The organism is Rhizobium beringeri (assembly GCF_004306515.1).
In the GTDB taxonomy this organism is placed as follows: Bacteria; Pseudomonadota; Alphaproteobacteria; order Rhizobiales; family Rhizobiaceae; genus Rhizobium; species Rhizobium beringeri.
On sequence record NZ_SILG01000001.1, the window covers coordinates 1,321,726 to 1,378,838 of the forward strand.

Here is a 57,113-nt window from a genome sequence, read left to right on the forward strand (position 1 = left end):
GTGGGGCGCCTCGTCGCTGATCACCAAGAGCCTGACTGGCATTGAACGACCGGAGACGATCACCGTCTGGCTGCTCGTTCTGCTGACGCCGATAAACGGCGGGCTGGCGCTTATGGCAGGTTTTGCAGTACCGACGGGTGCAACACTTGCCCTGTTCCTGCTGGCGGGGCTGCTGACCGCAGCAGCGCAGTATTTCCTGACGCTTGCCTATGCCGCAGCGGATGCCGCCTACGTCCAGCCGTTCGACGATCTGAAGCTGCCGTTGAACGTTCTGGCCGGTTGGCTGTTCTTTGGCTACGCGCCGGCGGGTTACCTCTGGCTGGGAGCGGCTCTCATCCTGTCTGCTTCGCTCTTCATCATGCGAAACGAGATGCGCAGAGAGCGCAAACCAGCCTGACGCGCTCAGGTACAAAATGTCGCATCTGTCATGCCTCTGTCATGCCGCTCCCGCAGAAAACTCCTGTTTCGAATGTTCGACACATTGGGGGATTTCATGACAATTTCATCGCGCAAGGCAGCGCTCGCTGCCGCGCTTCTCGCATCCGTCGCCTTTCCGGCCACGGCCGAACCGGTTTTCAACCGCGTCGCTTCCTTTCCGGTTGCGCAGAACCTGCCGGCTGACAAGGACAAGCTTTCGGTGAGCTCCGCCGAAATCATCTCAGCGACCGACGACGGCAACACGCTGATCTATAGCGACAGCCCGCTCGGCGCGATCGGCTTCATCGACATTACCGATGCCAAGGCTCCGAAGGCCGGCGGTGCGGTGATGATGGACGGCGAGCCGACATCGGTCACCTCCAGCGCCGGCAAGGCGCTCGTTGCCATCAACACCTCCGAAAGCAAGGCGAAGCCCTCGGGCCGTCTCGCGATCGTCGACGTAGCGACCAAGAAGATCGAAAACAGCTGCGATCTCGGCGGCCAGCCGGATTCGATCGCCCTCAACAAGGACAAGACGCTCGGCACCATCGCGATCGAAAACGAGCGCGACGAAAAGGTCAATGACGGCAAGATCCCGCAAATGCCGGCTGGCGACCTCGTCGTCTTCCAGGTCAAGAACGGCACCGTCGATTGCGGCACCATCAAGCACGTCGCGCTGGCCGGGCTTGCCGGCGTCGCTCCTGAGGATCCGGAACCGGAATTCGTCGCCTTCAACGGCCTGAACGAGATTGCCCTGACATTGCAGGAGAACAACGAAATCGTCATCATCGACGCCAACACGGCTGAAGTGAAGACGCATTTCTCCGCCGGCAGCGTCGATCTCACGGGCATCGACACCAAGCGTGACGGCGCCCTGAAATTCTCAGGCGAAGCCAAGGGTGTGCTACGCGAGCCCGACGCCGTGAAGTGGCTGGACGACAACCGCCTCGTCGTCGCCAATGAAGGCGACTACCAGGGCGGCTCGCGCGGCTTCACCATCTTCGACAAGACGGGCAAGCTTCTCTACGAATCGGGCGCATCCTTCGAACGCGCCGTCGCCCATATCGGCCACTATCCGGAAAGCCGGTCGGGATCGAAGGGCGTCGAGCCCGAAGGCCTTGAAGCCGCCAAGTTCGGCGACGATCAGTATTTCTTCCTGCTCGCCGAGCGCGCTTCGGTCGTCGGCGTCTATAAGGATACCGGAGCTGATCCCGAGCTTGTCCAGCTGTTGCCATCCGGCATTTCGCCGGAAGGCGCGATCGCCATCCCTAAGCGCAATCTTTTTGCGACCGCCAACGAGCTTGACCTCGGCAAGGATGGCGGCGCGCGCTCGCATGTGATGATCTACGAGCGCTCGGAAGGCGAAAAGGCCTATCCGCAGATCGTCTCCGCCGAGAAGGATGGCAATCCGATCGGCTTTGCAGCCCTTTCGGGTCTCGCCGCCGTTCCGGGCAAGCCGGGCATGCTCTACGCCGTCAGCGACAGCGTTCTGGGCTCGCAGCCGACGATCTACACGATCGATGCCAGCAAGAAGCCGGCCGTCATCACCGACGCTCTCGTCGTCAAGCGTGATGGCGCCCCGGCCCAGAAGCTCGACATCGAAGGTATTGCGGCTGCTGCCGACGGCTCCTTCTGGCTCGCCTCGGAAGGTTACAGCGAGCGGCTCGTCCCGCACGCCCTCTACAACGTCAATGCCAAGGGTGACATCAAGGCCGAGATCGCCCTGCCGAAGGAGCTCGTCGCCAACGAAATCCGCTACGGCTTCGAAGGCGTGACCATTGTCGGCACCGGCGACGATACGACGCTCTGGATGGCGGTCCAGCGTGAGTGGAGCGATGACGAGAAGGGCTTCGTCAAGCTCGTCTCCTACAATCCGAAGAAGAAGGAATGGGGTGCTGTGCGCTATCCGCTCGACAAGACGGAAAGCGGCTGGGTCGGCCTGTCGGAAATTTCCGCCCAGGGCGACAGCGTCTACATCATCGAGCGCGACAATCTCGTCGGCGATGCCGCCAGGCTGAAGAAGCTCTACAAGGTCGCGATATCGGAGCTGAAGCCTGCCAAGCTCGGCGGCGAGTTGCCGGTCGTCAAGAAGACCGAAGCCCATGACTTCCTCGGCGAACTGAAGACCGCGACCAATGGCTATGTGCTGGACAAGCTTGAAGGCTTCACCTTCGACGCATCGGGCAAGGCCTACGCGGTCACCGACAATGACGGCGTCAGCGACTCCTCCGGCGAGACCCTGTTCTTTCCGGTCGATCTCGTCGGCACGAACTGAGCCCACCAACTGACCTTGACGGATCGATGACATGAAAATGGCCGGGTTTTCGCCCGGCCATTTTTGGTTTCGAAATGTCCGACGGCCTACCAGCGCTGATGCACATGCGGCGCGATCAGCCGCTCGTAGATCTCGCGCGTTGCTGCCATGACATCGGCCGAAAGCGGCGCAAGGTCGGCGGCGGCCGCGTTGGCCCTGGCCTGCTCGGCGTTACGCGCTCCGGGGATGACGACGGTAACGGCATCGCTCATCAGGATCCAGCGGAGCGCGAAGGCGGCCATGGTGGCGCCCTGCGGCACCAGCTTGCGCACCTCTTCCACCGCCTGCAGGCCGATCTCGAACGGCACCCCGGCAAAGGTCTCGCCGACATCGAAGGCTTCGCCGTTGCGGTTGAAATTGCGGTGGTCGTCGCTGGCGAAGTGCGTGTCCTGGGTGATCTTGCCGGAGAGAAGACCGCTGGCGAGCGGCACGCGGGCGATAATCGCCAAGTTCTTGCGGCGCGCTTCCTGGAAGAACAGATGGTCGGGGCGCTGGCGGAAAATGTTGTAGATGATCTGGATGCTGACGACGCCGGGATATTCGATCGCCTTCAGGCCGTCCTCGACCTTTTCGACGCTGACGCCGTAACCCTTGATCTTGCCGGCCTTCTGCAGCTCGTTCAGGCCATCGAAGACCTCCGGCTGGTAAAGCACCTCGCGCGGCGGGCAGTGGAGCTGCACGAGGTCGAGACTGCCGACGGCTAGATTCGTGAGGCTGCGGTCGATGAAGCCTTCAAGGTTAGCCTTGGTGTAGCCTTCCGCGACATGCGGGTTGAGGCGGCGGCCCGCCTTGGTGGCGACCATCGGGCGCTTGGCCCCACGCGCCTTCAGGACGTCGGCAATGATCTTTTCCGAGCGGCCGTCGCCATAGACATCTGCCGTATCGATGAATGTCATGCCGGCATCGAGCGCGGCATTCAGCGCCGCGCGTCCGTCGGCCTCGCTGATATCGCCCCAGGAGCCGCCGATCTGCCAGGCGCCGAAGCCGACATTGGTGACGGTGAAGGGCATGCGGCCGAATGCATGGTGTTTCATGAAAAATCCTCCCTACTGCATGTCGCCCGGAAGTGTGTGGGGATAACGACATGCATAAAAACAAAGAGCCAAAGCGCATCGCATGAATCAAAGACGATGCGACGCGCCTTGGTGATGAAAGCCACTGGAACTATCAGGCGGGTGACTCCGCGGCAATTGCCGATCCGGCTTTGATTGGTCGCCTCGATGAAATATCGTCTCGATATAAGGCTTCAACCGCAATGGATGGAAAAGGACAGATCATGGAGATCAAAACCGCCGGCTCTCGCCCCTCGACGAAGCCACCGGCTGACTATTTCACCGGCGCCGTTCGCCAGGATCCGCTGATGGAAACGCCGGCGCCGGCACGGGCGAGGGCGGTCTCCGTCACCTTCGAACCCGGCGCCCGCACGGCTTGGCATACGCATCCGCTCGGCCAGACGCTGATCGTGACATCAGGCAAGGGCCTCGCCCAGAGCTGGGGCGGGGACATCCGCGAGATCCGCGCTGGCGATACCGTCTGGTTCTCGCCGGGCGAAAAACACTGGCATGGTGCTGCCCCGGATACGGCGATGACGCATATCGCCATCCATGAGGCGCTGGACGGCAGCCACGTCGACTGGATGGAAAAGGTCAGCGACGAGCAATATTTCGGTAAAGTGTGAGCTGATCAGAGCCGCTTCAGGCAATAGGAAAAATGCGCGTGCGATTCGACCGTCAGGAACTCGAATTGCCAGCCGTAATCCTTGCAGAACTTGGTGACCGCCTCGACGACGCCGTAGACGATCGGCTTCACCGTATTGCCGGTGCAGAAATCATGCCCGGCAATACGCCCCGTCCGCTTCACCTTCTTGTCGCAGAGCAGGAGTTCCTGCCAGGTGAGCTCGAAGGAATGGTCGGTATCGATATAGACCCAGTCGAGAAAATCGTCCTCGAATTCGGCAAGCTTGTCGAGCGATGTGCCTTGCATCAGATGCAGCCGGCCGGCCGCGATCTCGGCCGCGAAATTCGAGTGGATCGCGTCTAGCCCGGAGCTGTAGCGATCCATCGACCAGGGATCGATGAGGTAGAGCTGCGCCGGGCGATTCTTCTCCAGGATCTCCGCCGTATATTCGCCGAAGGCTGCCCCGACCTCGACGCCGATGCCGCCGTTCGGGATCCGATAAAGCAATTCGCCGCGATCCGGCAGTAGCCGGGCGTTTTCCATATGATGGGCGCTGAGCGGAGTGCGCGGCATGCTCGCCCGGAGCGCCTGCCTTTCTTCACGTGTCTTCATCTCTGATCTCGGGATTGCGGGCGACTGGCGGCCCTGATGCGGTTTGACGGGAAGGTAGGAGCAGCCGGCACCGATGACAACCGCATGACAGGAATTTGCTTCTTTCGAACAAACCGCTAAGTTCCATCTGTGAACTGACGAAAAAGCCTCGGGAGGAGCGATTTCATGAGACGCATGTGGCCTGAAGAATTCAACGCCATCATCAGCGGAGCTGAGGAGGTGATGTTGGAAACACCAGCCGAGGCCGGCGAAGCGCCGCTGCAGCGCAAGGCGTTGAAGGCGCGAATCACCATGCAGGATTACGAGCGGATCTGGCCGCTCGCCGAGATGCGCTTCCGGCTTGGCGAAAGAGATGGCAAGGCCATCACGCTGATCACCACCAATCCCCATTACCACGCCTGGCACCCGAAGGACGGCGGCAGCGTCGATTCCGTGTCGGACAGCGGCCGCCATTACAAGACGGATTATCTCGTCGTGCACTTCCTGCTCGACGACGTGAAGGAAACGTCTCCCGCCTGAGGTGCTAAGGCCCGGTGCGGCCGGAAGCCGCACCGGCGTCCTGTGGAAGCCAAGTTGATCCCGACGCTGATGACAACGGCGGCGATATCGCTAAGCTTGGGCGAAACATATTCCTACGAAATTGGAGGTTCCCGTGACGGGCAATGTGCTGGATATCCCGGTCAAGACTGTGGATGGTCGCGAGACCACGCTCAACGAATACAAGGGCCGGGTGCTTCTGGTCGTCAATGTCGCCTCGAAATGCGGCCTTACGCCGCAATATGAGGGACTGGAAAAGCTCTACGGCGAAAAGCGCGAGCGCGGCTTCGTTATCGCCGCCTTTCCCGCCAACGACTTCAAGGGCCAGGAGCCTGGCACCGATGCCGAGATCCTCGATTTCTGCACCAGCACCTATGACGTCACCTTCCCGATTTTCTCGAAGATCTCGGTCAAGGGCGAAGCCCAGCACCCGCTTTACCGGCAGCTGACCAAGTCGGGTGTCGCGACGACGGGCGACGGGCCGATGCGCGAACGCCTGAAATCCCACGGCATGACAGGCGGAGATGAGGACGACGTCCTCTGGAACTTCGAAAAATTCCTGATCGGCCGCGACGGCAAAGTCGCCGCCCGCTTCGCGCCTGACGTGACGGCAGATGATTCGCGGCTGGTTTCCGCTGTGGATAAAGAACTGGCGAAGGGATGAATGGTGGGCGATGAGCACCCACCGGACAGCGGGATGCTCATTACCCCGATCACGCTCTCACATCTCAGTCGGAGAAAATGAGAAAGCGCATCCGGCGCCGTTCCAAGATCCTCAGATCCCAAGCACGGTCACAAGCGGGGGCGTAAAGTCCTTGAAGCCCACTCTCGGCCAGTCGCACCTCTTGTCGAATTTCGTCTTCGGTTGGTGGCGCTGGCAATTTGGATTCGTCTTGAATGCATATCCGGGCAGGGCGACGTATGTGGCACTTGGCGTGCCAAGGGCAATCGCGATGCACAGCGTCAATGCGGAGCGCAGGGTCCTCATGGCACACCTCCAGGCGTGATGAACCTTCAAGCGCGGAGACTTTCCGGGCGACGAATACTGCCACTTTTGCCGCCCCCTATCCATTCGCCCAATAGGAGGAGGCGCGGCGGCTGGCAGTAGTCCGTTTTGTGGAGCGCTGCCGGGATGGGGCGCTTCTGAAGCTGACGGGCGTGACGCCTAGCTGCGCCGGAACGTCTTGCCGGATGCCGCTTCGAGAACGCAGTCCTGCCAACAACTCCGACCGTGGCGTGCCGCCGCACGGGGCATTGGCCAGCCGGTTCGCCGGATAGGGAGGGTCGTGACGAACCGATAGGCAGCGGGTGGGTTTTCGGCGTGGATGTAATCGCCATGAAATGGCAGACGATGGGCGTCCTCCAAACGGCGAGGGATGCCCATCACCCAATCACATAGTCACATCTGAGTGAGAGAAAATGAGAAGGCGCATCGGGCGCCGCTCATAAATGAAACGCGGTTTTGGAAAAACGAAAACGTATATTTATCGCCACTTTGACCGCTGTCTCTGAAAGACGCGGGGAATCGGCTGATTGTACTTAAGACGCCGCGCTGGCTGGCTTTGCTGATTTCCAAGCTGCAGGCAGAATTGTCGGCATCGACCGAAAAATTAATCGGCAGATCGGACTGCATTCTCAGGAGATATGTTCTGGCTTCACGCGCCGGGGTTTCTCCCGAGGTTGTAATCGCCTGATCCCCGGCAGACAGGAACACCTCTTGCGCCGGCTCTCTGGCAATGCACGGCGGCGCAGCCACGCTGGCGAGAAGCAGCGTAGAGATGATCGCAACGGTTTTCATGAGGTGTCTCCTGACAAAACACCTTGCGCAGATCCTGATCGGATTAGCGAGCTAATTCGGGAGTCTAAGTCTGATGAACAAGCAGCAGGGAAGTTTGGAAATGGTGGGCGATGAGAGACTCGAACTCCCGACATCCTCGGTGTAAACGAGGCGCTCTACCAACTGAGCTAATCGCCCATCGCAAACGAAGCCGGATCGGCCTGCCGCGTTGGTGGCCGTGATCTATGCGGATCGCGGCAAAACCGCAAGAGTGTTTGTGAAGATTTTTTGATTTTTTTGGTGGTGGTCCCGAGTCTTGCAATGCCGCTTAGGTTCGGCTCGGCTGTGGAAAAGTGAGGGGAGGGCGGCGAGCATCTCCGTTTCGAAGGCGCTGCGTCTGCGCCTGGGCACCGCTGCGGAAGACGGAAGTGCCGACTTTTGTTCGTCAGGCACCCAACCCGCCGAAACATTTCACGGACTGTCATGGTTTTGTCTCCAAACCTGCTTGACACTAAAAGGCGAACCCCGTAGTTAGCCGCTCATCGAAACGGGCAGCCGTTTTGGAGAGGGTGCGAAGGCATCCGGACTGCTTGAAATGAATTGCGGGTGTAGCTCAGTTGGTTAGAGTGCCGGCCTGTCACGCCGGAGGTCGCGGGTTCGAGCCCCGTCACTCGCGCCATTTCAAGTCTTGTAAAACGCAAATGCGATTTGTCGTTTGTCCGGTTCACTTCTTCCTCGCGGCCGCAAAATGGCCGGTCAATGCGCGGGTGTAGCTCAGTCGGTTAGAGTGCCGGCCTGTCACGCCGGAGGTCGCGGGTTCGAGCCCCGTCACTCGCGCCATTTCTCTTGAAAGCTATGCAGTTTCCAGTGGTCAGGCATGCGCGCCGAAGCGGCTTGCGCGGATTTGTCGCGACATCGTTGCATGTGCTTGATAGTGTCCCTCGGATACTCGTCGAATTGCTTCTGTAAAAGTCTTGCGCCGGGGCTTCGGCTGCGCTAACCACGGCTTGTTGCAACGCACGTTCGCTTGCCGGGCATTTGCCCAAATGCGCCGCCTGGCGTCTCCGGCAAGCAGGGATGAACATGATGACTGAACTACTCAGTTCTTATATTCCAATCGCTATCTTCATTGCTATTGCGCTTGTCATCGGCCTGGCGCTACTCATCGCGCCGTTTGCCGTGGCTTTCAAAGCGCCCGATTCGGAAAAGCTCTCGGCTTACGAATGCGGCTTCAACGCTTTCGACGACGCGCGTATGAAGTTCGACATCCGTTTCTACCTCGTGTCGATCCTCTTCATCATCTTCGACCTCGAAGTCGCCTTCCTCTTCCCCTGGGCCGTCTCCTTCGGCGCCATCGGCTGGTTCGGCTTCTGGTCCATGATGGTCTTCCTTCTCGTGCTGACCATCGGCTTTATCTATGAATGGAAGAAGGGAGCCCTGGAATGGGAGTAGCCCCTGTGAGCAATCAGCCGCTCGTTGCAGAGCAGCCAAAGGGGATCATCGATCCCTCGACCGGCAAGCCGATCGGCAGCAACGACCCATTTTTCGGTGAGATCAACAACGAGCTCGCCGACAAGGGTTTTCTCGTTACCTCGACCGACGAGCTGATCAACTGGGCCCGCACCGGCTCGCTGATGTGGATGACCTTCGGCCTTGCCTGCTGCGCCGTCGAAATGATGCAGCTGTCGATGCCGCGTTACGACGTCGAGCGCTTCGGTTTTGCGCCGCGCGCTTCGCCGCGCCAGTCCGACGTGATGATCGTCGCCGGCACGCTGACCAACAAGATGGCGCCGGCGCTGCGTAAGGTCTACGACCAGATGCCCGAGCCGCGTTATGTCATCTCGATGGGCTCCTGCGCCAATGGCGGCGGCTATTATCACTATTCCTACTCGGTGGTACGCGGTTGCGACCGCATCGTGCCGATCGACATCTACGTGCCGGGCTGTCCCCCCACGGCAGAGGCGCTGCTTTATGGCGTGCTTCTGCTGCAGAAGAAGATCCGGCGTACCGGCACGATCGAACGCTAAGGGTTAAGGACAAGGCATATGAGTGAAGCCCTGACTGAGCTTGCGTCCTACCTTGGCGAAGCGCGCGGCAATCTGATCGCCGCATCGCAGATGAAGTATGGCGAGCTGACGCTGACGACGACGGGTGAAAACCTGCTCGCGCTTCTGACCTTCCTGCGCGACGACGCCAAATGCGGTTTCGTCAACCTGATCGATATTTGCGGCGTCGACTGGCCGCAGCGCGAGCTGCGATTCGACGTCGTCTACCACCTGCTGTCGCCGAAGAAGAACCTGCGCATCCGCGTCAAGGTCGCAACGGATGAAGATACGCCGGTTCCGTCGGCCTGCCCCGTCTATCCGGGTGCCGACTGGTTCGAGCGCGAGACCTGGGACATGTATGGCGTGCTCTTCACCGGCCATCCGGACCTGCGCCGCATCCTGACGGATTACGGCTTCGAAGGCCATCCGTTGCGCAAGGACTTCCCGACCACCGGTTTTGTCGAAGTGCGTTACGACGACGCGGCAAAGCGCGTCGTTTACGAGCCGGTTGAGCTGAAGCAGGAATTCCGCAACTTCGACTTTATGTCGCCCTGGGAAGGCACGGAGTATGTGCTGCCCGGCGACGAAAAAGCGAAGCAATAAATTCAAGGCGGCTGGTGGGCTTAGCCCGCCATTCACTGGTTATCTGAGAACGCGAGCCCATCGCCATGACAGAACATAACGTCCGCAACTTCAACATCAACTTCGGACCGCAGCATCCGGCGGCGCACGGCGTTCTTCGTCTTGTCCTGGAGCTTGACGGCGAAATTGTGGAGCGTGTCGATCCGCATATCGGCCTTTTGCATCGCGGCACCGAGAAGCTGATCGAGACAAAGACCTATCTTCAGGCCGTGCCCTATTTCGATCGTCTCGACTACGTCGCGCCGATGAACCAGGAACATGCCTTTGCGATGGCCGTCGAAAAGCTGCTCGGCATCGAGATCCCGATTCGCGGCCAGCTGATCCGCGTTCTCTATTCGGAAATCGGCCGCATCCTCTCGCACCTTCTGAACGTCACGACGCAGGCCATGGACGTCGGCGCGCTGACGCCGCCGCTCTGGGGCTTCGAAGAGCGTGAAAAGCTGATGGTGTTCTACGAGCGCGCCAGCGGCTCACGCATGCACGCCGCCTATTTCCGTCCGGGTGGCGTCCACCAGGACCTGCCCGAACAGCTCGTGCAGGATATCGGTAACTGGTGCGACCCGTTCCTGAAGGCGCTGGACGACATCGACAACCTGTTGACCGGCAACCGTATCTTCAAGCAGCGCAACGTCGATATCGGCGTCGTCTCGCTGGAGGAATGCTGGGCCTGGGGCTTCTCCGGCGTCATGGTGCGCGGTTCGGGTGCAGCCTGGGATCTGCGTCGCGCCCAGCCCTATGAATGTTATTCCGATCTCGAATTCGACATCCCGATCGGCAAGAATGGCGACAACTACGACCGCTATCTGATCCGTATGATCGAGATGCGCGAGTCGGTCCGCATCATGAAGCAATGCGTCAACCGCCTGCTCTCGGATGCGAAGACCGGTCCCTTCTCGTCGATCGACGGCAAGGTCGTGCCGCCGAAGCGCGGCGAGATGAAGCGCTCGATGGAAGCGCTGATCCACCACTTCAAACTCTATACCGAAGGCTACCACGTGCCGGCCGGCGAGGTTTACGCCGCCGTCGAGGCGCCGAAGGGTGAGTTCGGCGTCTATCTCGTCTCAGATGGCACCAACAAGCCCTATCGCTGCAAGATCCGCGCTCCGGGCTACGCCCATCTGCAGGCGATGGACTTCATGTGCCGCGGCCATCAGCTTGCCGACGTCGCGGCCGTGCTCGGCTCGCTCGACATCGTCTTCGGTGAGGTGGACCGCTGATGCAGCTTCTGCCGCTGGCCGTCGCAATTCTTCTTTCGGCATCCGGGGTTTCGGCTCAGGAGTCCGATAGCCTCGGCACGCCGCTGGGCCATAAGGAAGAGACGCCGCCGGCGCAGCAATCGTCCATGGGCGAGCTTTTGTCCAAGGGCTATCAGATCAAGGCTGCCATTCCGAACGGCAGCAAATTCGTAGTGTTTATGCAAAAAGACCAGTCGGCCTATGCCTGCGAAATGCAGTCTTTGACCGCTTCGCGGTGTGGAACCCTAAACTGACAAGGCGTGAGGAAGAATGTCCGTTCGTCGATTAGCCGAAGATCAATTCCAGCCTGCCGCATTCGCCTTCAGCGATGAGAATGCGGTCTGGGCGGACAAGACGATCCAGAAATACCCCGCCGGCCGCCAGCAATCGGCGGTCATTCCGCTGTTGATGCGGGCGCAGGAGCAGGACGGCTGGGTCACGCGCGCGGCGATCGAAAAGATCGCCGACATGCTCGACATGGCCTATATCCGCGTGCTCGAGGTCGCGACCTTCTATACGCAGTTCCAGCTGCATCCTGTGGGAACGCGCGCCCATGTCCAGGTCTGCGGCACGACGCCCTGCATGCTGCGCGGCTCGGAAGCGCTGATGTCGGTCTGCAAGAGCAAGATCCATGCCCATGCCTTCGAGCGCAATGCGGAAGGCACGCTGTCCTGGGAAGAGGTCGAATGTCTCGGGGCCTGCGTCAACGCCCCGATGGTGATGATCGGCAAGGACACCTATGAGGACCTGACGCCCGAGCGTCTCGAAGAGATCATCGACGTCTTTGCCGCCGGCAATGGCGCCAGCATCAAGCCCGGCACGCAGATCGACCGGGTGTTTTCGGCGCCTGAAGGCGGCCCGACCTCGCTGACGACCGAAGAGCCGAAGGCAAGGGCGCGCGCCAAGAAGGCCGATGCCGAAACCGTGTCGGCTCCGGTCGACCGCGCTCCGGTTCCGCCCTCCGAGGCCGCCCGCCCGAAGAGCACCGATGCCGAGACCAATGCTGCCCTGAAGACGCCGGCAACGGCGCCGAAGGCGGCTGCGAAAAACGCAAAGGCTGCCGAGCAGCAGCCGATATCAGGCACTGCGGCCGCCGAACCGGCGCCGAAGGCTGTCGTCAAGGCCGAGGCTGCTCCGGCGGCAAAGCCTGCCCTGACCGACAAGAACCGTCCGGCCGGAATCGAAAAGCCCGCCGCACCGGATGATCTGAAGATGATCTCGGGTGTCGGCCCGAAAATCGAGGCGACGTTGAACGAAATCGGCATCTTCACCTTCGCGCAAGTCGCAGGCTGGAAGAAGGCCGAACGCGAATGGGTCGACGGGTACCTGAACTTCCGCGGCCGCATCGAGCGCGATGACTGGGTCAAGCAGGCCAAGGCGCTCGCCAAGGGCGGGGAAGCGGAATATATCAAGGTCTTCGGCAAGAAGCCGCGGTAAGAGGTGAAGCATGTTACAAGATAAAGACCGCATCTTTACCAACATCTACGGCCTCAAGGACAAATCCCTGAAGGGCGCGATGAGCCGCGGCCATTGGGACGGCACCAAGCAGATCCTCGAAAGGGGCCGCGACTGGATCATCAACGAGATGAAGGCGTCTGGTCTTCGCGGTCGTGGCGGCGCCGGTTTCCCCACAGGTCTCAAATGGTCCTTCATGCCGAAGGAAAGCGACGGCCGTCCGCACTATCTCGTCGTCAATGCCGACGAATCGGAGCCCGGCACCTGCAAGGACCGCGACATCATGCGCCACGATCCGCATACGCTGATCGAAGGCTGTGTCATCGCGAGCTTCGCCATGGGTGCCAATGCGGCCTACATCTATGTGCGCGGCGAATATATCCGCGAACGTGAGGCGCTGCAGGCGGCGATCGACGAATGCTATGATTATGGCCTGCTCGGTAAGAATAACAAGCTTGGCTGGGACATGGACATCTTCGTCCACCACGGCGCCGGCGCCTATATCTGCGGCGAGGAAACCGCGCTGCTCGAAAGCCTCGAAGGCAAGAAGGGCCAGCCGCGCCTGAAGCCGCCGTTCCCGGCCAATATGGGCCTCTACGGCTGCCCGACGACGGTCAACAATGTCGAATCGATCGCTGTTGCGCCGACGATCCTGCGCCGCGGCGCCGGCTGGTTCTCGGCCATCGGCCGTCCGAACAATGTCGGCACCAAGCTGTTCATGCTCTCCGGCCACGTCAACAAGCCGTGCACCGTCGAAGAGGAAATGGGCATCACCTTCCGCGAACTGGTCGACCGCCATGCCGGCGGCATCCGCGGCGGCTGGGATAACCTGCTTGCCGTCATTCCGGGCGGGGCATCCTGCCCGATCGTTCCGGCAAAGGACATCATCGACTGCCCGATGGATTTCGACGGCCTGCGCGGCGTCGGATCTTCCTTCGGCACGGCCGCCGCGATCGTCATGGACAAGTCCACCGACGTCATCAAGGCGATAGCTCGCATCTCCGCCTTCTTCAAGCATGAGAGCTGCGGCCAGTGCACGCCCTGCCGCGAAGGCACCGGCTGGATGTGGCGCGTGATGGAGCGCATGGCCAAGGGCAATGCCCAGAAACGCGAAATCGACATGCTGTTCCAGGTGACGAAGCAGATCGAAGGCCATACCATCTGTGCGCTCGGCGACGCCGCTGCATGGCCGGTGCAGGGTCTGATCCGTAATTTCCGTCCGGAGATCGAAAAGCGCATCGACCAGTATACGGCGAGCGCCCTCGATCACGGCGCGGTTCTGGAGGCGGCTGAATAATCATGGCGGACAATGCATCCAAGGCTGGGAAAAAGGAAGAAGTCGCCGATTTCGCGGCCGGTTTCGGCCGTCTTGCCGCCGAGATGCTGGAAAATGCACGGGCGATGCCGGTGCATCCGCTGATGGCGCATCCCGCTGCAGCCTTTGCCGCCGCAACGGCGATCGGCTTCGGTTTCTCGACCCAGATGGCGGGCGCCTTCTTCGGTGCCTTCCAGAGCGCCCTGGAAACGACCGGCAAGGTCGCGGCCGCCCTCGATGACACGCCGCCGGACGAACTGAAGCCCGATGTCGATATCCGGCCGGAAAATATTCGCCCGGATGTCAGGGCTTTCACCAAGCCGCCGGCCGAGAAGAAGGCAAGGCCGACACTGACTGTTGTCAAGCCGGTCAGCGAGCCGATCCCAGCCAGCCAAACGAAGCCAGCAAACCAATCGAAGGCCAGCCAGCCGAAGCCGGCTGTGAAGGCAAAACCGGTTGCGCGTAGGAAGGCCGACGATTTGAAGCTGATCGCCGGCATCGGCCCGAAGCTGGAGCAGGTGCTGAATGCCAAGGGCATTCGCAACTTCGCTGAGATCGCCGCCTGGACCGACGAGGAAATCGCCCGGCTCGACGCCGAACTCGGCTTTAACGGCCGCATCGGCCGTGACGACTGGACCGGTCAGGCGAAAATTCTGGCAGGACGGGGCCGTAGGAAGAAATGAACTGTCCGGCCGTGCAATCGGCCGGAAGGATGGGCAGATCGGCGGACGGGCGGGGACCTCGAGCTGCAGATGCCGGTGCGGGTTCCGGGTCTGGAACGCGCGACAGAGAATTTGGGCGACATCAGATGTCGGCAGGACGAAAGATCCGGCTTGGCAATGAGAGTGTTGCAAAAATAGGTTTGTTTGCCGTCATCAGGCAAACGGGAAACAGGACTGAGCGACGATGGCAAAACTGAAGATTGACGGCAACGAGATCGAAGTTCCGGATCATTTCACGCTATTGCAGGCGTGTGAGGATGCCGGCGCCGAGGTTCCGCGCTTCTGCTTCCACGAGCGCCTGTCGGTTGCCGGCAATTGCCGCATGTGCCTCGTCGAGGTAAAGGGTGGCCCGCCGAAGCCGCAGGCTTCCTGCGCCATGAGCGTGCGCGACATCCGCGGCGGCCCGAACGGCGAACTGCCAGAGGTCTTCACCAACACGCCGATGGTCAAGAAGGCCCGCGAAGGCGTGATGGAATTCCTGCTGATCAACCATCCGCTCGATTGCCCGATCTGCGACCAGGGCGGCGAATGCGACCTGCAGGACCAGGCGATGGCCTTTGGCATCGACACCTCGCGCTATCAGGAAGACAAGCGCGCCGTCGAGGACAAGTATATCGGCCCGCTCGTCAAGACGGTGATGAACCGCTGCATCCACTGCACGCGCTGCGTCCGCTTCACCACCGAAGTTGCCGGCATTTCCGAACTCGGCCTGATCGGCCGCGGCGAGGATGCCGAGATCACCACCTATCTCGAACAGGCGATGACCTCCGAGCTGCAGGGCAATGTCGTCGACCTTTGCCCGGTCGGCGCGCTCACCTCGAAGCCCTTCGCCTTCACCGCGCGCCCGTGGGAATTGAACAAGACTGAATCGATCGACGTCATGGATGCCGTCGGTTCGGCGATCCGCGTCGATACCCGCGGCCGCGAAGTCATGCGCATTCTGCCGCGTGTCAATGAGACGATCAATGAAGAGTGGATTTCCGACAAAAGCCGCTTCATCTGGGACGGCCTGAAGACCCAGCGCCTCGACCGGCCTTATGTTCGCCGCGACGGCCGCCTGCAGCCCGCTACCTGGGCCGAAGCCTTTGGCGCCATCAAGGCCGCCGTCGGCGCCACCTCGGGCGAAAAGATCGGCGCGATATCAGGCGACCTCGCTTCCGTCGAGGAAATGTATGCGCTCTCCGAACTGGTGAAATCGCTGGGATCGGTCAATCTCGACTGTCGCCAGGATGGGGCGGCACTCGATCCGTCGCTCGGCCGCGCAAGCTATCTCTTCAACCCGACCATATCGGGCATTGACCAGGCCGACGCGCTGCTGATCATCGGCGCCAATCCACGCTTCGAGGCCGCCATCCTCAACGCCCGCATCCGCAAGCGCTGGCGCCGCGGCAAGTTCCCGATCGGCGTGATCGGCGAGCCGGGCGAACTGCGATACAGCTATGATTACCTCGGCGGCGGTCCCGACACGCTGAAGGATCTGGTCGACGGCACTCACGCCTTCGCCGACGTGCTGAAGAATGCCGCCAAGCCGATGATCATCATCGGCCAGGGCGCGCTGTCGCGCACCGATGGCGCCGGCGTTCTCGCCAGTGCTGCCAAGCTCGCCGGTTCGGTCGGCGCGGTCGTCGAAGGCTGGAACGGCTTTGCCGTCCTCCATACCGCTGCCTCGCGCGTCGGCGGTCTTGACCTCGGCTTCGTGCCGGGCGCCAAGGGCGTCAATGCCGCCGAGATGCTGACGGCAATGGACGTGCTCTTCCTGCTCGGTGCAGACGAACTCGACTTCACCGCCAAGAAGGCCAAGCTCACCGTCTATATCGGCTCGCATGGCGATAACGGCGCGCACCATGCCGACGTCATCCTGCCGGCGGCAGCCTATACCGAAAAGTCCGGCACCTGGGTCAACACCGAAGGCCGCGTCCAGATGGGCAACCGCGCAGGTTTTGCGCCGGGTGACGCCCGCGAGGACTGGGCGATCATCCGCGCCCTTTCCGACGTGCTCGGCAAGAAGCTTCCCTTCGATTCGCTCAGCGAATTGCGTGTCCGGCTCTATGCCGCTTTCCCGCATTTCGCCGCCATCGACGAGATCGCCGAAACCGATAGCGCCCAAATTGCCGCAGTTGCGAAAAAAGCCGGCAAGATGAACAAATCCGGGTTTGCGTCGCCGGTGAAAGACTTCTATTTGACGAACCCGATAGCGCGTGCCTCGGCTGTCATGGCGGAGTGCTCGGCATTGGCCCGCAACAACTTCAAAGTCGCGGCAGAGTAAGGGCAGGGGACTATGGATTCTTTCTTTTCGACCTATGTCTGGCCGGCGATCATCATGATCGGTCAGTCGCTGCTGCTTCTCGTCTGCCTGCTCGTCTTCATCGCCTATGTGCTGCTCGCCGACCGCAAGATCTGGGCGGCCGTGCAGCTGCGCCGCGGCCCGAACGTCGTCGGTCCCTTCGGCCTGTTCCAGTCCTTCGCCGATCTTTTGAAGTTCGTCTTCAAGGAGCCGATCATTCCGGCCGGCGCCAACAAGGCGGTGTTCCTGCTTGCCCCGCTGGTGACGGTGCTTCTGGCGCTTTCCACCTGGGCGGTGGTGCCGTTGGCCGACGGATGGGTGATCGCCAACATCAATGTCGGCATCCTCTATATTTTCGCGATTTCCTCGCTCGAGGTTTACGGCATCATCATGGGCGGCTGGGCTTCGAACTCGAAGTATCCGTTCCTCGGCGCGCTGCGCTCGGCGGCACAGATGGTGTCCTATGAAGTCTCGATCGGCTTCGTCATCGTCACTGTGCTTCTCTGCGTCGGCTCGCTGAACCTGACCGATATCGTCAATGCGCAGCACACCGGCCTCGGCACCATGCTCGGCCTGCCGGCGTCGTTCCTCGACTGGCACTGGCTGTCGCTGTTCCCGATGTTCATTATCTTCTTCATTTCGGCACTCGCCGAGACGAACCGTCCGCCCTTCGACCTTCCGGAAGCTGAATCGGAACTCGTTGCCGGCTTCATGGTTGAATACGGCTCCTCGCCATACATGATGTTCATGCTCGGCGAATATGCGGCCGTCTGCCTGATGTGCGCGCTGACGACGATCCTCTTCCTCGGCGGCTGGCTGCCCCCGGTCGATATCTGGATCCTCAACTGGGTCCCGGGCATCATCTGGTTCACGCTGAAGGCCTGCTTCGTGTTCTTCATGTTCGCGATGGTCAAGGCCTTCGTTCCGCGCTACCGCTACGACCAGCTCATGCGCCTCGGCTGGAAGGTCTTCCTGCCGCTGTCGCTCGCCATGGTCGTCATCGTTGCATTCGTGCTGAAACTGATGGGTTGGGCATGATGGTGTCCGCTCTCGTTTTCGGCAAAATTGGAGGTTGAAGATGGCAAGCTTATCCGGCTCCATCAGCTCGCTGTTTCTCAAGGAATTCGTCGGCGCGTTCTTTCTGTCGATGCGCTATTTCTTCCGCCAGAAGGCGACGATCAACTATCCCTTCGAAAAGGGTCCGGTCTCCCCGCGTTTCCGCGGCGAGCATGCGCTGCGCCGTTATCCGAACGGCGAGGAACGCTGCATCGCCTGCAAGCTCTGCGAGGCGATCTGTCCTGCCCAGGCGATCACCATCGAGGCGGGTCCCCGCCGCAATGACGGCACGCGCCGCACGGTGCGCTACGACATCGACATGGTGAAGTGCATCTATTGCGGCTTCTGCCAGGAAGCCTGCCCGGTCGACGCGATCGTCGAAGGCCCGAATTTCGAATTTGCGACGGAAACCCGCGAAGAGCTCTATTTCGACAAGGCGCGGCTTCTGGATAACGGAGACCGGTGGGAGCGCGAAATCGCTCGCAACATCGCGATCGACTCGCCGTATCGTTGATTGAGATTTTGAAATGCCGCGATGGAGCGCAGGTGCTCCTGTCGCGGTCAATATGCACAGGAGCTTTGCCGGTTAGCGCCAGGGAAAGCTCCATCGCGCAGGGAAACTCCCGGCTGCCCGGGGGAAGATGAAAAAGGCACCAACATGGGTCTGCAGGCTCTATTTTTCTATCTTTTCGCCTTTGTCGCGGTGGCGTCGGCGTTCATGGTCATCTGGGCGAAGAACCCGGTTCACTCGGTTCTCTTCCTGATCCTGGTGTTCTTCAATGCGGCTGGCCTCTTCCTGCTGCTCGGTGCCGAATTCCTGGCGATGATCCTGCTTGTCGTCTATGTCGGCGCCGTCGCCGTCCTCTTCCTCTTCGTGGTGATGATGCTCGATATCGACTTCACCGAACTGAGGGCCGGCGTTCTCGAATATGCGCCGATCGGCGGGCTGATCGGGGTGATCCTCGCGGCCGAACTGATCGTCGTCATCGGCGGCAGCGTCATCTCGCCTGAGATCGCCAAATCAGTCGCCATGCCGATCCCGGCACTGAGCGAGCGCACCAATACCGCCGCTCTCGGCGACGTGCTCTACACCAACTACGTCTATTTCTTCCAGATCGCCGGTCTGGTGCTCCTGGTCGCCATGATCGGCGCGATCGTGCTGACGCTGCGGCATCGCACCAACATCAAGCGGCAGAATATTCCCAGGCAGGTTGCCCGCACGCCCGCCACCGCCGTCGAGGTGGTTTCGGTCAAGCCCGGGCAGGGCGTCTAAAGGCAGGTCAAGGAACAAAGAACATGGTCATCGGACTTTCCCACTACCTGACGGTCAGCGCCATCCTCTTCACGCTCGGCGTCTTCGGCATCTTCCTGAACCGGAAGAACGTCATCGTCATCCTGATGTCGATCGAACTGATCCTGCTCGCCGTCAACATCAACATGGTCGCCTTCTCCTCCTTCCTGAACGACATCGTCGGCCAGGTCTTCGCGCTGTTCATCCTGACGGTCGCGGCTGCCGAAGCGGCGATCGGTCTTGCAATTCTCGTTGTCTTCTACCGCAACCGCGGCTCGATCGCGGTCGAAGACGTCAATATGATGAAGGGCTGAGTGGCTCATGTTCCTCTATAAGGCTATCGTCTTTCTTCCCTTGATCGGTGCGATCGTCGCCGGCCTGTTCGGCCGCGCCATCGGCGCCAAGGCTTCGGAATATGTCACCAGCGGCCTGATGATCATCGCCGCCATCCTGTCCTGGGTCGTCTTCTTCACCGTCGGCATGGGCCATGCCGAAGGTGGCCCGATCAAGGTCGAGGTGCTGCGCTGGATCCAGTCCGGCGGCATCGACGTCTCCTGGTCGCTGCGCGTGGATACGCTGACGTCCGTGATGCTGATCGTCGTCAACACGGTCTCGACGCTGGTGCATGTCTATTCGATCGGCTACATGCACACCGATCCGCATCGCCCGCGCTTCTTCGCCTATCTCTCGCTCTTCACCTTCGCCATGCTGATGCTGGTGACCGCTGACAACCTTGCCCAGATGTTCTTCGGCTGGGAAGGCGTCGGTCTCGCCTCCTATCTGCTGATCGGTTTCTGGTTCAAGAAGCCGTCGGCGACGGCCGCGGCGATGAAGGCCTTCATCGTCAACCGCGTCGGCGACTTCGGCTTCGTGCTCGGCATTGCTGGCGTCTTCGTGCTGTTCGGCTCGATCAACCTCGACACGATCTTCGCCAATGCCTCGAACTTCGCCCCGCATGAAGGCGGCGGCGAAGCGGGCGAGGTGATCCTCAATCTCTTCGGCATGCAGCTCGACAAGGCGCATGCGCTGACCGGCGTCTGCCTGCTGCTCTTCATGGGCGCGATGGGCAAGTCGGCGCAGTTCCTGCTGCACACCTGGCTGCCTGACGCCATGGAAGGCCCGACCCCGGTCTCGGCCCTCATCCATGCCGCCACCATGGTCACCGCCGGCGTCTTCCTCGTCGCCCGCATGTCGCCGCTCTTCGAACTGTCGCCGGATGCGCTGGTTGTCGTCACCGTGATCGGCGCCATCACCGCCTTCTTCGCGGCAACCGTCGCCCTCGTGCAGAACGACATCAAGCGTGTCATCGCCTATTCCACTTGCTCGCAGCTCGGCTACATGTTCGTGGCGCTCGGAGCCGGGGCCTACGGCGCAGCCATCTTCCATCTCTTCACGCACGCCTTCTTCAAGGCGCTGCTCTTCCTCTGCGCCGGCTCGGTCATCCATGCCGTCGATGGCGAGCAGGACATGCGCTACATGGGCGGCCTGTGGCCGCATATTAAAGTGACTGCCGTGCTGATGATCATAGGCACGCTGGCGATCACCGGTTTTGGCATTCCCTTCACGCCGATCGGTTTTGCCGGCTTCTTCTCCAAGGACGTGATCATCGAGGCGACCTATGCATCGCATTCGCCGGTCTCGGGCTTCGCCTTCTCGCTGCTGGTCATTGCGGCTCTCTTTACGAGCTTCTATTCCTGGCGCCTGATCTTCATGACCTTCTTCGGCAAGCCGCGCGCCTCGCACGAGGTGATGCATCATGTCCACGAGTCGCCGCAGGTCATGCTGGTGCCGCTCTATCTCCTGGCGATCGGCGCAGTGCTTGCTGGTGTTATCTTCGAAGGTCGCTTCTACGGCGAGGAATATGCCGAGTTCTGGAAGGGTGCGCTCTTCACCGGCGCCGAGAACGAACTTCTCGAAGAGTTCCACCATGTTCCGGCGCTCGTCGGCTTGAGCCCCTTCATCGCTATGATCCTCGGCTTTGTCACCGCCTGGTACATGTATATCCGCTCGCCGCAAACGCCGCGCATCCTGGCGCAGCAGCACCGCGTGCTCTACCAGTTCCTGTTGAACAAGTGGTATTTCGACGAGCTCTATGACTTCCTCTTCGTCCGCTCCGCCAAGGCACTCGGCCGCTTCCTGTGGAAGAAGGGTGATGTCGGCGTCATCGACACCTACGGCCCGAACGGCGTCGCCGCCCGCGTCGTCGCCGTCACCGATCGCGTGGTTCGCCTGCAGACCGGTTACCTCTATCACTACGCCTTCGCCATGCTGATCGGCATTGCGGCGCTCGTTACCTGGATGATGCTCGGGAGTTCCTTCTGATGACCGATTGGCCTATTCTTTCAACGGTCACCTTCCTGCCGCTGGTCGGCGTGGTGCTCCTGCTATTGATGAACGGCGAGAGCGAAACCGGCCGGAAGAACGTGCTGTGGATCTCGCTGATCACCACCGTCTTCACCTTCGTCGTCTCGCTCTTCATCTGGATCGGCTTCGACAATGCCAATCCGGGCTTCCAGATGCTCGAGAAGCATAACTGGCTCGGCACCGGCATTGGCTACCACGTCGGCATCGACGGCATCTCGATGCTGTTCGTCATCCTGTCGACCTTCCTCATGCCCTTCTGTGTGCTGGCGAGCTGGCTCTCGATCGAGAAGCGCCTGAAGGAATACATGATCGCCTTCCTCATCCTCGAAACGATGATGATCGGCGTCTTCGTCTCGCTCGATATCGTGCTCTTCTACGTCTTCTTCGAGGCGGGCCTCATTCCGATGTTCCTGATCATCGGTGTCTGGGGCGGCAAGGACCGCGTCTATGCGAGCTACAAGTTCTTCCTCTATACGCTGCTCGGCTCGGTGCTGATGCTGCTCGCCATCATGGCGATGTACTGGCAGGCCGGCACGACCGACATCACCGCGCTGCTCGCCTACAAGTTCCCGCCGTCGCTGCAGACCTGGTTATGGCTTGCTTTCTTCGCCTCCTTCGCGGTGAAGATGCCGATGTGGCCGGTCCACACCTGGCTTCCCGATGCCCACGTTCAGGCGCCGACGGCTGGCTCGGTGATCCTGGCCGGCGTGCTGCTGAAGCTCGGCGGCTACGGTCTCATCCGTTTCTCGCTCGGCATGTTCCCGGTCGCGTCCGATTATTTCGCGCCGCTCGTCTTTGCCATGTCCGTCATCGCCATCATCTACACCTCCCTGGTGGCGATGATGCAGGACGATATCAAGAAGCTGATCGCCTATTCCTCCGTGGCGCACATGGGCTACGTGACCATGGGCATCTTTGCCGCCAACATGCAGGGCGTTCAGGGCTCGATCTTCCAGATGCTCTCGCACGGCATCGTCTCCGGCGCGCTCTTCCTCTGCGTCGGCGTCGTCTACGACCGCACCCACACCCGCGAGATCAACGCCTATGGCGGCCTCGTCAACAACATGCCGAAATATGCCGTGGCAATGATGGTCTTCACCATGGCCAATGTCGGGCTTCCCGGCACGTCGGGCTTCGTCGGCGAATTCCTGACGCTGATCGGTGTCTTCCGGGTCAATACCTGGGTAGCGCTCTTTGCCGCCACCGGCGTCATCCTCTCGGCAGCCTACGCGCTCTGGCTTTATCGCCGTGTGATCTTCGGTACGCTGGAGAAGGAGAAGCTGAAGGCGCTGCTCGATCTTTCCAGACGCGAGCAGCTGATCCTCTACCCGCTGGTTGCGCTGACCATCTTCTTCGGCGTTTACCCGGCTCCGGTCTTCGATGCGACGGCTGCCTCGGTGGATCTGCTGGTCAACAACTACACGGCCGCCGTGCACGCAGCGCAGAATGTTGCGCTGTCTATGAAATGATGACGGGACTTATTGGACATGACCGCTGAAACAATTCTCCTCAGTCTGCATCTTTCCGCGCCGGAGCTCATCCTCGCGGTCGGCGCCCTTGTCCTGTTGATGGTCGGCGTCTTCTCCGGCGAGCGGTCGGGCCTTGTCGTCACCGGCCTGGCCATCGTCCTGCTCCTGGCCTCCGGCCTGTGGCTGCTCTTCGTGCCGGCAGAAGGCCTTGCCTATGGCGGGGTCTACATGGCGGACGGCTTCTCGCGCTTCATGAAGCTGGTGGCGCTGATCGGGTCGCTGGTCGCCATATTCATGTCGATCGGCCACGCCCGCGAAAATCAGCTCGACAAGTTCGAGTTCCCGGTTCTCCTGGTGCTCGCGACCCTCGGCATCCTGCTGATGATCTCGGCCAACGACCTGATTTCGCTCTATCTGGCGCTGGAACTGCAGTCGCTGGCGCTCTACGTCGTCGCCGCGATCAACCGTGACAGCCTGAAATCGACCGAAGCCGGCCTGAAATATTTCGTCCTCGGAGCGCTCTCCTCCGGCATGCTGCTCTATGGCATGTCGCTGGTCTACGGCTTCACCGGCCACACCCACTTCTCCGAAATCGCCCAGGCGCTGTCCGTCGAGGGCGCGCGTTCGCTCGGCCTGATCTTCGGCTTGGTCTTCATCCTCGCCGGCATCGCCTTCAAGATCTCGGCCGTTCCCTTCCATATGTGGACGCCGGATGTTTACGAAGGCGCGCCGACACCGGTCACCGCATTCCTTGCCGCAGCACCCAAGGTTGCTGCCATGGCGATGATGACCCGCATCGTCATCACCGCTTTCCAGCCGGTTCTGGCGGACTGGCAGCAGGTCGTCGTCTTCATCTCGATCGCCTCGATGCTGCTCGGCTCGTTTGCCGCGATCGGCCAGAAGAACATCAAGCGGCTGATGGCCTATTCCTCGATCGGTCACATGGGTTATGCGCTGGTCGGCCTTGCTGCCGGCAACCAGACCGGCGTCACCGGCGTCATGCTTTACATGGTCATCTACATGGTCATGACGCTCGGCACCTTTGCGATCATCATGTCGATGCGCCGCAAGGACGGCACCGTTGTCGAAAATGTTGATGATCTCGCCGGCCTCTCCACAACGAACCCGTTCATGGCCGTGGTGCTGACAGCGTTGATGTTCTCGCTCGCCGGCATCCCGCCGCTCGCCGGATTCTTCGCGAAGTACTTCGTCTTCGTTGCCGCTATCGAAGCCAAGCTCTATGCGCTCGCCATCATCGGCGTTCTCGCCTCGGTCGTCGGCGCCTACTACTATCTGCGCGTCATCAAGCTGATGTGGTTCGATGAGGCGACCGGCGAATTCGCCCGTGTCTCCGGAGCGCTGCGTCTGGTCTTCGGTCTCTCCGGTCTCTTCGTCACCGCCTATGTCCTCATCGGCGGCCCGATCGGCGGCGCGGCAGAGCTTGCCGCCGCGACGCTCTTTTGATGGCTTCCGACGGACGGCGCCGGATATCGCTCGGCGATTTCAGGCACGAGGCTCTGTCGGAAACATCGTCTACCAACAGCGAATGCCTCGCCCGGGCTCGGGCAGGCGATGGCGGCAATCTCTGGGTGACCGCCGAAAGGCAGACGGGCGGCCGCGGCCGCCGCGGCAGGCTCTGGGTTTCCGAGCGCGGCAATCTCTACGCTTCTCTTCTTCTGATCGACCCGGCCCCGATGGAACGCCTGAGCTCCCTGCCGCTGGCGATCGCCGTTGCAGTGCACCAGGCGATCCGCAGGGTGCTGCCACTGGGCGCCGAACCGCTCGAGGTCAAATGGCCGAACGATATTCTCGTCGGTCGAAAGAAGACCTGCGGCATTCTCGTCGAAGGTGAGGGGCTACCGGACGGACGTTACGCGCTGATCGTAGGCATTGGCATCAATATCTCTGTGATGCCGGACAATCCGCTCTACCCCGTCACCTGCCTGCGTCAGCAGGGAAGTGCGGCGTCGCCGGAGGAACTCTTCGCGCATCTCTTCGCCGCCACGGCGGAAGTGCTTGAAATATGGGACGAGGGCCGCGGCATCAGCGAGATCACGGCGCTCTGGCGCGCGATCGCCTGCGGCATCGGCGAAAAGATTACGGTCAATTTGCCGGACCGATCGATTTCCGGACAATTCGCCGGAATTGATGATAATGGCTTGTTGATGCTCGATACTGGCGCTGGCAGGATAATGCCCATTGCTGCCGGTGATGTGTTTTTTGGATAGCGGAACAAACGAAAATTATGGCGAAACAGGACGAACTGGTATTCCTGCCTCTGGGCGGTGTCGGTGAGATTGGCATGAATCTCGCTCTCTACGGCTACGGCCCGCCCGAGCATCGCCAGTGGATCATGGTCGATTGTGGCGTCACTTTTCCGGGGCCAGATCTGCCGGGTGTCGACCTCGTATTGCCCGATATCCGCTTCCTCGCCAGCGAACGAAAGAACCTCAAGGCGATCATCATCACCCATGCGCATGAAGACCATTATGGTGCGCTCGCTGACCTCTGGCCCGGCCTCAACGTGCCGGTCTATGCCTCTGGTTTTACCGCCGGTCTGTTGGAAGCCAAGCGCAATTTCGAGAAGGCTAAGATCGGCGAAGTGCCGGTGACGCCGTTCAAGGCAGGCGATACGATCAATGTCGGCCCCTTCAGCATCGAAGGCGTCGCCGTCAACCATTCGATCCCCGAGCCGATGTCGCTGATGATCCGCACGCCGGTCGGCAATGTTATCCATACCGGCGACTGGAAGATCGACCACGAGCCTTCGCTCGGGCCGCTGACCGACGAGACACGTTTCCGCCAGCTCGGCGACGAGGGCGTGCTGGCGCTGATGTGCGATTCCACCAATGCGCTGCGCGACGGTGTTTCGCCCTCTGAGAAGGATGTGTCCGAAAGCCTGCGCAAGATCATCGAGAATGCCGAGGGCAGGGTGGCGATCACCACCTTCTCGTCGAATGTCGGGCGTATCCGCACCGTTGCCGAGGCTGCCGAGGCGGCTGGCCGCGAAGTGCTGCTGCTCGGCAGTTCACTGAAGCGCGTCGTCAACGTCGCCCAGGACATCGGCCTGATGGAAGGCGTAAAGCCCTTCATCTCCGAGGATGAATACGGCTATATCCCGCGCGACAAGGTCGTCGTCATCCTGACCGGAAGCCAGGGCGAGGCGCGGGCGGCACTTGCCAAGCTCTCCCGCGACGAGATGCGCAATGTGGCGTTTGCGGCAGGCGATATCGTCGTCTTTTCCTCGCGCGCCATTCCCGGCAACGAGAAGGCGATCCAGGACATCAAGAACGGGCTCGTCGAGCAAGGTGTGCACATCATCACCGATACCGAGGCGCTCGTCCACGTTTCCGGTCATCCGCGCCGCAACGAGTTGCAGCGGATGTATGAGTGGACGCGGCCGAAGATCGTCGTGCCGGTGCATGGCGAGGCAACACATCTGACGGCGCACAAGGAACTTGCCGAGCAATCCGGCATCGCCGTGGTGCCGCGCGTGCGCAACGGCGATATCCTGCGGCTGGCGCCCGGTCCCGTCGAGGTGATCGGCGAGGCGCCGCATGGCCGCATCTATAAGGACGGCACGCTGATTGGCGATTTCGACGAGATGGGTATCGGCGAGCGCAAGAAGCTCTCCTATGTCGGTCATGTCGCGGTCAACGTCGTGCTCGACGCGCGCTATGACATCGTCGGCGATCCCGATCTCGTTTCGATCGGCCTGCCGGTCTATGACGACGAGGGCGAGGAGATGGAGGACACGCTCTTCGACGCCGCGATCAGCGCCATCGAGAGCATTCCGCGCGCCCGTCGCAAGGATATCGACATGCTGCAGGAGGCCGTGCGCCGCGCCATTCGCTCGGCTGCGAACCAAGCCTGGGGCAAGAAGCCCGTTGTCACCGCCTTCGTCACCAGGGTCTGACCATGCTCGGCCGGGTCAACCATATCGCCATTGCCGTGCCAGATCTGGCAGCGGCGACGGCGGCCTATCGCGATACGCTGGGTGCTGCCGTATCGCAGCCGCAGGCTCTGCCGGAGCATGGCGTCACCGTCGTTTTCGTCGAATTGCCGAACACCAAGGTCGAATTGCTGCAGCCGCTTGGGAATACCTCGCCGATCGCAGCCTTCCTCGAAAAGAACCCGTCCGGCGGCATGCACCACATCTGCTACGAGGTGGACGATATTCTTCTCGCCCGTGACCGGCTGGTAGAGGCGGGCGCCAGGGTGCTCGGCGACGGCCAACCGAAAACCGGCGCCCATGGCAAGCCGGTGCTCTTTCTGCATCCCAAGGATTTCTTCGGCACGCTGATCGAACTCGAACAGGCCTGAGCCCTGCTGCGGCAGAGTGACCCGAAGGCGGCTACTGCATAATTCCTTAAATCGGGATCGATTTAAGGATAAAATTATGCAGCACTTCAAAGTGTTACAGCGTCCTTTGCGCGTCTAAAGGACGCGCGGCGCTGTAAACGTTTCGCCCGCTTTGAGTTGGTCGCTATTCCGCCGTATAAGGACGCGATATCAGCGCGGCATCAACGGGAACCATAATGCTCCAGATCTTTCTTCAGGGATTTGCCGTCTACTTCATCATCTGGTGGATGACGCTTTTTGCCGTCCTGCCGATCGGCCTGCGCACCCAGGCGGACGACAACGACGTCGTGCTCGGCACCGTTCCGAGCGCGCCCACCCGGTTTCGCGCCGCTTTCGTGTTTTCGCTGACGACGCTGATTTCGGCTCTGATCTACGGTCTCTGGTACGTCTGCGACACCTATTTCGGCTGGGGCTTCGACGCACTGCCGCAACTCGGCCCCAGCTTCTATTGAACTGTGGCTTTTGCTCAAACTTTGAGCAGATGTAAGCTTAATGAAAGCGAACTTCGTCATACCAGCGTCATGCTGTTGCGGCAAAGAGCTCGCGTAACGGAATGAGGATCATCCCGTTACGGAAGTCGGCGGGATTTTTGCATGGGGCGAGGCCGAAAAGCCAAAAAAAAACAAGGCTAAAAGCCTTGTTTTAAGTATCGCGTGATCTGTAACCGTTGCCGGGGCTGCGACGAGCGCGCCTAAGATCTGATCCTCCCAAGACTTGACCGCGAATTCGGCAAGAATTTAACTCCCTGCCTGTTTTGTGAGCTAAAACTAGCTCAAACATTGGGCTTTGTCATCAGCTTTTTTGCATTTTTGCTACACTCTAGCAAAATTTTTCTGTTGACAAGATTTTCGTTCAAGTCCTTATAAACACGCGCTTTTTCATGCCCTTTCATTTTGCGGGTGCGAACATGCGCTTCCGGGAGGTTGCCGACATCCGTTGCGGGTTTCCTTCCTGCCGCGAAGCGGCTATGAACGCTCCCACATCAACACTTGCCTTCGATTCCGCCTGCTGCGGGATCTCAACTGCTCCGGAATCCGCCATGCGTCTGTCCCGCTATTTCATGCCCATCCTCAAGGAAAACCCCAAGGAGGCGGAAATCGTCTCCCACCGGCTGATGCTGCGCGCCGGCATGATCCGCCAGCAGTCGCAGGGCATCTATTCCTGGCTGCCGCTTGGCAAACGTGTGCTCGACAAGGTCAACGCCATTATCCGCGAAGAGCAGAACCGCGCAGGCGCCATCGAGCTTTCGATGCCGACTTTGCAATCCGCCGAGCTCTGGCAGGAAAGCGGCCGTTATGACGCCTACGGCAAGGAGATGCTGCGCATCAAGGACCGTCAGGATCGGCCGATGCTCTACGGCCCCACCAACGAAGAGATGGTGACGGATATTTTCCGCTCCTCCGTCAAGTCCTACAAGGACTTGCCGCTCAATCTCTATCATATCCAGCTGAAGTTCCGTGACGAGATCCGTCCGCGCTTCGGCACCATGCGCTCGCGCGAATTCATGATGAAGGATGCCTATTCCTTCGATCTGACGAGCGAAGCGGCGGAGCATTCCTATAACAAGATGTTCGCCGCCTATCTCAGAACCTTCGACCGGCTCGGCCTGCGCGCCATCCCGATGCGCGCCGATACCGGCCCGATCGGTGGCAAACTCAGCCATGAATTCATCATCCTCGCCGACACCGGCGAATCTGAGGTCTTCTGCCACAAGGATTTCGTCGGTTTCGATATTCCTGGTGAACACACCGATTTCGACAGTGTCGACGGTTTGCAGGCGATCTTCGACAAGTGGACCTCGCTCTACGCGGCGACCTCGGAAATGCACGACGAGGCGGCCTTCAACGCCGTTCCCGAAGGCGACCGCCTGTCGGCACGCGGCATCGAGGTCGGCCACATCTTCTATTTCGGCACGAAATATTCCGAGCCGATGGGCGCGAAAGTGCAGGGACCTGATGGCAAGGAACACTTCGTTCACATGGGTTCCTACGGTATCGGCCCGACACGCCTTGTTCCCGCCATCATCGAAGCATCGCATGATGATAACGGAATCATCTGGCCGGCATCGGTCGCGCCCTTCGATATCGTTGTGATCAACATGAAGGCGGGCGATCAGGCCTGCGACGATACCTGCGAGCTGATCTATGCCGCGCTGAACAAGGCCGGCAAGGATGTGCTCTATGACGATACCGACGACCGGGCCGGCACCAAATTCGCGACCGCCGACCTGATCGGTGTGCCTGTCCAGATCATCGCCGGCCCGCGCGCGGTCGCAAACGGCGAAGTTGAGGTGAAGGACCGCAGGACCGGCGCCCGCGAAACGATGACCATCGAAGCGGCGATCAATCGGTTCGTGGCTTAAGGAAACGGAGGCGAAATGGCAGAGGCAGCAGTGGACCGGAGTTCAAAATCCGGCTTGGGTCCGGCTGGCAAGCCATTTTCCACCTTTGAACGCCTCGTGGCGTGGCGTTATCTGCGCGCCCGCCGCAAGGAGGCCTTCATTTCAGTCATCGCCGGCTTCTCCTTCGTCGGTATCATGCTGGGTGTTGCGACGCTGATCATCGTCATGGCGGTCATGAACGGCTTCCGCACCGAGCTCGTCTCGCGTATCCTCGGCATCAACGGCCACATGATCGTCCAGCCGGTCGACGGCCCCTTCACCGATTATCCTGTCCTCAGCGGCAAGCTCGCCTCCGTACCCGGCATCAAGATGGCGCTACCCCTAGTGGAAGGCCAGGTGCTTGCCTCCGCCCAGGCTGGCGGTAGCACCGGTGCGCTGGTGCGCGGCGCCCGCGCCGAGGACCTAACCAAGCTCAAGACGATCTCCGACAACATCAAATCAGGCGACATGGTGGGCTATGCCTCCGGCGAAGGCGTGCTGATCGGCACCCGCATGGCCGACCAGCTCGGTCTGCGCGTCGGCGACCTGATCACGCTGACCTCGCCGGAAGGCGACATCACGCCGATGGGCGTCAATCCGCGCATCAAGTCCTACAAGATCTCCGGGCTCTTCGAGATCGGCATGTCGGAATATGACTCCTCGATCATCTTCATGCCGCTCGAGGAAGCGCAGCTCTTTTTCAATGCCGAGGGACTGGTGCAGTCGATCGAGCTCTTCGTCGACAACCCCGACGATATCGACAATCTAAGGCCCAAGGTGGAGGAAGCGGCCGGCCGCCAGATCGCCATCACCGACTGGCGCCAGCGCAACCAGACCTTCTTCTCGGCGCTGCAGGTCGAGCGCAACGTCATGTTCATGATCCTGACGCTGATCGTTCTCGTGGCGGCGCTGAACATCATCTCCGGCCTCATCATGCTGGTGAAGGACAAGGGCAGCGATATCGCCATCCTGCGCACCATGGGCGCCAGCGCCGGTGCGATCATGCGCATCTTCTTCATGACCGGGGCGGCGATCGGCATTGTCGGTACCATTGCCGGCGTTCTGCTCGGCGTCCTCGTCTGCGTCAACATCGAATCCATCCGCCAGTTCTTCTCCTGGATCTCAGGCACCGTGCTCTTCAATCCGCAGGTCTATTTCCTCAGCCAGCTGCCGGCCGAGATGGATCTCAGCGAAACGATCTCGATCGTCGTCATGGCGCTGACGCTCTCCTTCATCGCGACCATTTTCCCGGCCTGGCGTGCCTCCAGGCTCGATCCGGTGCAGGCCCTGCGCTACGAATAAGGAATGCCGCCTTCATGAAACGCAACGTCGTTCTCAAGCTTACCGGCGTCGAGCGCCATTACGGGCAGGGCGATACGCTGCTCCCGATTCTGAAGGGCGCGGATTTTTCGATGTCGAAGGGCGAGATCGTCGCTCTTGTCGCGCCCTCCGGCACCGGCAAATCGACGCTGCTACATATCGCCGGCCTGCTGGAGCATCCGGACGGCGGTGAAGTCAACATCAACGGTCATGCCTGTGACGGCCTGAGCGACGAGAAACGCACCGCGATCCGTCGCAGCGAAATCGGCTTCGTCTACCAGTTCCACCACCTGCTGCCGGAATTCTCGGCGCTCGAAAATATCATGATGCCGCAACTGATCGCCGGGCTGTCCTGGAAGGAAGCCGGAGAGCGGGCCGGCCAGCTTCTCGATTATATGCGCATCGGCCATCGTGGCTCGCATCGCCCGGGCGAGCTTTCCGGCGGCGAGCAGCAGCGCGTTGCGATTGCCCGCGCCGTCGCTAATGCGCCGACCCTACTTTTTGCCGACGAGCCGACTGGCAATCTCGATCCCGAAACGGCAAGCTACGTCTTCGATGCGCTGGAAGCGTTGGTGCGGCAGTCCGGCCTTGCTGCTCTCATCGCCACCCATAATCACGAGCTCGCCCGCCGCATGGATCGGCGCGTGACGATCTCCGACGGCAAGATCGTCGATTTCTGATGTATGTCGCCCAAAAGCCTGCAGCGGTTTTGCGATAACGACATGCATAAATCAGAGACTTAAAGCGCATCGCCTGATTCCAGATTGACGCGACGCGTTTTAAGGCTGCGATTAGGGCACAATCAGCCCGCCGCGGTAATCGAGCGCATAGGCCTTCTGGCCATCGACCATGATGCATTCGTGGCCGCTGAACCGCTCGCAACCGCCTTCGCTGCGGTCGATATAGCGGCCAAGCGGATGGTCGAATTCCATTCCGCCAAGAAACCGGCCCTCTCGATACATCGCCGAAAGTGCAGCCTTGATCACCGTCCCGGCCGCTGTGCCGTCGATGAGCTTCGGCGCAATGACGCAGCCAAAATAATTCATCGCCCAGACGGGCTCGTCGGCAAGCCACACCACTTCCTGCCCGGCGAAATCGGTCCCGCCGAAATAGCTGTCGAGATAGCGCCAGTCGCCGCGTTCGTAACCGATATCGTGGGAACTCGGCCGGCAGGGCGCGCGCGCCACGCCGCCGCCGACATAGGTCGCAGCCTTTGCCTCCACGACGAATTCGTTCAGCATCGTAATATCGAACATGTCATTCTCCTCTCAGCCCGATGCTGGCAAATATGCTGCTATGTGTAAAGAACAAAAGAGGAACATAGATCCGAAATAAACGGGTCGGCTCGAGGAGGCTGGCCGTCTCGGCGCCAGGCCGATCTATGGGAGGCCAGAAGGGACAGCTGCCGCCCATCTCATCGGGTACTGGCGACTCGCAGATGCGCATCACGACATTTTTCAAACACAAGAAAGAAGGAAAAGATTCCTGTTGACAACGGAACATACATGGAACAAATTGAAAACATAACGAGTAAAGGAGAGCCCGATGACTGACATGATCCGTGATATCGCAGCATTCACCTCCATCGCAATGTTCGTTGCCAGCTTCTCGCTCATCGTCATGGCGCTCTAAAGTTTTCAGGGGACCGCATGGCAATCATGCGGTCCGGATGCGGGACTTCTTCTGGACATCATCGCCCTCTATGCCGACAATGCGTCCGATTCATTCGGGTGATTGGGAAGGCATGTCATGGCGGATACGGTAAAGGGTTCAACGGGTGAGGCGACCGGCGGCACGCCGGGTTTCATCCACCTCAGGGTCCATTCCGCCTATTCGCTTCTCGAGGGCGCGCTGCCGCTGAAGAAGATCCTCTACAAGGCGACCGGCGACAGCCAGCCGGCGATTGCGATTACCGACACCAACAATCTGTTCGTCGCCCTCGAATTCTCCCAAAAGGCGATGGAGGACGGCCTGCAGCCGATCATCGGCTGCCAGGTCTCTATCGACATGGAAGACGGGTTGGAAACGGAAAAGCGCGGCGGCCAGCAGGCCCTGGTCAAGCTGCCGGCGATCGTTCTTCTCGCCGCGACGGATGCCGGTTACGAACGGCTGGTCGATCTCGTCAGTCGGGCTTATCTCAGCGGCGAAAGCAATCAGGCCGTTCATATCAGCACCTCCTGGCTGGAGGAGGCAGGCACGGAAGGGCTGATCGCATTGAGCGGCGCCCTGACCGGGCCGGTCGACGTGGCGGTCAAGGAAGGCCATCCCGCTCAGGCGGAAGCCCGGCTGCTGACGCTGAAGCGTCTCTTCGGCGACAGGCTCTATGTCGAGCTGCAGCGGCACGGCACTTACGACAAGCGGCACGAGCAGAAGATTGTCGGGCTCGCCTATGCCCACGACCTGCCGCTGGTTGCGACCAACGAGGCTTTCTTTCCGACACGCGACGATTACGACGCCCATGATGCGCTGATGGCGGTCGCGCACAACGCCATCGTCTCCGACGACAGCCGTTTTCGCCTGACGCCGGATCACTATCTGAAGAGCCGGGCCGAGATGGCCAAGCTCTTCGCCGACCTGCCGGAAGCGCTGGAAAATACGATCGAGATCGCCAAGCGCTGCTCCTTCGTGCTGAAGACGCGAAAGCCGATCCTGCCACGTTTCACCGGTGCGACCGACGATGCGGAGGAGGCCGAACGCGCCGAGGCGAGCGAACTGCGCCGCCAGGCGGTCGAAGGGCTGGACATGCGGCTTTCGACGCTCGGCATGTCGCCGGGTTACGAGGAGAAGGATTATCGCGAGCGGCTGGAATTCGAGCTCAGCGTCATCGAGCGCATGCGTTTTCCCGGCTACTTCCTGATCGTTGCCGACTTCATCAAATGGGCCAAGCAGCACGACATTCCGGTCGGTCCCGGCCGCGGTTCGGGCGCCGGTTCGCTGGTCGCCTATGCATTGACGATCACCGACGTCGATCCGCTGCGTTTTTCGCTGCTCTTCGAGCGCTTCCTTAATCCGGAACGCGTCTCGATGCCCGACTTCGACATCGACTTCTGCCAGGACCGCCGCGAAGAGGTGATCCGCTATGTTCAGGCCAAGTATGGCCGCGAGCAGGTGGCGCAGATCATCACCTTCGGTTCGCTGCAGGCGCGCGCCGCCCTTCGCGACGTCGGCCGCGTGCTGGAAATGCCCTATGGCCAGGTCGACAAGATCTGCAAACTCGTGCCGAACAATCCCGCCAATCCGACGCCGCTGTCCAAGGCGATCGAGGAGGAGCCGAAGCTGCAGGAGGAGGCGGCGAAAGAACCTGTTGTCGCGCGGCTGCTCGACATCGCCCAGAAGATCGAGGGGCTTTACCGCCATGCCTCGACCCATGCCGCCGGCATCGTCATTGGTGACCGGCCGCTTTCCAAGCTGGTGCCGATGTATCGCGATCCGCGCTCGGACATGCCGGTCACCCAATTCAACATGAAATGGGTGGAGCAGGCGGGCCTCGTCAAGTTCGACTTCCTCGGCCTGAAGACGCTGACCGTGCTGAAGGTCGCGGTTGATTTCGTCGCCAAGCTCGGCGTTAAGGTCGATCTCGCAGCCATTCCTCTCGACGACAAGAAGACCTACGAGATGCTGTCGCGCGGCGAGACGGTCGGCGTGTTCCAGGTGGAAAGTGCCGGCATGCGCAAGGCACTGATCGGCATGAAGCCGGACTGCATCGAGGACATCATCGCGCTGGTGGCGCTCTACCGTCCGGGCCCGATGGAGAACATCCCCACCTACAATGCCCGCAAGCACGGCGACGAAGAGCTGGAATCGATCCATCCGATGATCGACCACCTGCTCAAGGAAACCCAGGGCGTCATCGTCTATCAGGAACAGGTGATGCAGATCGCCCAGGTTCTGTCCGGCTATTCGCTGGGGGAAGCCGACCTTCTGCGTCGCGCCATGGGTAAGAAGATCAAGGCCGAGATGGACCAGCAGCGCGAACGCTTCGTCGTTGGCGCCGTCAAGAATGGCGTATCGAAGCCGCAGGCCGACAATATCTTTGAACTGCTGGCGAAGTTCGCCAACTACGGCTTCAACAAGTCGCATGCCGCCGCCTATGCCATCGTCTCCTACCAGACGGCCTACATGAAGGCGCATTATCCGGTCGAATTCCTCGCCGCCTCAATGACGCTCGACATGTCCAACACGGAAAAGGTCAATGATTTCCGCCAGGATGCCAAGCGACTCGGCATCGAGGTGATCGCGCCCTCGGTGCAGACTTCCTTCCGCCATTTCGAGACCGGCAACAACCGCATCTATTACGCGCTCGCCGCCCTCAAGGGCGTGGGCGAATCCGCCGTCGACCATATCGTCGAGGTGCGTGGCGACAAGCCCTTTGCCAGCATCGAGGATTTCTGCCTGCGCATCGATCCGCGTCAGGTCAATCGTCGCGTGCTCGAAAGCCTGATCTATGCCGGCGCCTTCGATTGTTTCGACATGGACCGCGCCCAGCTAGCAGCCGGCCTCGACCGCATTCTCGGTTATGCCCAGCGCGCCCAGGAGAACAAGCTGAGCGGCCAGTCGGACATTTTCGGCAGTACGTTGACGTCGGGGCCTGAGAAGATCTCCCTGCCGCCGTTCTCGCCCTGGCTCCCCTCCGAGCGGCTGCTTAAGGAATTCCAGGTGCTGGGCTTCTATCTCACAGCCCACCCGCTCGATTCCTACAACAACATCCTGCAGAAGATGCGGGTGCAGACCTTTGCCGAGTTTTCCGCCGCCATCAAACAGGGCGCGGCCAATGCGCGCCTTGCCGGTACCGTCATCTCGAAGCAGGAGCGCAAGACCCGCACCGGCAACAAGATGGGCATCATCGTCTTCTCCGATTCTTCGGGCCAGTTCGAAGCGGTGCTGTTTTCGGAAATGCTGAACCAGTATCGCGACGTGTTGGAGTCGGGCAAATCCTTCGTGCTGACCGCGACCGGCGAGGAGCGGCCGGAGGGTATCGGCCTGCGCATCCAGACGATCCAGTCGCTGGAGGAAAAGTCGCTGCAGATGCAGAAGGCGCTACGCGTCTATGTCCGCGATTCCGGACCGCTGAGAATGGTTGCCGGCCATTTGAACGCCAAGGGTGATGGCCTCGTTTCCTTCATCGTCATCAAGGAGGAGGGCAAGCGCGAGGTGGAAGTGGCGCTGCCGGAGAAATACCGCATCACGCCGGAGATCGCCGCCGCCCTTCGTGCCGCCCCCGGCGTCGTCGACGTCGAGCTTGTCTGATCAGCCTAGAGCGCGTCGCGACAATCCGGATTCATGCGACGCGCTTTAACTTTGATTTATGCATGTCGTTATCACAAAACCGCTGCGCACTTTTGGCGACACGCATTAGCGTGATGACCATCACCCACGGGTGATTGTGATGAAATCCGTGCCTTCGCCGGTCTCCCGGCCGAGGCCGGTATCGGAGATCGTCAGCGTCGAGCCGGGCGCGATGAGGGCGTCGATCTTGCGGCGGGTCTCATCGGGGATGGTAATCCGGCTGAGCGAACGGGCGATCGGCTTGCCTGTAATGATCGAGCTTTCCTGATTGGTGATGCCGAGCCGCTTCATCGTCGCGCGGGAGAGATTGTTCTCGAGCGTGATGCCGAGCCAGTCGGCCGTGCCGGCCTTTTCATCGACCGCATGCAGCGTGAAGAAATGTGTGCCGAGCGCCAGTCCCGGATCGGCGATCGTCACCGGCGCTTCGAAGATCGGCTTGAAGGCCTGCCGTACCATGATGACGCCGTTCGGCGGCTCGCCCTTGCCAGCCGCGGCATAGATTTCTCTGAGGAGCGTGTCGGAGACCAGGCTCCTGTCGGCAGCAAATTCCGCCGGCCGCAGCGTCTTGAAAGTCTTGATCGCCTGCACGGTCGACGGACCGAGCAAGCCGTCCGGATTGCCGGCGGAAAAGCCGAGCTGGTTGAGCAGGGCCTGGATGTCGATCACCGTCTCGCGCAACGTCCGGCGTGTGACGAGCATGCTGATCGGCTCGGACGGCGGCTCGGGTTCGGGCGCCGCAATCGGCTGCGCTGCCGGCATGGGCATCGCAGCGGTATCGTTCATCGCCACCTGCACCGGCTTCTCGGGGCTGTCGGGCATGGAGGGCCGCAGTTCGACATCCGAAAGCAGCGGCATCGCCGCCGGTGCATCCGGATGGAAAAGGGTCGGATGATCGATCGGCTGCGGCACCAGTTCACCGTCGCTGATAATGACGGGGACACCGGGATCCGTCATCCCATAGAGCATTTTTGCGAAGGCGCCGGGCATGCGCACGCAGCCATGCGAGGCCGGATAACGCGGCACGGAATTGGATTCGTGAAGAGCAATGCCGGACCAGGTCAGCCTTTGCATGAACGGCATCGGGGCCGCCGAATAGAGATTGGATTCGTGGTATTTCTGCTTTTCCAGCACCGAGAAGATGCCGCTTGGCGTCGTGTGGCCGTCCTTGCCGGTCGAGACCTTCGAGGTCGCGACGACCTCGGTGCCATCATAGACCGCAAGCGACTGCTTGTCCTTCGAGACGAAGATCTGCAGCGTGCGCGCAGCATCCGCGGCAAGAGCGGGGTGCACGAGTGCGGTGGCCGACAGCAAGCCGAGGCCGAAGACAAGACGCGAGAACATGATACCCAACCATACGCAATACTTGCCCGGCACATTATGGGACGAAGTTTAAGGAAGATTTTATAGGCCGCCTGGCCGGCAGGCCTCACGCGTTAGTGATCGCGCTTGCTGTTGCCGAATGTATAGCCGGTCTCGACCGTCCGCTTGCCGAACTTGTCGCGCAGCTTGTCCATCGCCGCTTCGGCCGCCGCTCGCCGGCCCGATTGCTGGTCGATCAGATCGGGCGGATCGGCGCGGGCGGCATCGCCGAGGTCGGTGACGCCGATGCCGATCAGGCGGAACTTCGTCCCGTCAGTCTCTTTTTCGAGAAGCTCGAGCCCGGTGCGGAAGATCTTGTCGGCAAGCTGGGTCGGGTCCTCGAGCTTGCGGTTGCGGGTGCGCGATTTGAAATCGGCGCTCTTCATCTTCAGAACCACGGTCTGGCCGGCAATGCCGTTTTTCTTCAGCCGCCAGGAGACCTTTTCGGAGAGGTTGCGCAGGATCGGCACCAGATCGTCATAACGCGAGATGTCATCGAAGAAGGTGGTCTCGGACGAAACGCTCTTGGCGGCATCATTGAGATGCACTTCGCGGTCATCGATGCCGCGCGACAGGCGTGCGAGCCGCTGGCCGATACTGCCGTAGCGGCGCATCAGGTCGTTTTCCTCCATCTGCTGCAATTGGCTGATGGTACGGATGCCGTCCGCCTCCAGCGTCGCCGCAAAGGCCTTGCCGACGCCCCAGATCGTGGTGACGGGACGCGGCGCCAGAAACTCGACCGCTTCCTCACGGCCGATGACGGAAAAGCCGCGCGGCTTCTGCAGGTCTGAGGCGACCTTGGCGAGGAATTTGCAATAGGAAAGCCCGACCGAAACGGTGATGCCGATCTCTCTTTCGACACGGCGGGCGAATTTGGCGAGCGTGCGCGCCGGCGGATCGTGATGCAGCCTCTCGGTTCCCCCAAGCTCGAGGAAGGCCTCGTCGATCGATAGCGGCTGCACCAGCGGCGTCAGATCCTGCATCATTGCGCGCACCTGGCGCCCGACCCGGACATATTTCTCCATGTCGGGGCGGATGACGATCGCCTCAGGGCATGCCTCCAGCGCCTTGAACATCGGCATGGCCGAACGCACGCCGTGGATACGGGCGATATAGCAGGCAGTGGAAACCACACCGCGTTTGCCGCCACCGATGATGACAGGCTTGTCGGCAAGCTCCGGATTGTCGCGTTTCTCCACCGCTGCGTAGAAGGCGTCGCAATCGATATGTGCAAGCGTCAATGCATAGAGTTCGCGATGGCGCACGAGACGGGGGCTGCCGCAGGAAACGCAACGGCGCGCCTCGCCCTTCTGCTCGGCAAGGCAGTCGCGACAGAAGCCGGGTGTCTTGTCAGGCGCGGGCGTCATGATGAGAACAAAGATTGAACGCCGAGACATTACGCCTTAAGCTTCCGAGTCTCAAGAGAGGGCGGGAGCTTTGCCTTTGGATAACGATCTTCGTTTCGAGCCGGTAACGCCAGAACGCTGGGACGATTTCGAAATCGTGTTCGGGCCGCAGGGTGCGTTCTATAATTGCTGGTGCGTGGCGCTGCGCCTGCCGCATGCGATAAGGACTGAGAGGGCGGCCGACGAACGCAAGGCGCATATGCGGGGACGGATTAACGCGGGTCCGCCGCCTGGCATCCTCTGTTATGCTGAGGGCGCGCCAGTCGCCTGGGTGCAGGTCGGGCCGCGCCACGACGTACCGCAGTTCAATTCGCCGCGCACCGTCTCGCGGCCGCTGGAAGAGGGAGATGCGCATGATCCATCTATCTGGGCCGTCAGTTGCTTCTTCCTGCTGCCCAAACTGCGCGGCAAGGGAATGAGCCACCGCCTGCTCGCCGGCGCGATCGACCATGCGCGGCGCCAGGGAGCACGGCTACTCGAAGCCTGTCCGATCGATCATGTGAAGCAGTCGAAATCAGTGACGCTCTGCATCGGCTCGACGGCGATCTTCGATGCGGCCGGTTTCGAGACAGTAGCGCGGCGCAAGGACGGCCGTCCGCTCATGCGGCTGGAACTGCGCGCGTGAAGGTGGCGGAAACAAGATGCGCCTCGATGAGCTCGGCCGCATGCGTCCAGTCGGTGGCGCGGGTGATGTCGTCGGCCGCCGCCGGTGCGAAACGATGGACGGGCGAGTTCGGCATCAGATGAATCAGCAGGCAATCGGCGACGTGTTCCCTAACGGAATGCAGATTGCGCGCCATATCATCAATGAAGACGACGGGAAGGGAGCGGCTGGCATGCAATGCGTGAACGATCGGCCCCTTGGGTTGTTCGGTGGCAAGCAGCGGAAAGAGCAGGCCCATCCTGTCCAGCAGGCGACGGCGCTGGTCCTGGAACCGCGGCTGCATGGCTGTCAGGAAAAGGATGTCGGCCTCTTCAGAAAGTCGGTCGAGCGTTTCGACCACACGGTCGAGCGGCGTCTGCCAAAGCTCTTGGGCCTCGAAGAATTCCTCGATCAGCCGGCTGACCTCTTGATCTTCGATCTCCACGCCGTCGGCTTGCGAGACGATGTTGCCATGAAGCCGGAACGATCGCGGCAGAAACGCGTGGCCCCGGCTCTGAAGGAAAAGCTGGAAGGGACCGATGAACTGCAACACGACGTCGTCGACGTCACAGACGATCAACGGCCGCTCGCCGAGTCGGATATGCGAGATGTCGAATTCTCCGGAGGCCACGGTCAGTATTCTCCGGAATCGAGGCCCGGCGAAGAAAAATGTTGCCAGGCCGCCGTCACCGTCTCTGGGTTGATCCCGCTCGCCGCGCAGAAGGCCATCGCCGTCGGTTCATGGTTCATCAGGAAATCCATCAGGCCGGCGAGGAATCCGGGATCGTTGACGGCGTTGCGCACCTGGCCAGGCGCCACACCCGTCAGCGCGAGAAAGCGGCCGAACATCTCGGGATCGTCGGCAAGCCAGCCGAGCACGGCGATCGCCGTTTCGTGCGGGTCGGCAGCCTGTTGTTTCGAAGTCTTGAAGTTGCTTTGCATTTCGCTGGGTAAGTTACCTTTTCTTCAACCAAATACCGGTAGCGTGCGCTATCGGTTTCACGAGCTATTTGTCCGCATGTGCCTTTCTCATGGGACGAACCGCTGCGCGAACGGACGTAGGGACAGCTTGTCATGCCCAAACAGGTGATGATTGTAGAAGATAACGAGCTCAACATGAAGCTCTTTCGCGACCTCATCGAGGCGTCCGGCTATACGACGATCCAGACCAGAAACGGCATGGAGGCGCTCGATCTGGCACGCAAGCATCGCCCCGACCTCATTCTGATGGATATTCAGCTTCCCGAGGTCTCCGGCCTCGAAGTTACGAAATGGCTGAAGGAAGACGACGAGCTGCACGTGATTCCCGTCATCGCCGTTACGGCTTTCGCGATGAAGGGGGACGAGGAGCGGATCCGCCAAGGCGGCTGCGAGGCCTATGTTTCAAAGCCGATCTCGGTTCCGAAATTCATCGAGACGATCAAGACCTATCTGGGCGATGCCTGACGCATCGGAAAGACGCTTATGACTGCGCGAATACTGGTGGTTGACGATATTCCGGCCAACGTGAAGCTGCTCGAAGCGCGGCTGCTTGCGGAGTATTTCGACGTGATGACCGCAGCGGACGGCTACACGGCACTGGCGATCTGCGAGCGCAACCAGGTCGATCTCATCCTGCTCGACATCATGATGCCCGGCATAGATGGTTTCGAGGTCTGCGAGCGGCTGAAGGCCAGCCAGAAGACCGCCCATATTCCAGTCGTCATGGTCACCGCGCTCGACCAGCCGACCGATCGTGTACGCGGCCTGAAGGCTGGTGCCGACGATTTTCTCACCAAGCCGGTCAACGATCTGCAGCTGATCTCCCGGGTGAAGAGCCTGCTGCGGCTGAAGACGTTGAGCGATGAGCTGCGCATCCGCGCCGACACCGCCCACACGATGGGCATAGATGACCTCACGCGGGCAGGCGAGGGCCGCGCCGACGAGACCGCTCAGGTCCTGCTCGTCGACGGACGCGCCAATTCGCAGGAGCGTATCATCAAGGCGCTGAAGCCCGTCGCCGACGTGCTTGCCCTCTCCGATCCGCAGGCCGCCCTCTTCGAGGCGGCCGAAAGCGCGTTCGATCTCGTCATCGTCAACGCCAACTTCGACGACTACGATCCGCTTCGCCTCTGCTCGCAGCTGCGCTCGCTGGAGCGCACCCGCTTCTTGCCGATCCTGATCATCACCGAGCAGGGCGCTGACGACATGGTCGTGCGCGCGCTCGATCTCGGCGTCAACGACTACATCATCCGCCCGGTCGATCCCAACGAACTGGTCGCCCGCAGCCTGACGCAGATCCGCCGCAAGCGCTACAACGACCGCCTGCGCGCCAGCGTCAAGCAGACGATCGAACTTGCCGTGACCGATCCTCTGACCGGCCTTTATAACCGGCGCTATCTCGACAATCACCTGAACGTGCTCTTCAACCGTTCGATGGCGCGGGGCCGGCCGCTTTCGGTGCTGATCACCGATATCGACCGCTTCAAGCATGTGAACGACACCTACGGCCATGACGGTGGCGACGAGGTGCTGCGGGAATTCGCAAATCGCGTCCGTTCGACCATCCGCGGGGCCGATCTCGCCTGCCGCTACGGTGGAGAGGAATTCGTTGTCGTGATGCCCGACACCTCGCCGGAAATTGCCGCCGCCGTCGCCGAGCGCCTGCGTGCGGCGATCGAAAACGCTCCCTTCATGCTGAAACACGCCGGGGAAGCGCTGAACGTCACTGCTTCCTTCGGGATCGCCTCGCGTATTGCGCAGGTGCTGACTCCGGACCAACTGATGAAACAGGCGGATCTGGCTCTTTACGAGGCCAAGAATACCGGCCGCAACCGTGTGGTCGCCGCGGCCGCGTGACGAATCACTTGCCGCCATGCGCGCCATTTGCGGGTTTTCCACTGCGGTAAGCGAATTGTTACCGATCTTTAATCTTCGCCTGTGCACTGCGGGGCGAAAAATTTGCAGCCCAATAGCCCAAAAATGGACTCGCCGCGTTGCCGCGGATGTGTTGCCGCGCGATAGTCTTGAAAGAGTCAGGCCGTAGCTCAAAATGAAATGAAGACTATAAAAAATGCCTGCCGCCGACAGGGTCAAATAGATTGCGGCGGCGTCACCTCACGTAAGGGGAGGGGTGGCGTAAGTTATTAAGTTATATTGTCGAATTTCTTGAAAAGAGCAGGCACTACGCTTCGATCCAAAGCAGAGACGACAAAACTTTGTATGTCCCAAATCTGGACTTTTAACCATAGAATCAAGATGAGAAAATTCATCATTAAGAATTTGTTGATTTTCTTTCATTTTTGCGCAAATTATCGGCTCATAAGAGAAGCGCTCCCGTTGAGGAGTTGTCGATACCCCATGATGCTCAGGTCCGCCGCATCTCCTGGGTCGTGGGGTCGGTCGGCTAGTAGGCAAGTTATAGCGGTTCCTCGTGCCGTTTTGCATGCTGGCCGACCCCCTTTCACGAAAACGCCGCCACTTCCCGAAGATGGAAGGGCGGCGTTTTGTCTGTTTGCGCTATCATCTTGAAAACCATAAAGCCGGACAACAAAAAACGCGCAACCCGAAGGTGCGCGCTTTTGTGAAATCCGTCAGGCCAAGTGATTACTTGATCTTGGTTTCCTTGAACTCGACATGCTTCTTTGCAACCGGGTCGTACTTCGTCTTCGTCATCTTGTCCGTCATCGTGCGGCTGTTCTTCGTGGTGACGTAGAAGAAACCGGTGTCGGCTGTCGACAGCAGCTTGATCTTGATTGTTGTAGCCTTGGCCATGGTCGTCCTGCCTTTAAGAAAATGAAAGCCGTGGAAGCCGGATGGGCTCCACGGCAAATCCTGGCGCGAAACTACGAATCCCGCCCGAAAAGTCAAGCCCGTTTTCGAATGAACATCAGTCTGATGCCGGAAAGTAGGGCGTAAAGACCGAAGAAAGCGGCAATCGCCCAGGCAAAACCGTTATTTCCAGCGACATCGATCGCCGCGCCGATCGCCTGCGGCCCGGCCACGGTTCCCATCGCATAACAGAAGACGAAGGCAGCATTGGCCGCCGCAAGATCGGAGCCCGTCAGCCGCGAGCCGAGATGGCTGAGGCCGACCGTATAGAGGCCTGAGACGCAGCCGCCCCAGAAAAGCAGGAGCCCGGCCATCAGCAGCCAGTTGTTGAGCAACAGCGGCAACATCATCGAGCCGATGAAGCCCATCAGCGCCATGCCGGCCAGAAGCGGCCGCTTGTCGGCGATGCGGTCGGAAAGCAGGCCGAGCGGGATCTGAAAGATGACGTTGCCGACGCCCATCATGGTGAGCAGCAGCGCGGCCTGCGATTCGGTAAAATGGGCGCGCACGGCAAAGATCGGAAAAAGCGACAGCCCACCGGCTTCGACCGCGCCGAAGATGAAGACCGCCGCCGTCGCCGTCGGCACCAGGAAAACGTAGCGCATGAAGTGCAGCTCCGGTTTTTCCTCGAGCACGGGGCTCTCGTCGCGGGCGATGAAGATGGGGATGGCCGCAAGCAGGATGGCGGCGGCGCCGATCAGGAAGGGGAAGATGCCATCGCTGCCGAGGACCGAAAAGAGCAGAGGTCCGGCCGCGAAGCCAAGGGAAAGCACCGTCGCATAGATGCCAAGCACGAAACCGCGCTTGGAAGGCGGCGAAGCGGCGTTGATCCAGAATTCGGAGAGGATGAACAGCGTCGTCGTCGCGCCATGGAAGGCGAAACGCAGTGGAAACCACATCCAGAAATCCTGGGCGTAGTAGAAACCGAGCGCGCTCAGCGCCGAAATCAGCACGGCCCAGAGCATTGTCGGCGCAACGCCGTATTTATGGGCGAGCTTGGTGGTAACAGGTGCGGCGGCCATCGCCGCGACCCCGGCCATCGCCGTGTTGAGCCCGATCAGGGTGGACGAGATGCCGCGTTTTTCGAGGATGATGCTGAGAAGCGGGAGACCGAGGCCGATTGCTATGCCAACGGCTGATATGGACGAGATGGCTGCCACCAGAGAAGGCCAATGGATTTCTTCGACATCGCCCGGTGTGCCGGTTCTCGGCTGAGACATTTATCCATCCTTAGAAAGCTGCGCGAACGAATCGGCCGATTCCCGTCAGATAGATAGACACAGACGTGCCAAATCCAGGTGACGGATGCCGCTTCGCAGTATTTCCGATGTGAGTGACCATCTGCGGAATGTAAAGCCCGTTCGGGCAAGAAATGCTTACCATGTCAGGTCTTGAGGATCTTCGGCTCTCGCATTCGGGTGGTGGTCGGTGGAGGGCTGCCACTACACGTTAAATATGTCTGGAAGGTGAAGGCGCTAATTCGGCCGGCCGGGGATGTCATAATCGTCCGGACCGTCACTCTCGCCACCGAAGCCGTGCATGCGCAGCGCCCATTGCAGACCGATGACCCCGCCCTTGATCGGCTGGATCGAGGCAAGCGCGGTGATGATGGTGATCGGTGCCCAGATGGTGAGATGCACCCAGACCGGCAGCACGAAGGTCATGTCGGTCAGCATATAGCCGCCGACCACGACGTGGCCGAGGACGAGGATGACGATATAGGGCGGCAGGTCGTCTGCGCGTTGGTGATGCATCGCCTCGCCGCAGGCCGCGCAATGATCGACCGGTTTCAGGAAGGCACGAAAGAGCTTGCCGTTGCCGCAGGCCGGGCAGCGGTTCATCAGCCCGCGCATGATGGAGCGCCCAAGCGGACGCTCGACCTCGGGCGTATCCCCGTAGCGGGCAACCGGATCGGTCGGTGTGCTCATCGCATGTTCCTCTTTCAGACCGAAAGCATCGGATTCGTTTTGTGAACCAGGCCCAACGCTAGCGATCTTTTCGTTGTTGCAGCGCTTTTGCCGAAAACCAGCGTCCGCTTTCGGCGCGATGCCTTAGTGGCGTCCGCGTGGCGGCCTTGTTCCAGGTTTCTTGCGGACCTGGCCTCTGTCGCGGCGGCCCGCCTTGTGGAAGGAGCGCACCGCCGCCGGCATCTCGCGGCCCTCGCTGATCATCTCGAAACGCAGCGCGCCGGCAAGCGGGATCGCTTCGGCAAGCTTTACGGTGACGCTGTCGCCCAGGCGATAACCGAGCCCTGTTCGTTCACCCGAGAGTGCCTGATGCGCCTCGTCATAGATGAAATAATCAGTGCCGAGCGTAGATATAGGGACGAAACCGTCGGCGCCATAGTCCGGCAGGGCGACAAAAAGCCCCGATTTCGTCACGCCCGAGACCCGTCCGGCAAACTCCTCGCCGACGCGACCGCTGAGGTGATGCGCGATCAGCCGGTCGACGGTCTCGCGCTCGGCTGCCATCGCCCGGCGCTCGAAGGTCGAGATTTCGGCGGCGATATCGTCGAGCGCCGCCTCTTCGTCGGGCGTGATGCCGCCTTCGCCGAAACCGAGCGAGCCGACGAGGGCGCGATGCACGATGAGATCGGCATAGCGGCGGATCGGCGAGGTGAAGTGGGCGTATTTCATCAGGTTGAGGCCGAAATGGCCGATATTCTCGGGGCCGTAGATCGCCTGGCTCTGCGAACGCAGCACCATCTCGTTGACCATGGTCTGGTGCGGCGTGCCGTCCGCCTTCGCCAAGATGCCGTTGAAGTTGTTGGCGCGCATGTTGCCGCCCTTGGCTAGCGAGATGCCGAGCGTGGCCAGGAACTCACGCAGGATCTCCTGCTTGGCAAGCGTCGGGCCGTCATGAATGCGGTAGATCAGCGGCTGGCGTTTCTTTTCCAGCGTCTCGGCGGCGCAGACGTTTGCCTGGATCATCATCTCTTCGATCAGCTTGTGCGCGTCGAGCCGTGGCGGCACGACGACCCGGTCGACCGTGCCGTCGGGCTTCAGCAGGATCTTGCGCTCCGGCATGTCGAGTTCCAGCGGCTGGCGCCGGTCGCGTCCGCGCTTCATCACCTCATAGGCGTGCCAGAGCGGCTTCAGGATCGGCTCGAGCATCGGGCCGGTCTGATCGTCCGGTTTGCCGTCGATCGCTGCCTGGGCCTGCTGGTAGGACAGCTTGGCCGCGCTCTTCATCATGATGCGATAGAAAGTGTGGCCGATCTTGCGGCCGTCCCCGGAAAAGCTCATGCGCACGGCGAGCGCCGGACGGTCGACGCCTTCCTTCAGCGAGCAGAGATCGTTGGAGATGCGCTCCGGCAGCATCGGCACGACGCGATCGGGGAAATAGACCGAGTTGCCGCGCTTCAGCGCCTCGCGGTCGAGCGGCGAATTCGGGCGGACATACCAGGAGACGTCGGCAATCGCGACGGTGACGATGACGCCGCCGGGATTGTCGGGCGAGGGGTCGAGCTCGGCATAAACGGCGTCGTCATGGTCCTTTGCATCGGCCGGGTCGATGGTGATCAGCGGCACGTCGCGCCAATCCTCGCGATGCGACATGCTGGCCGGTTTTGCGGCTTCCGCCTCGGCGATAACGGCCGGCGGGAAGACATGCGGGATGCCGTGCGCATGGATCGCGATCATCGAGATCGCCTTTTCCGAACCGACGGAACCGACGACGGAAAGCACCTTGGCGCGCGGCAGGCCGAAACGGCCGAGGCGGGCGATTTCGACTTCGACCAGATCGCCGTCCGTGGCGCCGCCAGTGAAGTCGGGATCGATCACCATCTCCTCGCCGCGCCGTTCGATCGGCAGCAGCCGGCCGCCGCCGCCTGGCGCAGTGCGGAAGACGCCCATCGAGGCGCCGCGGCGCCTGTCGATCACCTTGATGATCCGCGCAGTATAGGCCGGACCGCCGCGGTCGACAGCCGGGAAGATCTTTGCCAGGATGCGGTCGCCGAGCCCGGCGACGGGCGCCTTGCCCTTACCCTGGCGGCCTGCGGGTGATTGCTGGCGGATGGCGACGGCGGGTGCTACGCCCTGGTCTTCCGGCCATTCCGCCGGCCGGCCGATCAGATCGCCATCCTTGTCGCGCGTGGTGATATCGAGAACCGTGACGGGCGGCAGCGCACCGGGACGGATCAGCGACTTGCGGTTCTTCTGCAGCATGCCTTCCTGCTCGAGCTCCTGCAGCATGTGCTTGAGTTCGACACGGTTGTCGCCCTTCAGGCCGAAAGCCTTGGCGAGTTCGCGTTTGGACGCTTTCTGCGGGTGATCGGCTATGAAGCGCAGGATCACCTCGCGCGAAGGCAGCGCGCCATGGACGATGTTCAGCGGCTCGACGGCGGGGGCATCCTTGCCGGCGCGGCCGATCTTGCCCGGACGCTTGCCCGCAGGGTTCGTTCTGTCGCGCGGTATCCTGCTCACGTCAGCTCTTTTTCGATTTCGTGGGCGCTTTCGCCTTCGTTGCCTTCGGCTTGGCGGCCGTCTTGGTGGCCTTGGCTTCGGCGGCTGCCGCCTTCGGCTTGGCTTTCGCCTTGGCCGCCTTGCCCACAGGTGCCTTGCCGGCCTTTTCGGCGATCAGCGCAAGCGCCTCCTCGACGGTGATCGCCTGGGGATCTTTGCCCTTCGGCAGTGTGGCGTTGATCTTGCCCCAGTTGACATAGGGGCCGTACTTGCCGTCGCGAACGGTGATGGCGCCGCCATCAGGATGATCACCGAGGGTCTTCAGCGCCGCCGGCGTGCCGCGCCCGCCCCGGCCCGGGGCCTGTTTCGCCTTTTCGGCGATAACAGTCACGGCACGGTTGAGGCCGACCGAGAACACGTCCTCGACGGTTTCCAGATTGGCATAGGAACCGTCATGGAGGAGGAACGGCCCATAGCGGCCGATACCGGACGAGATCATCTTGCCCGTTTCAGGATGTTTGCCGATATCGCGCGGCAGCGAGATCAGCGCCATCGCCTTTTCATAATCGATGTCCTCGGGCTTCCAGCCCTTCGGCAGCGAAGCGCGTTTGGCTTCCTTGCCGTCGCCGCGCTGGATATAGGGGCCGAAGCGGCCGGAACGCAGCGTCAGGTCCTCGCCGGTAGTCGGATCGGTGCCGAGGTTCTTCGGCTCGTTAAGTGCTGCGCCGTCTGCTTCTCCGCCGTTTTCAGAAGAGAGCTGGCGGGTGTAGTTGCATTCCGGATAGTTCGAACAGCCGACGAAGGCGCCATATTTGCCGAGCTTCAGCGACAGGTTTCCGGTACCGCAGACCTGGCAGATTCTGGGATCGCTGCCGTCTTCCCGTTTCGGGAAGACGAGTGGTGCCAGCGCCTCGTTCAGTGAATCGAGCACATTGGTGACGCGCAGCTCCTTGGTGTCCTCGATCTGGGCGAAGAAATCCTTCCAGAAATCGCGCAGCACCTGCTTCCAGTTCAACTCGCCGGCCGAAATCCGGTCGAGCTTTTCCTCAAGGTCGGCGGTGAAGTCGTATTCGACATATTTGGTGAAGAAGCTTTCGAGGAAAGCCGTCACCAGCCGGCCCTTGGCCTGCGGGATCAGCTTGCGCTTGTCGATCGTCACATAGTCGCGGTCGCGTAATGTCGCGAGGGTCGCAGCATAGGTGGAGGGGCGGCCGATGCCGAGCTCTTCCATCTTCTTGATGAGCGAGGCTTCCGAATAACGCGGCGGCGGCTCGGTGAAATGCTGGGTCGAATTGATCTTCTGCTTGGCGAGCGTTTCGCGCGCAATGATCTCCGGCAGGCGGCCATCCTCGTCGCCGTCGTCGCTCTGCTCGCCATCCTCCTTCTGGTCGGTATAGGCGGCGATGAAGCCGTCGAAGCGGATCACGGAACCGACGGCGCGAAGCCCGGCCTTCTCGCCCTTGTTGTCAGCGGTGATTTCAGCCGTCGTGCGCTCGATCTCGGCCGACGCCATCTGGCTGGCGATACCGCGCTTCCAGATCAACTCGTAGAGCCGGATCTGATCGGCATCGAGGAATTTGCGCACACGGTCGGGCGAACGATAGAAATCGGTCGGACGGATCGCCTCGTGCGCCTCCTGGGCGTTCTTCGCCTTGGTCGAGTAGAAGCGCGGCTTTTCCGGCATGTAGCGTTCGCCGAACTGGTCGACGATGGCGCTGCGTGCCGCATCGATCGCCTCGGGCGCCATCTGAACGCCGTCGGTTCGCATATAGGTGATGAGACCGACCGTCTCGCCGCCGATATCGACACCCTCATAGAGCCTCTGCGCAATCTGCATGGTGCGCGAGGCGGAGAAGCCGAGATTGGAGGAGGCGGCCTGCTGCAGCGTCGAGGTCGTAAACGGCGGTCCCGGGTTGCGCTTGACCGGCTTCGCCTCGACCGTATCGACGACATAGCTCGCACCTTCGAGCAGTGCCTTCAGCCGGCCGGCATCCTCACCGTTGCCAATCGCGCGTGGCTGCAGCCGTTTGCCGTTCGCCGAAACCAGCCTTGCCTCGAACTCGTCGCCGCGCGGCGTCTTCAGAAGCGCCGAGATGTTCCAGTACTCTTCGGAAATGAAGCGCTCGATCTCGGATTCGCGATCGCAGACCAGGCGAAGTGCCACCGACTGAACGCGGCCGGCCGACCGTGCGCCGGGCAGCTTGCGCCACAGCACCGGCGAAAGATTGAAGCCGACGAGATAGTCGAGCGCGCGGCGCGCGAGATAAGCGTCGACCAGCGGCACGTCGATGTCGCGCGGATCGGCCATCGCGTCGAGCACCGCCTTCTTGGTGATCGCATTGAAGACGACGCGCTTGACCGGCTTGCCGTTCAGCACGCGCTTCTTGTTCAGCATGTCGAGAACGTGCCAGGAAATCGCTTCGCCTTCGCGATCCGGGTCGGTTGCGAGAAACAGGCCGTCGGCGGATTTCACCGCGTCGGCAATGTCCTTCATCCGCTTGGCGGAGGCGCTGTCGACCTCCCAAAGCATTTCGAAATCCTGATCGGGGAGGACTGAGCCATCCTTGGCAGGCAGATCGCGCACATGGCCGAAGGAGGCGAGCACTTTGTATCCCGGACCCAGATACTTATTGATCGTCTTGGCCTTGGCAGGCGATTCCACCACTACAACATTCATGATGATTCTCTAAAAAGGAAGCGACGCCAGCGTTGAAACCAGCGCAACACATACCGCAACTTGGATATCGGCCCTCCGACATGGACAGGGAAATCGCCGCGGTCAAGGGGTTTGCTACAATTTTACCTCTTGCATCTGTTGCAGCCGAGGGGAGATTATCGGCAAAATACAATTTTAGATAGGTTATCAAAGGTTTTTCGACACAGGGTTCGGCAATTCGCGTAGCCGCCGCCTGATGTCGCGCAAGGTTCAATCGGAAAGCGAGACGAGGCCGCCCTGCTGCCGGTGCAGCCTGCCGGCAATATCAAGCTCCAGAAGGATGAGATAGACCGCGGATGCCGAGAGGCCGGTATGACGGATGACGTCGTCGATCTCGACCGGCGTCGGCCCGAGCGCATCGATGATGCGGTTTCGATCGGAATCGCCGGGTGGTACCGATATGGACTTGCCGCCAGGCGCAGGCTCCTCCGCCATCGATGACGGGAACAGGTCGAATTGCGCAAGCGGCGCCAGGGCCTCGATGACATCGGCGGGTGCGGTGACGATCGAAGCACCGTCCTTCAGCAGGCCGTTGGTGCCATGGCAGCGCGGATCGAGCGGTGAGCCGGGCACGGCAAACACCAGGCGGCCGAACTCGCCGGCAAGCCTTGCCGTGATCAGCGAGCCCGAACGCGCCGCCGCTTCGATGACGACGAGGCCAAGCCCGATGCCGGCGATCAGCCGGTTGCGGCGCGGAAAGTCGCGGGCACGGGGCTCCCAGCCGAAGGGCATTTCGCTCACCGCCAGGCCGTTGCCGCTGGTTATCTCCTCGAGCAGGCCGATATTCTCCGGCGGGTAGGGCTGGTCGAGGCCGCCGGCAAGGGCGGCGATCGTGCCTGTGTCGAGGCTTGCCCGGTGGGCTGCAGTATCGATGCCGCGCGCCAGGCCGGAGACCACGGTATATCCAGCCCGGCCGCAGTCGCGTGCTACCATCGCCGCGAATTTCGCGCCTGCGATCGAGGCATTGCGCGAGCCGACGATGCCGACGGCCGGTCGGTTGGCGGCGGCAAGCGCGCCCTTAACGGCCAGAAGCGGCGGCGCGCCGTCGATCTGCTTCAGCGCTTGCGGGTAGTCCGGCTCGCCGATGCCGACGAAGCGGGCGCCGAAGCGACGCGCCGCCTCGAGTTCCCGATGCGCCTCGGCCTCGCTGGCGATGCGGATTGCCCGCGTGGCGCCGCCGCGCGCCGAAAGCTCCGGCAGTGCGGCAAGTGCTGCCTCAGCCGAACCGAAATGATTGATGAGGTCGCGAAAGGTGGCAGGGCCAATATTGTCGGAACGGATGAGGCGCAACCAAGCAATTCTTTGCCGTTCGGTCAGAACAACGCCTTTTGGTCCGGCGCTCAGCGCATCCATTATCCCTTTGCCCCGATCTTGCTTTCCGTCCCGCCCATCAGGCGCGAAATATTCGCCTTATGCTTCCAGTAGGAGATGAGGGTCATGATCGCCATGACAGCTGCAACCTTTTCGTTACCCAGTATCCACAGCGCAACCGGAATGACAAGCATGGCAATCAACGCTGACAGTGAGGAGTAGCGGGTGGTGAAGGCGACCGCCAGCCAGACGGCGGCGAAGAGCACGACCATGATCGGCGCCACGCCGAGCAGGGTGCCGATATAGGTGGCGACACCCTTGCCGCCCTTGAAGCCGATCCAGACGGGGAAGAGATGGCCGATGAAAGCGAAAAAGCCGGCGATGATCGCGGCCTCCTCACCGAGGAAGTAGCCGACGATCCAGGCTGCGGCCGATGCTTTCAGCGCATCGAGCAGCAGCGTCGCCGCGGCAAGCGTCCGGTTTCCTGTTCTGAGCACATTGGTTGCGCCGATATTGCCGGAACCGATGCTGCGCACGTCGCCGAGGCCGGCGGCTCGCGTCAGGATCAGGCCGAAGGGGATCGAGCCGAAGAGATAGCCGATAACGGCGGCGGCAAGCGCGATCGGCAGCGTGATCTGCCATGACATCAGATTGGATAACATATGCCCCCTCAGCCCCTCCGTGGCCTATCCTCGAGTCAGCCTTCTCCCGCTGGGGGATGGACGGCGATGGTGTCGATCCTAGAGCATGATGCCGAAAACTGTGAGCGGTTTTCGGACGACGTCATGCTCTAACTATTTAATTTAGAACAGGATTCAGATTTTAGGCCGACGCAGCCTAAAGTCATCCTGTTCTAGAGCAATTCCAGCAAAACTGCGCAGCGGTTTTGCGTCCGGAATTGCGTAAAAACCAAAAGATAGAGCATTTCCGTCACTCAGAGAAATCAGGAATTGCTCTAGAGTGCGTGGACAAGCTTTCCCGAGACGTATGTCGCGACCGCCCGCCCGCTGAAACGCGCATCCTCAAACGGCGTATTCTTCGAGCGGGAGAGAAGCATGTCTTTGGCGACAAGCCAAGGCTCATCGAGATCGATCAGCGTGATATCGGCCGCAGCGCCCGGCTTCAACGTGCCGGCCGCGAGGCCGAAGATTTGCGCGGGGCGGGTGGACATGGCGTCGATCAGGCGCATCAGACTCACCTGGCCGCCATGGTGAAGCCTGAGGGCTGCCGCCAGCATGGTTTCGAGGCCGATCGCGCCGTCCTCCGCCTCGCCAAAGGGCAGGCGCTTCGTATCGACATCCTGCGGGTCGTGCGAAGAGACGATGATATCGATCGCGCCGCTTGCAAGGGCGTCGGCCATGGCCACCCGGTCATCTTCCGGGCGCAGCGGTGGATAGAGCTTGAAGAAGGTGCGGTATTCGCCGATGTCGTTTTCGTTGAGCGCCAGATTGTTGATCGAGATGCCGCAGGTCACCTTGGCGCCGCGGCTGCGGGCGCGTTCGATCGCCTCGACCGATTCCGGCACCGAGATCATCGCGGCGTGATAACGGCCGCGCGTCAGCTGCGCGATCCTGAGATCGCGTTCGAGCGGGATGAGTTCGGCTTCCCTCGGAATGCCGGAGAGCCCGAGCCAACTGGCGAAAAGCCCCTCATGCATGACGCCGTTGGCGCCGAGATATTTGTCGCGCGTTTCGCAGGAGATGACGGCGCCGAATTCGCGCGCATAGGTCATGATCCGGCGCAGCACCTGCGTGTCGTGGACGCTGGAATGGGCATCGGTGAAGGCGACGGCGCCTGCCTGCATCAAGAGGCCGATCTCCGTCATCTCTTCGCCGGCAAGGCCCTTGGTGATGGCGGCCGCCGGATAGACGTTGACGGCGGCCGTATCCCGCGCCGTCTTCTTGACGAATTCGACGAGCGCGATGTCGTCTATGATCGGATCGGTGTCCGGCATCATGATGATTGAGGTGACGCCGCCGGCCGCCGCCGCCCGGCTCGCCGAGGCGATCGTTTCGCGGTGTTCGCCGCCGGGTTCGCCAACATGGACGCGCGCATCGACGAGCCCGGGCGTCGCGACAAGGCCCGTGCAGTCGCGGATGACGGCGCCTTCCGGTGCACCCTGGTTCTGCGCCTCGCCGCCGGCGGCAAGAATCACGCCGTTTTCGGCGATGATCGTCCCGACTTCGTCGAGATTGCGCGAGGGGTCGATGATGCGGACGTTCTTGAGGACGATCGGGTTGCTCATGCCATCATTCCATCGCTTCGGGGACCCTGGTTCTGCGAGACGAGCAGCGTCTCCATGACGGCCATGCGCACCGCGACCCCCATCTCCACCTGTTCGGCGATCACGCTCTGCGGCCCGTCCGCCACTTCCGAAGCGATTTCGACGCCGCGGTTCATCGGGCCTGGATGCATGACCAGCGCGTCGTCCTTCGCCGCCTTCAGCGTTTCGGCATCGAGCCCGTAGAAGTGATAGTATTCGCGCACCGAAGGCACGAAGGCGCCGGACATGCGTTCGCGCTGCAGCCGCAGCATCATCACGACGTCGGCGTCCTTCAGCCCTTCCTGCATCGAATGAAAGACCTCGACGCCCATCTCGGCGATGCCGGCGGGCAGGAGGGTCGCAGGCGCGACGACACGGACGCGGGCGCCCATGGCGTTGAGCAGCAGGATATTGGAGCGCGCCACCCGCGAATGCAGTACGTCGCCGCAGATCGCCACGATGATGCGCGACAGCTTGCCCTTGGCGCGGCGGATCGTCAGCGCGTCGAGCAGTGCCTGGGTCGGATGTTCGTGCTGCCCGTCGCCGGCATTGACAACCGAGCAGGAAACCTTCTGGGCGAGAAGGGCGGCCGCACCGGCGCTCGAATGGCGGATCACCAGCACATCGGGGCGCATCGCATTCAGCGTCATCGCCGTGTCGATCAGCGTTTCGCCTTTCTTCACCGAGGAATTGCCGACCGACATGTTCATGACGTCGGCGCCGAGCCGTTTGCCGGCAAGCTCGAAGGAGGCCTGCGTGCGGGTCGATGCCTCGAAGAAGAGGTTGATCTGCGTCAGCCCGCGCAGCGTCGACGTCTTCTTCTCTCTCTGGCGGCTGATCTTGACGGCCTCATCCGCCTTGTCGAGAAGATAGGTAATATCCTGCTCGGTGAGGCCCTTGATGCCGATGAGGTGGCGGTGGGGGAAAAAGACCATGACCCTGCCTCTTGCTGTCTCTGGCGGGTCTATAAAGAGTGCTGCCCGCTGGGGCAAGCATGTGCTGTGGGCAAAGGCTTATGTCCCCATGCATTTTCGCTCGAATTCCGATAGAGCAGAATGAACCGAATCATAACTTCCGGTTTCCCTTTGCCGGGTTCTTACACTAGAAGCGAATTATGACCTCCGCCAACCGGACTGACGACAAACTCGCAGAACTCAACCAGCCGAGCCTGTGGTCCGGCATCAACGCCTATCGGTCCGATCCGCTGATCGTCGACCTGACGGCTGCCCTGCCGCGCGGCATCCGCGAAGACCTGGAAAACATGGGCCGCTACGTCACCTCGCCGGAGGCGCAGGAGATGGCGCGCATGGCGAACCAGGGCGCGCCGCAGCTGCGCACCCACGGTCCGCGCGGTGAACGCGTCGACGTCGTCGAGTTTCACCCCGCCTGGCATGCGCTGATGCGCCGCTCCATGTCGGTCGGCCTGCATTCCTCCGTCTGGGATCCCCAAGCCGATACCGATGCCAAGGACGAGGCCCATAAGGTTCGCGCCGCGCGGTTTTATCTGACATCGCAGCTGGAATCCGGCCATCTCTGCCCGCTGACGATGACGAGCGCCTCCGTTGCGGCACTCTCGGCCTCGCCCGCGGTCCAGAAGGACTGGGCGCCCAAAATTCTCTCGCGCAAATATGATTCGTCGAACAAGCCCGCCATGCAGAAATCCGCCGTGACCATCGGCATGGGCATGACGGAAAAGCAGGGCGGCACGGATGTGCGCGCCAACAGGAGCGCTGCCGAAAAGGTCAGCGAGGGCATCTACCGGCTGTCCGGGCACAAGTGGTTCATGTCCGCGCCGATGAGCGATGCCTTCATCATGCTGGCGCAGACGAAGGAGGGCATGGGCTGCTTTCTCGTGCCACGCCTTCTGGAGGATGGTTCCGCCAACGGGCTGCAGTTTCAGCGGCTGAAGGACAAGGTCGGCAACCGCTCCAACGCCTCTTCCGAGGTTGAGTTTACAGACACCTTCGGTTTCCTGCTCGGTGGTCCGGATGCCGGCATCCGCACGATCCTTGACATGGTGACGTTGACCCGGCTCGACTGCGCGCTGGCCTCGTCAGGCATCATGCGCGCCTCGCTCGCCGAAGCCGTGCACCACACCCGCGGCCGCAGCGTCTTCGGCAAGATGCTCGTCAACCAACCGATCATGACGCGCGTGCTCGCCGACATGGCGCTCGACGTCGCCGCCGCGACGGCACTGTCCTTCCGTCTAGCCGACGCCTTTGACAAGGCGCGTGGCAATGCCGAGGAGGCGGCCTATGCCCGCGTCATGACGCCGGTCGCCAAATACTGGTGCTGCAAGATCGCGCCCGCGCTGATCTACGAGGCGATGGAATGCATCGGCGGCAATGGCTATATCGAAGAACGCCCGATCGCCCGCCACTACCGCGAGGCTCCCGTCAACGCCATCTGGGAAGGCTCCGGGAACGTCATGGCGCTCGACGTGCTGCGCGTGCTCAACCGCGGCAAGGATCTGTTCGAAACGGTCTTCGCCGGCCTAGCCCGTGATCTCGGCCCTGCCGGCAAGAAGACGATCGACGTGCTGCGCGCCGCAATCGCGCTGTGTGAACAGGATGAGGGCGCCGCGCGCCTGCTCGTTGAGCAGCTGGCGCTTGCCGCCGGTGCTGCCGAACTCTATCGGCTGG

At 61.2% G+C, this 57,113-nt stretch carries 51 protein-coding genes and 3 tRNA genes (2 of these 54 only partly in view); 35 read left to right on the forward strand and 19 right to left on the reverse strand.

The annotated features are described in order from the left end of the window. Nucleotides 1-397: the end of a riboflavin transporter RibN gene (gene ribN, locus ELH03_RS06790; RefSeq protein ID WP_420655115.1), read on the forward strand. It extends 512 nt beyond the left edge of the window; only the last 397 of its 909 coding nucleotides appear in the window; its start codon lies beyond the left edge, outside the window; the stop codon is at nucleotides 395-397. A gap of 96 nt (nucleotides 398-493) precedes the next feature. Beyond that, nucleotides 494-2,692 (forward strand): esterase-like activity of phytase family protein, encoded by a 2,199-nt coding sequence (locus tag ELH03_RS06795; protein ID WP_130766198.1) that lies wholly within the window; start codon nucleotides 494-496, stop codon nucleotides 2,690-2,692. Nucleotides 2,693-2,778: 86 nt separating this feature from the next. Here the strand turns inward: ELH03_RS06795 and ELH03_RS06800 are convergent, their stop codons facing one another. After that, complete coding sequence (locus ELH03_RS06800; RefSeq protein WP_128404347.1) at nucleotides 2,779-3,765, reverse strand: aldo/keto reductase; 987 nt, start codon at nucleotides 3,763-3,765, stop codon at nucleotides 2,779-2,781. A gap of 242 nt (nucleotides 3,766-4,007) precedes the next feature. Between ELH03_RS06800 and ELH03_RS06805 the strand changes: the two genes are divergently transcribed. Next, nucleotides 4,008-4,409, forward strand: a complete 402-nt coding sequence (locus ELH03_RS06805; protein WP_233942154.1) for a (R)-mandelonitrile lyase — start codon at nucleotides 4,008-4,010, stop codon at nucleotides 4,407-4,409. Nucleotides 4,410-4,414: 5 nt separating this feature from the next. Here ELH03_RS06805 and ELH03_RS06810 read toward each other — a convergent pair whose 3' ends face one another. Beyond that, nucleotides 4,415-5,020, reverse strand: coding sequence for a class I SAM-dependent methyltransferase (locus ELH03_RS06810; protein WP_128404349.1), 606 nt, complete (start codon nucleotides 5,018-5,020; stop codon nucleotides 4,415-4,417). Nucleotides 5,021-5,185: 165 nt separating this feature from the next. On the opposite strand from ELH03_RS06810, the gene ELH03_RS06815 reads away from it, so the two are divergent. After that, nucleotides 5,186-5,539 carry a hypothetical protein gene (locus ELH03_RS06815; protein WP_018241586.1) on the forward strand — a complete coding sequence of 118 codons (354 nt, stop codon included), beginning with the start codon at nucleotides 5,186-5,188 and terminating at the stop codon, nucleotides 5,537-5,539. A gap of 133 nt (nucleotides 5,540-5,672) precedes the next feature. Continuing rightward, nucleotides 5,673-6,221 carry a glutathione peroxidase gene (locus ELH03_RS06820; RefSeq protein WP_128404350.1) on the forward strand — a complete coding sequence of 183 codons (549 nt, stop codon included), beginning with the start codon at nucleotides 5,673-5,675 and terminating at the stop codon, nucleotides 6,219-6,221. A 111-nt stretch (nucleotides 6,222-6,332) separates the two neighbouring features. On the opposite strand, the gene ELH03_RS38615 is transcribed toward ELH03_RS06820, so the two are convergent. The 3 genes from ELH03_RS38615 to ELH03_RS06835 all read right to left on the reverse strand — a co-directional run bounded on the left by ELH03_RS38615 (nucleotide 6,333) and on the right by ELH03_RS06835 (nucleotide 7,532). Further along, on the reverse strand, nucleotides 6,333-6,545 hold the full coding sequence (locus ELH03_RS38615) for a hypothetical protein (RefSeq protein ID WP_128404351.1): 213 nt from the start codon (nucleotides 6,543-6,545) through the stop codon (nucleotides 6,333-6,335). Between the two features lie 411 nt (nucleotides 6,546-6,956). Then, a complete protein-coding gene (locus tag ELH03_RS06830; RefSeq protein ID WP_128404352.1) occupies nucleotides 6,957-7,355 on the reverse strand; it encodes a hypothetical protein in 399 nt (132 codons plus the stop codon). Nucleotides 7,356-7,456: 101 nt separating this feature from the next. Further along, nucleotides 7,457-7,532, reverse strand: a tRNA-Val gene (locus tag ELH03_RS06835). 404 nt (nucleotides 7,533-7,936) lie between these two features. Between ELH03_RS06835 and ELH03_RS06840 the strand changes: the two genes are divergently transcribed. The 25 genes from ELH03_RS06840 (at nucleotide 7,937) to ELH03_RS06960 (ending at nucleotide 31,954) form a co-directional block, all read left to right on the forward strand. After that, nucleotides 7,937-8,013, forward strand: a tRNA-Asp gene (locus ELH03_RS06840). An 84-nt stretch (nucleotides 8,014-8,097) separates the two neighbouring features. Then, nucleotides 8,098-8,174, forward strand: a tRNA-Asp gene (locus ELH03_RS06845). Nucleotides 8,175-8,420: 246 nt separating this feature from the next. Then, nucleotides 8,421-8,786: an NADH-quinone oxidoreductase subunit A gene (locus tag ELH03_RS06850; RefSeq protein ID WP_010055493.1), complete on the forward strand. Its 366-nt coding sequence runs from the start codon at nucleotides 8,421-8,423 to the stop codon at nucleotides 8,784-8,786. Continuing rightward, complete coding sequence (locus tag ELH03_RS06855; RefSeq protein ID WP_064245931.1) at nucleotides 8,777-9,361, forward strand: NuoB/complex I 20 kDa subunit family protein; 585 nt, start codon at nucleotides 8,777-8,779, stop codon at nucleotides 9,359-9,361. The genes ELH03_RS06850 and ELH03_RS06855 overlap by 10 nt, the downstream gene beginning before the upstream one ends. A gap of 18 nt (nucleotides 9,362-9,379) precedes the next feature. Then, entirely contained in the window at nucleotides 9,380-9,982 is a 603-nt protein-coding gene (locus tag ELH03_RS06860; protein ID WP_128404353.1) for an NADH-quinone oxidoreductase subunit C, read from the forward strand. 65 nt (nucleotides 9,983-10,047) lie between these two features. Next, the gene (locus ELH03_RS06865; RefSeq protein WP_128404354.1) at nucleotides 10,048-11,238 is read left to right on the forward strand and encodes an NADH-quinone oxidoreductase subunit D; all 1,191 of its coding nucleotides are present in this window, start codon (nucleotides 10,048-10,050) and stop codon (nucleotides 11,236-11,238) included. Then, nucleotides 11,238-11,510, forward strand: a complete 273-nt coding sequence (locus tag ELH03_RS06870) for a hypothetical protein (protein WP_025394095.1) — start codon at nucleotides 11,238-11,240, stop codon at nucleotides 11,508-11,510. Before ELH03_RS06865 ends, ELH03_RS06870 begins: the two co-directional genes overlap by 1 nt. Before the next feature lie 16 nt (nucleotides 11,511-11,526). After that, nucleotides 11,527-12,693, forward strand: a complete 1,167-nt coding sequence (locus tag ELH03_RS06875; protein WP_128404355.1) for an NADH-quinone oxidoreductase subunit E — start codon at nucleotides 11,527-11,529, stop codon at nucleotides 12,691-12,693. A gap of 10 nt (nucleotides 12,694-12,703) precedes the next feature. Next, entirely contained in the window at nucleotides 12,704-14,008 is a 1,305-nt protein-coding gene (gene nuoF, locus ELH03_RS06880; protein ID WP_128404356.1) for an NADH-quinone oxidoreductase subunit NuoF, read from the forward strand. Between the two features lie 2 nt (nucleotides 14,009-14,010). Further along, on the forward strand, nucleotides 14,011-14,709 hold the full coding sequence (locus ELH03_RS06885) for a helix-hairpin-helix domain-containing protein (protein ID WP_128404357.1): 699 nt from the start codon (nucleotides 14,011-14,013) through the stop codon (nucleotides 14,707-14,709). A 223-nt stretch (nucleotides 14,710-14,932) separates the two neighbouring features. Next, nucleotides 14,933-17,014, forward strand: coding sequence for an NADH-quinone oxidoreductase subunit NuoG (gene nuoG / locus ELH03_RS06890; protein ID WP_130766200.1), 2,082 nt, complete (start codon nucleotides 14,933-14,935; stop codon nucleotides 17,012-17,014). Between the two features lie 12 nt (nucleotides 17,015-17,026). Further along, entirely contained in the window at nucleotides 17,027-18,070 is a 1,044-nt protein-coding gene (nuoH, locus tag ELH03_RS06895) for an NADH-quinone oxidoreductase subunit NuoH (RefSeq protein ID WP_003547383.1), read from the forward strand. Between the two features lie 40 nt (nucleotides 18,071-18,110). Further along, complete coding sequence (gene nuoI, locus ELH03_RS06900) at nucleotides 18,111-18,602, forward strand: NADH-quinone oxidoreductase subunit NuoI (protein ID WP_003547385.1); 492 nt, start codon at nucleotides 18,111-18,113, stop codon at nucleotides 18,600-18,602. A gap of 144 nt (nucleotides 18,603-18,746) precedes the next feature. Beyond that, a complete protein-coding gene (locus ELH03_RS06905; RefSeq protein ID WP_003547387.1) occupies nucleotides 18,747-19,361 on the forward strand; it encodes an NADH-quinone oxidoreductase subunit J in 615 nt (204 codons plus the stop codon). 23 nt (nucleotides 19,362-19,384) lie between these two features. Continuing rightward, nucleotides 19,385-19,693: an NADH-quinone oxidoreductase subunit NuoK gene (gene nuoK, locus ELH03_RS06910; RefSeq protein WP_003547388.1), complete on the forward strand. Its 309-nt coding sequence runs from the start codon at nucleotides 19,385-19,387 to the stop codon at nucleotides 19,691-19,693. 7 nt (nucleotides 19,694-19,700) lie between these two features. Continuing rightward, the gene (nuoL, locus tag ELH03_RS06915; RefSeq protein WP_128404359.1) at nucleotides 19,701-21,701 is read left to right on the forward strand and encodes an NADH-quinone oxidoreductase subunit L; all 2,001 of its coding nucleotides are present in this window, start codon (nucleotides 19,701-19,703) and stop codon (nucleotides 21,699-21,701) included. Beyond that, nucleotides 21,701-23,212, forward strand: a complete 1,512-nt coding sequence (locus ELH03_RS06920; protein WP_128404360.1) for an NADH-quinone oxidoreductase subunit M — start codon at nucleotides 21,701-21,703, stop codon at nucleotides 23,210-23,212. The genes nuoL and ELH03_RS06920 overlap by 1 nt, the downstream gene beginning before the upstream one ends. Nucleotides 23,213-23,230: 18 nt before the next feature. Beyond that, the gene (gene nuoN, locus ELH03_RS06925) at nucleotides 23,231-24,676 is read left to right on the forward strand and encodes an NADH-quinone oxidoreductase subunit NuoN (RefSeq protein WP_128404361.1); all 1,446 of its coding nucleotides are present in this window, start codon (nucleotides 23,231-23,233) and stop codon (nucleotides 24,674-24,676) included. Next, a complete protein-coding gene (locus ELH03_RS06930) occupies nucleotides 24,676-25,440 on the forward strand; it encodes a biotin--[acetyl-CoA-carboxylase] ligase (RefSeq protein WP_130766201.1) in 765 nt (254 codons plus the stop codon). The genes nuoN and ELH03_RS06930 overlap by 1 nt, the downstream gene beginning before the upstream one ends. Nucleotides 25,441-25,457: 17 nt before the next feature. Beyond that, nucleotides 25,458-27,128: a ribonuclease J gene (locus ELH03_RS06935; protein ID WP_128404363.1), complete on the forward strand. Its 1,671-nt coding sequence runs from the start codon at nucleotides 25,458-25,460 to the stop codon at nucleotides 27,126-27,128. Nucleotides 27,129-27,130: 2 nt separating this feature from the next. Further along, nucleotides 27,131-27,535 carry a methylmalonyl-CoA epimerase gene (mce, locus tag ELH03_RS06940; RefSeq protein WP_128404364.1) on the forward strand — a complete coding sequence of 135 codons (405 nt, stop codon included), beginning with the start codon at nucleotides 27,131-27,133 and terminating at the stop codon, nucleotides 27,533-27,535. A gap of 215 nt (nucleotides 27,536-27,750) precedes the next feature. Then, nucleotides 27,751-28,026 (forward strand): DUF1467 family protein, encoded by a 276-nt coding sequence (locus ELH03_RS06945; protein ID WP_018241603.1) that lies wholly within the window; start codon nucleotides 27,751-27,753, stop codon nucleotides 28,024-28,026. A gap of 587 nt (nucleotides 28,027-28,613) precedes the next feature. Continuing rightward, complete coding sequence (proS, locus tag ELH03_RS06950) at nucleotides 28,614-29,936, forward strand: proline--tRNA ligase (RefSeq protein WP_128404365.1); 1,323 nt, start codon at nucleotides 28,614-28,616, stop codon at nucleotides 29,934-29,936. A 15-nt stretch (nucleotides 29,937-29,951) separates the two neighbouring features. After that, nucleotides 29,952-31,256, forward strand: a complete 1,305-nt coding sequence (locus ELH03_RS06955; RefSeq protein WP_128404366.1) for a lipoprotein-releasing ABC transporter permease subunit — start codon at nucleotides 29,952-29,954, stop codon at nucleotides 31,254-31,256. A 14-nt stretch (nucleotides 31,257-31,270) separates the two neighbouring features. Beyond that, on the forward strand, nucleotides 31,271-31,954 hold the full coding sequence (locus ELH03_RS06960) for an ABC transporter ATP-binding protein (protein ID WP_128404367.1): 684 nt from the start codon (nucleotides 31,271-31,273) through the stop codon (nucleotides 31,952-31,954). A gap of 111 nt (nucleotides 31,955-32,065) precedes the next feature. Here the strand turns inward: ELH03_RS06960 and ELH03_RS06965 are convergent, their stop codons facing one another. Continuing rightward, entirely contained in the window at nucleotides 32,066-32,530 is a 465-nt protein-coding gene (locus ELH03_RS06965) for a DUF5680 domain-containing protein (RefSeq protein WP_128404368.1), read from the reverse strand. 493 nt (nucleotides 32,531-33,023) lie between these two features. On the opposite strand from ELH03_RS06965, the gene dnaE reads away from it, so the two are divergent. After that, complete coding sequence (dnaE, locus tag ELH03_RS06970; protein WP_128404369.1) at nucleotides 33,024-36,521, forward strand: DNA polymerase III subunit alpha; 3,498 nt, start codon at nucleotides 33,024-33,026, stop codon at nucleotides 36,519-36,521. A 120-nt stretch (nucleotides 36,522-36,641) separates the two neighbouring features. On the opposite strand, the gene ELH03_RS06975 is transcribed toward dnaE, so the two are convergent. Continuing rightward, nucleotides 36,642-37,901 (reverse strand): L,D-transpeptidase family protein, encoded by a 1,260-nt coding sequence (locus ELH03_RS06975; protein WP_128404370.1) that lies wholly within the window; start codon nucleotides 37,899-37,901, stop codon nucleotides 36,642-36,644. Nucleotides 37,902-37,993: 92 nt separating this feature from the next. Further along, the gene (locus ELH03_RS06980) at nucleotides 37,994-39,286 is read right to left on the reverse strand and encodes a DNA polymerase IV (RefSeq protein WP_128404398.1); all 1,293 of its coding nucleotides are present in this window, start codon (nucleotides 39,284-39,286) and stop codon (nucleotides 37,994-37,996) included. A gap of 76 nt (nucleotides 39,287-39,362) precedes the next feature. Between ELH03_RS06980 and ELH03_RS06985 the strand changes: the two genes are divergently transcribed. After that, nucleotides 39,363-39,950, forward strand: a complete 588-nt coding sequence (locus tag ELH03_RS06985) for a GNAT family N-acetyltransferase (protein WP_128404371.1) — start codon at nucleotides 39,363-39,365, stop codon at nucleotides 39,948-39,950. Here ELH03_RS06985 and ELH03_RS06990 read toward each other — a convergent pair. After that, nucleotides 39,925-40,599: a hypothetical protein gene (locus ELH03_RS06990; protein WP_128404372.1), complete on the reverse strand. Its 675-nt coding sequence runs from the start codon at nucleotides 40,597-40,599 to the stop codon at nucleotides 39,925-39,927. The genes ELH03_RS06985 and ELH03_RS06990 overlap by 26 nt on opposite strands. A 2-nt stretch (nucleotides 40,600-40,601) precedes the next feature. After that, the gene (locus tag ELH03_RS06995) at nucleotides 40,602-40,910 is read right to left on the reverse strand and encodes a DUF3572 domain-containing protein (protein ID WP_128404373.1); all 309 of its coding nucleotides are present in this window, start codon (nucleotides 40,908-40,910) and stop codon (nucleotides 40,602-40,604) included. Nucleotides 40,911-41,042: 132 nt separating this feature from the next. Here ELH03_RS06995 and ELH03_RS07000 point away from each other — a divergent pair, with 132 nt between their 5' ends. Both ELH03_RS07000 and ELH03_RS07005 read left to right on the forward strand, forming a co-directional pair. Then, a complete protein-coding gene (locus tag ELH03_RS07000) occupies nucleotides 41,043-41,414 on the forward strand; it encodes a response regulator (protein ID WP_003547430.1) in 372 nt (123 codons plus the stop codon). 18 nt (nucleotides 41,415-41,432) lie between these two features. Beyond that, nucleotides 41,433-42,806: a PleD family two-component system response regulator gene (locus ELH03_RS07005; RefSeq protein WP_128404374.1), complete on the forward strand. Its 1,374-nt coding sequence runs from the start codon at nucleotides 41,433-41,435 to the stop codon at nucleotides 42,804-42,806. Nucleotides 42,807-43,553: 747 nt separating this feature from the next. On the opposite strand, the gene rpmG is transcribed toward ELH03_RS07005, so the two are convergent. The 9 genes from rpmG to ELH03_RS07050 all read right to left on the reverse strand — a co-directional run bounded on the left by rpmG (nucleotide 43,554) and on the right by ELH03_RS07050 (nucleotide 55,406). Then, on the reverse strand, nucleotides 43,554-43,721 hold the full coding sequence (gene rpmG, locus ELH03_RS07010; RefSeq protein WP_003547442.1) for a 50S ribosomal protein L33: 168 nt from the start codon (nucleotides 43,719-43,721) through the stop codon (nucleotides 43,554-43,556). A gap of 92 nt (nucleotides 43,722-43,813) precedes the next feature. After that, nucleotides 43,814-44,998, reverse strand: a complete 1,185-nt coding sequence (locus ELH03_RS07015; protein WP_018069489.1) for an MFS transporter — start codon at nucleotides 44,996-44,998, stop codon at nucleotides 43,814-43,816. 255 nt (nucleotides 44,999-45,253) lie between these two features. Then, entirely contained in the window at nucleotides 45,254-45,706 is a 453-nt protein-coding gene (locus tag ELH03_RS07020) for a DUF983 domain-containing protein (RefSeq protein WP_130766202.1), read from the reverse strand. 123 nt (nucleotides 45,707-45,829) lie between these two features. Beyond that, the gene (gene rnr / locus ELH03_RS07025; protein ID WP_128404376.1) at nucleotides 45,830-48,202 is read right to left on the reverse strand and encodes a ribonuclease R; all 2,373 of its coding nucleotides are present in this window, start codon (nucleotides 48,200-48,202) and stop codon (nucleotides 45,830-45,832) included. Nucleotide 48,203: 1 nt separating this feature from the next. Further along, on the reverse strand, nucleotides 48,204-50,858 hold the full coding sequence (gene topA / locus ELH03_RS07030; RefSeq protein ID WP_130766203.1) for a type I DNA topoisomerase: 2,655 nt from the start codon (nucleotides 50,856-50,858) through the stop codon (nucleotides 48,204-48,206). 249 nt (nucleotides 50,859-51,107) lie between these two features. Next, nucleotides 51,108-52,250 (reverse strand): DNA-processing protein DprA, encoded by a 1,143-nt coding sequence (dprA, locus tag ELH03_RS07035; RefSeq protein ID WP_130766204.1) that lies wholly within the window; start codon nucleotides 52,248-52,250, stop codon nucleotides 51,108-51,110. Next, nucleotides 52,250-52,870: a glycerol-3-phosphate 1-O-acyltransferase PlsY gene (gene plsY / locus ELH03_RS07040; protein WP_130766205.1), complete on the reverse strand. Its 621-nt coding sequence runs from the start codon at nucleotides 52,868-52,870 to the stop codon at nucleotides 52,250-52,252. Before plsY ends, dprA begins: the two co-directional genes overlap by 1 nt. Nucleotides 52,871-53,163: 293 nt before the next feature. Next, entirely contained in the window at nucleotides 53,164-54,453 is a 1,290-nt protein-coding gene (locus ELH03_RS07045; RefSeq protein ID WP_128404379.1) for a dihydroorotase, read from the reverse strand. Then, on the reverse strand, nucleotides 54,450-55,406 hold the full coding sequence (locus ELH03_RS07050; protein WP_018241622.1) for an aspartate carbamoyltransferase catalytic subunit: 957 nt from the start codon (nucleotides 55,404-55,406) through the stop codon (nucleotides 54,450-54,452). The genes ELH03_RS07045 and ELH03_RS07050 overlap by 4 nt, the downstream gene beginning before the upstream one ends. Before the next feature lie 179 nt (nucleotides 55,407-55,585). Between ELH03_RS07050 and ELH03_RS07055 the strand changes: the two genes are divergently transcribed. Beyond that, a protein-coding gene (locus ELH03_RS07055; protein WP_018241623.1) for an acyl-CoA dehydrogenase family protein crosses the window boundary here: on the forward strand, nucleotides 55,586-57,113 show its 5' portion. It continues 131 nt past the right edge of the window; only the first 1,528 of its 1,659 coding nucleotides appear in the window; its start codon is at nucleotides 55,586-55,588; its stop codon lies off the right edge, out of view.

Bases quoted from the DNA above. Each gene is read 5' to 3' on its own strand.
- ELH03_RS06795 (WP_130766198.1), top strand. From the start codon at position 494: ATGACAATTTCATCGCGCAAGGCAGCGCTCGCTGCCGCGCTTCTCGCA.
- ELH03_RS06800 (WP_128404347.1), bottom strand. From the start codon at position 3,765: ATGAAACACCATGCATTCGGCCGCATGCCCTTCACCGTCACCAATGTC.
- ELH03_RS06805 (WP_233942154.1), top strand. From the start codon at position 4,008: ATGGAGATCAAAACCGCCGGCTCTCGCCCCTCGACGAAGCCACCGGCT.
- ELH03_RS06810 (WP_128404349.1), bottom strand. From the start codon at position 5,020: ATGAAGACACGTGAAGAAAGGCAGGCGCTCCGGGCGAGCATGCCGCGC.
- ELH03_RS06815 (WP_018241586.1), top strand. From the start codon at position 5,186: ATGAGACGCATGTGGCCTGAAGAATTCAACGCCATCATCAGCGGAGCT.
- ELH03_RS38615 (WP_128404351.1), bottom strand. From the start codon at position 6,545: ATGAGGACCCTGCGCTCCGCATTGACGCTGTGCATCGCGATTGCCCTT.
- ELH03_RS06830 (WP_128404352.1), bottom strand. From the start codon at position 7,355: ATGAAAACCGTTGCGATCATCTCTACGCTGCTTCTCGCCAGCGTGGCT.
- ELH03_RS06850 (WP_010055493.1), top strand. From the start codon at position 8,421: ATGACTGAACTACTCAGTTCTTATATTCCAATCGCTATCTTCATTGCT.
- ELH03_RS06855 (WP_064245931.1), top strand. From the start codon at position 8,777: ATGGGAGTAGCCCCTGTGAGCAATCAGCCGCTCGTTGCAGAGCAGCCA.
- ELH03_RS06860 (WP_128404353.1), top strand. From the start codon at position 9,380: ATGAGTGAAGCCCTGACTGAGCTTGCGTCCTACCTTGGCGAAGCGCGC.
- ELH03_RS06865 (WP_128404354.1), top strand. From the start codon at position 10,048: ATGACAGAACATAACGTCCGCAACTTCAACATCAACTTCGGACCGCAG.
- ELH03_RS06870 (WP_025394095.1), top strand. From the start codon at position 11,238: ATGCAGCTTCTGCCGCTGGCCGTCGCAATTCTTCTTTCGGCATCCGGG.
- ELH03_RS06875 (WP_128404355.1), top strand. From the start codon at position 11,527: ATGTCCGTTCGTCGATTAGCCGAAGATCAATTCCAGCCTGCCGCATTC.
- nuoF (WP_128404356.1), top strand. From the start codon at position 12,704: ATGTTACAAGATAAAGACCGCATCTTTACCAACATCTACGGCCTCAAG.
- ELH03_RS06885 (WP_128404357.1), top strand. From the start codon at position 14,011: ATGGCGGACAATGCATCCAAGGCTGGGAAAAAGGAAGAAGTCGCCGAT.
- nuoG (WP_130766200.1), top strand. From the start codon at position 14,933: ATGGCAAAACTGAAGATTGACGGCAACGAGATCGAAGTTCCGGATCAT.
- nuoH (WP_003547383.1), top strand. From the start codon at position 17,027: ATGGATTCTTTCTTTTCGACCTATGTCTGGCCGGCGATCATCATGATC.
- nuoI (WP_003547385.1), top strand. From the start codon at position 18,111: ATGGCAAGCTTATCCGGCTCCATCAGCTCGCTGTTTCTCAAGGAATTC.
- ELH03_RS06905 (WP_003547387.1), top strand. From the start codon at position 18,747: ATGGGTCTGCAGGCTCTATTTTTCTATCTTTTCGCCTTTGTCGCGGTG.
- nuoK (WP_003547388.1), top strand. From the start codon at position 19,385: ATGGTCATCGGACTTTCCCACTACCTGACGGTCAGCGCCATCCTCTTC.
- nuoL (WP_128404359.1), top strand. From the start codon at position 19,701: ATGTTCCTCTATAAGGCTATCGTCTTTCTTCCCTTGATCGGTGCGATC.
- ELH03_RS06920 (WP_128404360.1), top strand. From the start codon at position 21,701: ATGACCGATTGGCCTATTCTTTCAACGGTCACCTTCCTGCCGCTGGTC.
- nuoN (WP_128404361.1), top strand. From the start codon at position 23,231: ATGACCGCTGAAACAATTCTCCTCAGTCTGCATCTTTCCGCGCCGGAG.
- ELH03_RS06930 (WP_130766201.1), top strand. From the start codon at position 24,676: ATGGCTTCCGACGGACGGCGCCGGATATCGCTCGGCGATTTCAGGCAC.
- ELH03_RS06935 (WP_128404363.1), top strand. From the start codon at position 25,458: ATGGCGAAACAGGACGAACTGGTATTCCTGCCTCTGGGCGGTGTCGGT.
- mce (WP_128404364.1), top strand. From the start codon at position 27,131: ATGCTCGGCCGGGTCAACCATATCGCCATTGCCGTGCCAGATCTGGCA.
- ELH03_RS06945 (WP_018241603.1), top strand. From the start codon at position 27,751: ATGCTCCAGATCTTTCTTCAGGGATTTGCCGTCTACTTCATCATCTGG.
- proS (WP_128404365.1), top strand. From the start codon at position 28,614: ATGCGTCTGTCCCGCTATTTCATGCCCATCCTCAAGGAAAACCCCAAG.
- ELH03_RS06955 (WP_128404366.1), top strand. From the start codon at position 29,952: ATGGCAGAGGCAGCAGTGGACCGGAGTTCAAAATCCGGCTTGGGTCCG.
- ELH03_RS06960 (WP_128404367.1), top strand. From the start codon at position 31,271: ATGAAACGCAACGTCGTTCTCAAGCTTACCGGCGTCGAGCGCCATTAC.
- ELH03_RS06965 (WP_128404368.1), bottom strand. From the start codon at position 32,530: ATGTTCGATATTACGATGCTGAACGAATTCGTCGTGGAGGCAAAGGCT.
- dnaE (WP_128404369.1), top strand. From the start codon at position 33,024: ATGGCGGATACGGTAAAGGGTTCAACGGGTGAGGCGACCGGCGGCACG.
- ELH03_RS06975 (WP_128404370.1), bottom strand. From the start codon at position 37,901: ATGTTCTCGCGTCTTGTCTTCGGCCTCGGCTTGCTGTCGGCCACCGCA.
- ELH03_RS06980 (WP_128404398.1), bottom strand. From the start codon at position 39,286: ATGACGCCCGCGCCTGACAAGACACCCGGCTTCTGTCGCGACTGCCTT.
- ELH03_RS06995 (WP_128404373.1), bottom strand. From the start codon at position 40,910: ATGCAAAGCAACTTCAAGACTTCGAAACAACAGGCTGCCGACCCGCAC.
- ELH03_RS07000 (WP_003547430.1), top strand. From the start codon at position 41,043: ATGCCCAAACAGGTGATGATTGTAGAAGATAACGAGCTCAACATGAAG.
- ELH03_RS07005 (WP_128404374.1), top strand. From the start codon at position 41,433: ATGACTGCGCGAATACTGGTGGTTGACGATATTCCGGCCAACGTGAAG.
- rpmG (WP_003547442.1), bottom strand. From the start codon at position 43,721: ATGGCCAAGGCTACAACAATCAAGATCAAGCTGCTGTCGACAGCCGAC.
- ELH03_RS07015 (WP_018069489.1), bottom strand. From the start codon at position 44,998: ATGTCTCAGCCGAGAACCGGCACACCGGGCGATGTCGAAGAAATCCAT.
- ELH03_RS07020 (WP_130766202.1), bottom strand. From the start codon at position 45,706: ATGAGCACACCGACCGATCCGGTTGCCCGCTACGGGGATACGCCCGAG.
- topA (WP_130766203.1), bottom strand. From the start codon at position 50,858: ATGAATGTTGTAGTGGTGGAATCGCCTGCCAAGGCCAAGACGATCAAT.
- dprA (WP_130766204.1), bottom strand. From the start codon at position 52,250: ATGGATGCGCTGAGCGCCGGACCAAAAGGCGTTGTTCTGACCGAACGG.
- plsY (WP_130766205.1), bottom strand. From the start codon at position 52,870: ATGTTATCCAATCTGATGTCATGGCAGATCACGCTGCCGATCGCGCTT.
- ELH03_RS07045 (WP_128404379.1), bottom strand. From the start codon at position 54,453: ATGAGCAACCCGATCGTCCTCAAGAACGTCCGCATCATCGACCCCTCG.
- ELH03_RS07050 (WP_018241622.1), bottom strand. From the start codon at position 55,406: ATGGTCTTTTTCCCCCACCGCCACCTCATCGGCATCAAGGGCCTCACC.